53 protein-coding genes and 1 pseudogene (2 of these 54 running past the window's edge) are annotated in these 57,671 nt (G+C 36.6%); 7 read left to right on the forward strand and 47 right to left on the reverse strand.

Annotated features, from left to right (window positions below):
- Nucleotides 1-408 carry the 5' portion of a DNA topoisomerase III gene (locus M1D60_RS11770; RefSeq protein WP_456275084.1) on the reverse strand. It extends 1,770 nt beyond the left edge of the window, so only the first 408 of its 2,178 coding nucleotides appear in the window; it begins with the start codon at nt 406-408; the stop codon falls past the left edge of the window.
- 142 nt (nt 409-550) lie between these two features.
- On the opposite strand from M1D60_RS11770, the gene M1D60_RS11775 reads away from it, so the two are divergent.
- On the forward strand, nt 551-682 hold the full coding sequence (locus M1D60_RS11775) for a hypothetical protein (protein ID WP_456275085.1): 132 nt from the start codon (nt 551-553) through the stop codon (nt 680-682).
- Nucleotides 683-797: 115 nt separating this feature from the next.
- Here M1D60_RS11775 and M1D60_RS11780 read toward each other — a convergent pair whose 3' ends face one another.
- Complete coding sequence (locus M1D60_RS11780) at nt 798-3,017, reverse strand: UvrD-helicase domain-containing protein (protein ID WP_456275086.1); 2,220 nt, start codon at nt 3,015-3,017, stop codon at nt 798-800.
- A gap of 350 nt (nt 3,018-3,367) precedes the next feature.
- On the opposite strand from M1D60_RS11780, the gene M1D60_RS11785 reads away from it, so the two are divergent.
- Nucleotides 3,368-3,562, forward strand: a complete 195-nt coding sequence (locus M1D60_RS11785) for an alpha/beta-type small acid-soluble spore protein (protein WP_163180011.1) — start codon at nt 3,368-3,370, stop codon at nt 3,560-3,562.
- 269 nt (nt 3,563-3,831) lie between these two features.
- A complete protein-coding gene (locus M1D60_RS11790; protein ID WP_456275087.1) occupies nt 3,832-5,103 on the forward strand; it encodes a hemolysin family protein in 1,272 nt (423 codons plus the stop codon).
- A gap of 118 nt (nt 5,104-5,221) precedes the next feature.
- Here M1D60_RS11790 and M1D60_RS11795 read toward each other — a convergent pair whose 3' ends face one another.
- The 14 genes from M1D60_RS11795 to ilvA form a co-directional block, all read right to left on the reverse strand.
- Complete coding sequence (locus tag M1D60_RS11795) at nt 5,222-6,451, reverse strand: M20/M25/M40 family metallo-hydrolase (RefSeq protein ID WP_456275088.1); 1,230 nt, start codon at nt 6,449-6,451, stop codon at nt 5,222-5,224.
- A gap of 14 nt (nt 6,452-6,465) precedes the next feature.
- Entirely contained in the window at nt 6,466-7,251 is a 786-nt protein-coding gene (locus M1D60_RS11800; RefSeq protein ID WP_456275089.1) for an HAD family hydrolase, read from the reverse strand.
- A 77-nt stretch (nt 7,252-7,328) separates the two neighbouring features.
- Nucleotides 7,329-8,495, reverse strand: coding sequence for a phosphoglycerate dehydrogenase (locus M1D60_RS11805; RefSeq protein ID WP_456275090.1), 1,167 nt, complete (start codon nt 8,493-8,495; stop codon nt 7,329-7,331).
- Nucleotides 8,496-8,506: 11 nt separating this feature from the next.
- Nucleotides 8,507-9,589, reverse strand: coding sequence for a 3-phosphoserine/phosphohydroxythreonine transaminase (serC, locus tag M1D60_RS11810; RefSeq protein ID WP_456275091.1), 1,083 nt, complete (start codon nt 9,587-9,589; stop codon nt 8,507-8,509).
- 84 nt (nt 9,590-9,673) lie between these two features.
- Complete coding sequence (gene leuD / locus M1D60_RS11815; protein ID WP_456275092.1) at nt 9,674-10,270, reverse strand: 3-isopropylmalate dehydratase small subunit; 597 nt, start codon at nt 10,268-10,270, stop codon at nt 9,674-9,676.
- Complete coding sequence (gene leuC, locus M1D60_RS11820) at nt 10,267-11,688, reverse strand: 3-isopropylmalate dehydratase large subunit (protein WP_456275093.1); 1,422 nt, start codon at nt 11,686-11,688, stop codon at nt 10,267-10,269. Before leuC ends, leuD begins: the two co-directional genes overlap by 4 nt.
- A gap of 28 nt (nt 11,689-11,716) precedes the next feature.
- Nucleotides 11,717-12,808 carry a 3-isopropylmalate dehydrogenase gene (leuB, locus tag M1D60_RS11825; protein ID WP_456275094.1) on the reverse strand — a complete coding sequence of 364 codons (1,092 nt, stop codon included), beginning with the start codon at nt 12,806-12,808 and terminating at the stop codon, nt 11,717-11,719.
- Nucleotides 12,805-14,352 carry a 2-isopropylmalate synthase gene (locus M1D60_RS11830; protein ID WP_456275095.1) on the reverse strand — a complete coding sequence of 516 codons (1,548 nt, stop codon included), beginning with the start codon at nt 14,350-14,352 and terminating at the stop codon, nt 12,805-12,807. The genes leuB and M1D60_RS11830 overlap by 4 nt, the downstream gene beginning before the upstream one ends.
- Nucleotides 14,339-15,352, reverse strand: a complete 1,014-nt coding sequence (gene ilvC / locus M1D60_RS11835; protein ID WP_456279422.1) for a ketol-acid reductoisomerase — start codon at nt 15,350-15,352, stop codon at nt 14,339-14,341. The genes M1D60_RS11830 and ilvC overlap by 14 nt, the downstream gene beginning before the upstream one ends.
- A gap of 117 nt (nt 15,353-15,469) precedes the next feature.
- Nucleotides 15,470-15,742, reverse strand: coding sequence for an acetolactate synthase small subunit (ilvN, locus tag M1D60_RS11840; RefSeq protein ID WP_456275096.1), 273 nt, complete (start codon nt 15,740-15,742; stop codon nt 15,470-15,472).
- Entirely contained in the window at nt 15,739-17,394 is a 1,656-nt protein-coding gene (ilvB, locus tag M1D60_RS11845) for a biosynthetic-type acetolactate synthase large subunit (RefSeq protein WP_456279423.1), read from the reverse strand. The genes ilvN and ilvB overlap by 4 nt, the downstream gene beginning before the upstream one ends.
- 76 nt (nt 17,395-17,470) lie before the next feature.
- The gene (ilvD, locus tag M1D60_RS11850; protein ID WP_456275097.1) at nt 17,471-19,138 is read right to left on the reverse strand and encodes a dihydroxy-acid dehydratase; all 1,668 of its coding nucleotides are present in this window, start codon (nt 19,136-19,138) and stop codon (nt 17,471-17,473) included.
- Between the two features lie 35 nt (nt 19,139-19,173).
- Complete coding sequence (gene ilvE / locus M1D60_RS11855) at nt 19,174-20,073, reverse strand: branched-chain-amino-acid transaminase (RefSeq protein WP_456275098.1); 900 nt, start codon at nt 20,071-20,073, stop codon at nt 19,174-19,176.
- 353 nt (nt 20,074-20,426) lie between these two features.
- Nucleotides 20,427-21,686: a threonine ammonia-lyase IlvA gene (gene ilvA, locus M1D60_RS11860; RefSeq protein WP_456275099.1), complete on the reverse strand. Its 1,260-nt coding sequence runs from the start codon at nt 21,684-21,686 to the stop codon at nt 20,427-20,429.
- A gap of 336 nt (nt 21,687-22,022) precedes the next feature.
- On the opposite strand from ilvA, the gene M1D60_RS11865 reads away from it, so the two are divergent.
- Entirely contained in the window at nt 22,023-22,586 is a 564-nt protein-coding gene (locus M1D60_RS11865) for a DsbA family oxidoreductase (protein WP_456279424.1), read from the forward strand.
- A 288-nt stretch (nt 22,587-22,874) separates the two neighbouring features.
- Here the strand turns inward: M1D60_RS11865 and M1D60_RS11870 are convergent, their stop codons facing one another.
- From M1D60_RS11870 to M1D60_RS11900, 7 genes are all read right to left on the reverse strand, one after another.
- Nucleotides 22,875-23,375: a hypothetical protein gene (locus M1D60_RS11870; RefSeq protein WP_456275100.1), complete on the reverse strand. Its 501-nt coding sequence runs from the start codon at nt 23,373-23,375 to the stop codon at nt 22,875-22,877.
- A gap of 455 nt (nt 23,376-23,830) precedes the next feature.
- Nucleotides 23,831-25,063: an aminopeptidase gene (locus tag M1D60_RS11875; RefSeq protein WP_456275101.1), complete on the reverse strand. Its 1,233-nt coding sequence runs from the start codon at nt 25,061-25,063 to the stop codon at nt 23,831-23,833.
- Nucleotides 25,064-25,146: 83 nt separating this feature from the next.
- Nucleotides 25,147-25,947, reverse strand: coding sequence for a serine/threonine protein kinase (locus M1D60_RS11880; protein ID WP_456275102.1), 801 nt, complete (start codon nt 25,945-25,947; stop codon nt 25,147-25,149).
- A 1,035-nt stretch (nt 25,948-26,982) separates the two neighbouring features.
- Nucleotides 26,983-27,801, reverse strand: a complete 819-nt coding sequence (locus M1D60_RS11885; protein ID WP_456275103.1) for a gamma-glutamylcyclotransferase — start codon at nt 27,799-27,801, stop codon at nt 26,983-26,985.
- 127 nt (nt 27,802-27,928) lie between these two features.
- A complete protein-coding gene (locus M1D60_RS11890; protein WP_456279425.1) occupies nt 27,929-28,834 on the reverse strand; it encodes an AEC family transporter in 906 nt (301 codons plus the stop codon).
- Between the two features lie 192 nt (nt 28,835-29,026).
- Nucleotides 29,027-29,572 (reverse strand): hypothetical protein, encoded by a 546-nt coding sequence (locus M1D60_RS11895; protein ID WP_456275104.1) that lies wholly within the window; start codon nt 29,570-29,572, stop codon nt 29,027-29,029.
- Entirely contained in the window at nt 29,560-30,504 is a 945-nt protein-coding gene (locus tag M1D60_RS11900) for a ParA family protein (RefSeq protein WP_456275105.1), read from the reverse strand. Before M1D60_RS11900 ends, M1D60_RS11895 begins: the two co-directional genes overlap by 13 nt.
- A gap of 256 nt (nt 30,505-30,760) precedes the next feature.
- On the opposite strand from M1D60_RS11900, the gene M1D60_RS11905 reads away from it, so the two are divergent.
- The gene (locus M1D60_RS11905) at nt 30,761-31,165 is read left to right on the forward strand and encodes a (deoxy)nucleoside triphosphate pyrophosphohydrolase (RefSeq protein WP_456275106.1); all 405 of its coding nucleotides are present in this window, start codon (nt 30,761-30,763) and stop codon (nt 31,163-31,165) included.
- Between the two features lie 229 nt (nt 31,166-31,394).
- Here M1D60_RS11905 and glnA read toward each other — a convergent pair whose 3' ends face one another.
- The 14 genes and pseudogenes from glnA to M1D60_RS11975 form a co-directional block, all read right to left on the reverse strand.
- Nucleotides 31,395-32,750, reverse strand: coding sequence for a type I glutamate--ammonia ligase (glnA, locus tag M1D60_RS11910; RefSeq protein WP_456275107.1), 1,356 nt, complete (start codon nt 32,748-32,750; stop codon nt 31,395-31,397).
- A gap of 234 nt (nt 32,751-32,984) precedes the next feature.
- Nucleotides 32,985-34,274, reverse strand: a complete 1,290-nt coding sequence (locus tag M1D60_RS11915) for a L,D-transpeptidase family protein (protein WP_456275108.1) — start codon at nt 34,272-34,274, stop codon at nt 32,985-32,987.
- Between the two features lie 268 nt (nt 34,275-34,542).
- Nucleotides 34,543-34,725, reverse strand: coding sequence for a hypothetical protein (locus M1D60_RS11920; protein ID WP_456275109.1), 183 nt, complete (start codon nt 34,723-34,725; stop codon nt 34,543-34,545).
- A 58-nt stretch (nt 34,726-34,783) separates the two neighbouring features.
- Nucleotides 34,784-35,698 (reverse strand): DUF4870 domain-containing protein, encoded by a 915-nt coding sequence (locus tag M1D60_RS11925; RefSeq protein ID WP_456275110.1) that lies wholly within the window; start codon nt 35,696-35,698, stop codon nt 34,784-34,786.
- Nucleotides 35,699-35,951: 253 nt separating this feature from the next.
- Nucleotides 35,952-37,721 carry a M28 family peptidase gene (locus M1D60_RS11930; protein ID WP_456275111.1) on the reverse strand — a complete coding sequence of 590 codons (1,770 nt, stop codon included), beginning with the start codon at nt 37,719-37,721 and terminating at the stop codon, nt 35,952-35,954.
- A gap of 319 nt (nt 37,722-38,040) precedes the next feature.
- Complete coding sequence (locus M1D60_RS11935; RefSeq protein ID WP_456275112.1) at nt 38,041-39,348, reverse strand: amidohydrolase; 1,308 nt, start codon at nt 39,346-39,348, stop codon at nt 38,041-38,043.
- A 255-nt stretch (nt 39,349-39,603) separates the two neighbouring features.
- On the reverse strand, nt 39,604-40,848 hold the full coding sequence (locus tag M1D60_RS11940; protein ID WP_456275113.1) for a glutamate-5-semialdehyde dehydrogenase: 1,245 nt from the start codon (nt 40,846-40,848) through the stop codon (nt 39,604-39,606).
- Between the two features lie 16 nt (nt 40,849-40,864).
- Nucleotides 40,865-41,950 (reverse strand): glutamate 5-kinase, encoded by a 1,086-nt coding sequence (gene proB, locus M1D60_RS11945; RefSeq protein WP_456275114.1) that lies wholly within the window; start codon nt 41,948-41,950, stop codon nt 40,865-40,867.
- 322 nt (nt 41,951-42,272) lie between these two features.
- Entirely contained in the window at nt 42,273-42,836 is a 564-nt protein-coding gene (locus M1D60_RS11950) for a maltose acetyltransferase domain-containing protein (RefSeq protein ID WP_456275115.1), read from the reverse strand.
- An 82-nt stretch (nt 42,837-42,918) separates the two neighbouring features.
- Nucleotides 42,919-43,854, reverse strand: coding sequence for a phosphotransferase enzyme family protein (locus M1D60_RS11955; protein WP_456275116.1), 936 nt, complete (start codon nt 43,852-43,854; stop codon nt 42,919-42,921).
- A 36-nt stretch (nt 43,855-43,890) separates the two neighbouring features.
- Nucleotides 43,891-43,989: pseudogene (locus M1D60_RS11960) on the reverse strand (DUF523 domain-containing protein); the annotation flags it as partial.
- A gap of 196 nt (nt 43,990-44,185) precedes the next feature.
- A complete protein-coding gene (locus M1D60_RS11965) occupies nt 44,186-44,686 on the reverse strand; it encodes a hypothetical protein (RefSeq protein WP_456275117.1) in 501 nt (166 codons plus the stop codon).
- The gene (locus M1D60_RS11970) at nt 44,676-45,053 is read right to left on the reverse strand and encodes a hypothetical protein (protein ID WP_456275118.1); all 378 of its coding nucleotides are present in this window, start codon (nt 45,051-45,053) and stop codon (nt 44,676-44,678) included. Before M1D60_RS11970 ends, M1D60_RS11965 begins: the two co-directional genes overlap by 11 nt.
- A gap of 306 nt (nt 45,054-45,359) precedes the next feature.
- Nucleotides 45,360-46,361, reverse strand: a complete 1,002-nt coding sequence (locus tag M1D60_RS11975) for an LLM class flavin-dependent oxidoreductase (RefSeq protein WP_456275119.1) — start codon at nt 46,359-46,361, stop codon at nt 45,360-45,362.
- A 198-nt stretch (nt 46,362-46,559) separates the two neighbouring features.
- Here M1D60_RS11975 and M1D60_RS11980 point away from each other — a divergent pair, with 198 nt between their 5' ends.
- Nucleotides 46,560-46,706, forward strand: coding sequence for a YflJ family protein (locus tag M1D60_RS11980; protein ID WP_456275120.1), 147 nt, complete (start codon nt 46,560-46,562; stop codon nt 46,704-46,706).
- Between the two features lie 162 nt (nt 46,707-46,868).
- Here the strand turns inward: M1D60_RS11980 and M1D60_RS11985 are convergent, their stop codons facing one another.
- From M1D60_RS11985 to M1D60_RS12010, 6 genes are all read right to left on the reverse strand, one after another.
- Nucleotides 46,869-47,150 (reverse strand): DUF3784 domain-containing protein, encoded by a 282-nt coding sequence (locus M1D60_RS11985; RefSeq protein WP_456275121.1) that lies wholly within the window; start codon nt 47,148-47,150, stop codon nt 46,869-46,871.
- A gap of 128 nt (nt 47,151-47,278) precedes the next feature.
- A complete protein-coding gene (locus M1D60_RS11990; RefSeq protein WP_456275122.1) occupies nt 47,279-47,752 on the reverse strand; it encodes a hypothetical protein in 474 nt (157 codons plus the stop codon).
- Between the two features lie 190 nt (nt 47,753-47,942).
- The gene (locus tag M1D60_RS11995) at nt 47,943-48,440 is read right to left on the reverse strand and encodes a DUF1456 family protein (RefSeq protein ID WP_456275123.1); all 498 of its coding nucleotides are present in this window, start codon (nt 48,438-48,440) and stop codon (nt 47,943-47,945) included.
- Between the two features lie 112 nt (nt 48,441-48,552).
- Complete coding sequence (locus M1D60_RS12000) at nt 48,553-50,229, reverse strand: glutamine--tRNA ligase/YqeY domain fusion protein (RefSeq protein ID WP_456275124.1); 1,677 nt, start codon at nt 50,227-50,229, stop codon at nt 48,553-48,555.
- 121 nt (nt 50,230-50,350) lie between these two features.
- Nucleotides 50,351-50,617, reverse strand: coding sequence for a glutaredoxin family protein (locus tag M1D60_RS12005; protein ID WP_456275125.1), 267 nt, complete (start codon nt 50,615-50,617; stop codon nt 50,351-50,353).
- A gap of 5 nt (nt 50,618-50,622) precedes the next feature.
- Complete coding sequence (locus M1D60_RS12010) at nt 50,623-50,961, reverse strand: antibiotic biosynthesis monooxygenase family protein (protein ID WP_456275126.1); 339 nt, start codon at nt 50,959-50,961, stop codon at nt 50,623-50,625.
- Nucleotides 50,962-51,332: 371 nt separating this feature from the next.
- Here M1D60_RS12010 and M1D60_RS12015 point away from each other — a divergent pair, with 371 nt between their 5' ends.
- The gene (locus tag M1D60_RS12015) at nt 51,333-51,761 is read left to right on the forward strand and encodes a CBO0543 family protein (protein ID WP_456275127.1); all 429 of its coding nucleotides are present in this window, start codon (nt 51,333-51,335) and stop codon (nt 51,759-51,761) included.
- 136 nt (nt 51,762-51,897) lie between these two features.
- Here the strand turns inward: M1D60_RS12015 and nagZ are convergent, their stop codons facing one another.
- The 4 genes from nagZ to M1D60_RS12035 form a co-directional block, all read right to left on the reverse strand.
- Nucleotides 51,898-53,508 (reverse strand): beta-N-acetylhexosaminidase, encoded by a 1,611-nt coding sequence (gene nagZ, locus M1D60_RS12020; protein ID WP_456275128.1) that lies wholly within the window; start codon nt 53,506-53,508, stop codon nt 51,898-51,900.
- A 44-nt stretch (nt 53,509-53,552) separates the two neighbouring features.
- Nucleotides 53,553-55,037 carry a glycoside hydrolase family 32 protein gene (locus tag M1D60_RS12025; protein ID WP_456275129.1) on the reverse strand — a complete coding sequence of 495 codons (1,485 nt, stop codon included), beginning with the start codon at nt 55,035-55,037 and terminating at the stop codon, nt 53,553-53,555.
- Nucleotides 55,038-55,174: 137 nt separating this feature from the next.
- Entirely contained in the window at nt 55,175-56,767 is a 1,593-nt protein-coding gene (locus tag M1D60_RS12030; RefSeq protein ID WP_456275130.1) for a M2 family metallopeptidase, read from the reverse strand.
- Nucleotides 56,768-57,202: 435 nt separating this feature from the next.
- A protein-coding gene (locus tag M1D60_RS12035; protein ID WP_456279426.1) for a group II intron maturase-specific domain-containing protein crosses the window boundary here: on the reverse strand, nt 57,203-57,671 show its 3' portion. 35 nt of this gene lie beyond the right edge of the window; the window shows 469 of its 504 coding nt (coding positions 36-504); the start codon falls outside the window, past its right edge; its stop codon occupies nt 57,203-57,205.

Below are 57,671 nucleotides of genomic sequence, written 5' to 3' on the forward strand. Positions count from 1 at the left end.
TGTTACAGATGAAATCCAAAGACGCTTAATCGGCTTGTTGATTCTAGCCTTTTCAATAATCCATCTTGCGACTAGCTCTCCTTCGCGCCCAGCATCTGTAGCAATAATGATGTCCTTTACATCATTTCGAGCCATTTGTGATTTAACGGTTTGAAATTGTTTTCCCGTTTGTTTAATTACTGATAGTTTTAACGAAGGAGGAAGCATAGGCAGGTCTTCTATTCTCCATGTCTTGTATTTATCATCGTAGGTTTCTGGATCGGCTAGTGTCACTAAATGCCCTAGTGCCCAGGTGACTATATATTGTGAACCTTCAAAAAAACCGTTTCCCTTCTTTTGGCAGCCCAGCACTCTGGCTAAGTCTCGTCCAACTGAGGGTTTCTCTGCTAGTACTAATTGTTTACTCATAGAAGCAATCCTTTCCTATATAAACTACTATTAAGCATAGCCTTTTCAAGCTAACTGTTCAACTCATAAGAAGAAAGTAATGATTAGCCTTTATTCTGTACAAACTAAAACGAAATGAATTTTAAAAGAAAGAGGGATTACTATGGCAAAACGAGATAGTCATAAAAACCAAACAAAGAAAATGAAAAAAGCGAGCAATGCAATTAATCAAGAAAAGGATTTTGGTAACGATATCGGTGAAGCAAAGCATAATGAGCTAAGAGGCGGAAATTAATCGAGGCTTACTTGGTTTAGTTATTCAAAACTATAAAATAAAGCACCCAGAGCGTAAACTCTGAGTGCTTTTATTCTTTACAAAATCTCATTTACTCTTCTAGTAGTATGTTACCTCATAGTTCTTTTGAACCCTTTGCCATCGGAGATTTACACATTGGACACTCTTTTATCTCAACTTGTGTCTCCTCATAAGTTGTGATTTTTTGCCAAGCAATACAATTACCGCTGGAACAAATCCAGGCGAGAACGGTTTCTTTGTTTTCTGTTTTTTTTGGATCAACTTCTCTGTCTTGAAATGCTTCAAGAAAAAAACGCGAAACTTCTACCTTTTTTCCACGATAATATGCGGGTGATAAGACAATCAGCTCATCTTTTGCTCTAGTTACACCTACATATGCTAACCGTCTTTCTTCCTCTATAGCTCTTATAATTTTCAATCTTTCATTTTCTTTTTTCCCTATCTCTTCTATTCTTCCAGCTTCTAACGCTGTTGCATGTGGAAGAATACCTTCTGAGGCACCAATTAAATACACAGAACGAAATTCCAATCCTTTTGCCTTGTGAATGGTCATTAATGATACGGTTGGTTGATTGTGATAAACACCTTTTTTCATCTGTTGGTGCTGTTCGATTACTTCCAAAATAAAATGAAGGAAATCAGAAATTGTGTTAAATCGTTTTGCAGATGCTTCTAATTCATCAAGCATTTCCTTTAAGTCTTCCTTCTGAACAGTCACTTGCTGCTTACCTTCGGTTTCTAGATACTTATCATAGAAAGATTGACGTAATTTTCTAATTGCAACTACAGGCTCAAGTTCATGAAATTCTTTAAGTAGCCGTATTCGTTCCTTCACCTTTTCTATTTGAAAGCTCCTTAACCCAGGGAAAGAAACAAGATGAATTAGAGGATATTTTTTGGAACCTTGCTGCTCCTGATTCCAAATATAGTCCATTGCCTTTTCCCTTTGGATATAAAGAGTGGAAACCATTCCATCCATCGCATCAAAATTTCTTGGGTCAATGGAAAGTCTTAAATGATCAACCAAGGGCTTGATTGACCAATGGTCGTAGAAGAGCTTATCGTTCCCAGAATAGAAGATAAACGGAATCTTCTCCATCATAAGCTGCTCAAAAATAGCTCTACTATTACTGGAAGTACGGTGTAAAATGGCGAAATCATCATATGAATGACTTCCTTTTTCTACCTTTTCCTTGATATCCTCAATAATCCATTTCGCTTCATCGTCTGTTGTATTAGGCCTACTAAACTTTGGCTTGATTTGCAAAGCTTTTGTCGCCTTTAGTGTTTTAACCTTTCTATTACGATTATGCTTGATAACTTCATTCCCTAAGCCTACAATCGAATCTGTTGATCGGTAATTGATATCGAGGGTAATGGTCCTGGCCTGCGGATATACTTGGTCAAATTGCAAAATAAATTCATTACGAGCTCCGTTAAAGGAATAGATCGTTTGATCATCGTCACCAACCACAAATAGGTTTTGGTTCGTGTTCGTGATTAGTTTCATTAGCTCATATTGGATAAGGTTCGTGTCTTGAAATTCGTCTACCATTATATATTGGAATCGATCTTGTAATGCCTTTACAAGTGAGGGAGTTTCAAGCAGTAAATGATAGGCTTTAACTAAAATGTCATCAAAATCCATTTTATGGTGTCGAGATTTCCAATCCTCATATTTTACATAAAGTTCCTTGATTTCTTGTTCTTCCTCGGTTTTAGAAGGGATATTTTCTATTAAGTTCACCTTAAAAGATGAAAATTGAGCTAGAAGTGTCTCTGGCTGATAGGTATCACGCATATTGAGTTCTCTCATCATTTGTTTCAGTATCATTTGGCGATAGCGATCACTGCTCATTATTTCTTCTGAAAACCCTCTACTTCTAAGAAGTGTTAGAAAAAACGAATGAAAGGTACTAGCTTGTAAGCTACTAATGTCCGCCCGGTTTAAACCTGGTAATAAACCGATTCTCTCTTTCATTTCATCGGCTGCTTTTTTGGAAAACGTGACAAGTAATATATGTCGAGGGTGAATATGATGAACCTGAATTAAATAACCAGCACGAGAAACTAGAACAGACGTTTTCCCTGATCCTGCTCCAGCTAATGTTAACAGAGGTCCATCCTTATGCCGGACAGCATCGATTTGGGCCTTGTTTAAATAAATCCCCTTCTCCTCTAAAGCTCTATAAAAGGAAGAATCGTGATCTGTATGTAACACGATCGTTTCACTAGTGGTGGTATCTGCTAATATAGCAGTGGGTATTACTTCGTTTGACAATCCAAATGGCTGTGAAAAGTATCTTTGCTGCATTTTAACTTCACCTATTTCAATAATTATTGCTTTAAAAGTATAACAAATAATCTATCCTTTTTGATAGGGTGAATCATGGTAATTGATGACCGATTTGAATTTTCGACTATCAAATAACGATGGATCTCATTTCCCAAAGTAAACAGTACAAAAAAACACTACCGTATAATTGCAGCAAACATCAAAATTCTACAGCATTTTCAACACATCCGGTCATCTGAAGTAGATTTGGCGATAAATTCGTCTAATCCTGCGGTTTCCCAAGAAATAACTGATAATTTCCAATTAATCGGTTAAGCTAAGCAATGAACCGTCAAAACGGTTCCAAACTTCGTCGGGAGTGATGTATCATGGCAAGAAACAAACTACTGGTTCCTGGTGCAGGTAACGTTCTTGATCAAATGAAACAAGAAATAGCCAATGAGTTTGGAGTTCAACTTGGTGCTGATACGACCGCGAGAGCTAATGGTTCTGTCGGAGGCGAAATGACAAAACGCCTTGTGGCCATGGCAGAACAACACCTCAAGGACCAGCAAGGTATGTAAGTTGGTCTGCTAAAAGAGACCCCAATCAGGGTCTCTTTTATAAAATTAAATAGATTTAATGAGAGTGGATTGCATTCTGTTAACATTTATCTCCTTTTTGTTAAAGGAAAATTAGTTTGATTACATAGCTTAAACTTTACAAAACTTAAAATTCTATAGTATAAATAAAGGTATATCATTAATAAATAGGAAAAATTTCCTTCTAAAACATACTAATCTTATCACTAGATATATGTTTTGAAAATTTAAAAATAAGGTTGTGAACTTTTTTGGACGAAATACCACTGTTTTCTGTATTATTATTAATTGTTTTAATTTTTTTATCTGCGTTCTTTTCCTCTGCAGAAACCGCTTATTCCAGTGTTAACAGGATTAGATTGAAAGGTTTTGTTGAAGAGGGAAAACGAGGAAGTAAACGGGCATATTATATTACAGAAAATTTTGACAAGGCATTATCGACGATCCTAATAGGTAATAATATTGTAAATATTGCTGCTGCAAGTATCTCTGCTAAGCTTGCTACTGATTTAGTAGGTGGTAACGCAGGACTGTTTATCAGTACCTTTGTAATGACCATTCTAATACTAATATTTGGTGAGATTCTTCCAAAATCACTTGCAAAAGAACGAGCAGAATCTTATACGCTAACTATATCTGGTGTTTTATTCTTTTTGATAAAGATACTAGCACCTATAAACTTCTTCTTTATTAAATTAAAAGATTACGTTTCCAAGTTTTTTAAAAGCAATGACGATATGCCTTCTGTCACTGAAGAAGAATTAAAAGCTATGATTACTATTAGTGAAGAAGAAGGTGTGATTGACAAAGAAGAACGAGAATTAATCTATCGTTCGATGGATTTTGATGATATTCTTGCTAGAGAAATACTAGTTCCACGTACTGATATGGTTGCCATTGAGGTTAACCAGCCAATTGAGGAAATTAAACAGCTCTTTTTGGAAGAGCGTTTTTCAAGAGTTCCGGTATATGAAGAAAGTATTGATAAAATTATTGGAATTCTCTCAGATAAAGAGCTATTCGCTCATTTACTAATGTATGATAAGATTGATATTCGTGAATTATTAAGAGACCCACTCTTTGTTGTGGAGTCAATGAAGATATCATCCCTGTTGCCTAACCTCCAGAAAAGCAAGGTTCATATGGCAATCGTATTAGATGAATACGGAGGAACCTCTGGTCTACTAACCTTAGAAGATATACTTGAAGAAATAGTCGGAGAAATTTGGGATGAACAGGATGAAAAAACTAGTCTGATGACTAAGAAAAACGATTATACTTATAAGTTTGATGGTCAATATCCTTTAGAGGATTTCTCTGAGCTTTTAAATGTGACACTCCCCGAAACCACCTACCATACTTTAGGTGGATGGGTACTAGAAAGTTTTGAATCTATCCCTTCTAATGGTGATTCCTTTACTTATGAAAACTTAAAAGTGACTTTAGATGAAGTACATAACCGTAGAATAAAGAAAATAACTGTTGAAATTAATAATGACCAAAATGAAATTGAAAAATTGTAAGCCAAACTAAAAGCCCTTGTTAAAGGGCTTTTTAATTTTTAATTCTAATTATGGCTTATTTATTGTTGATGATCTATATCTAGTTTACATAACTTTATTATGTGCAACTACTTCTTACTTATAGAATAGGCTTTGTTTGATTCTCTAAGCCAACAAGTCCAAGCATTGTTAACAAAATTTGTTGAACTCCCAAATGAGCATTGGTTGGATCAAACCATTCTTCAAGAGTATGCACCCCTCCACACTCGCCTCCCCCACCTAATGTTACGGCAGGTATATTAAGACTGATTGGGACGTTTGAATCGGTACTTGTTGGACCTAATAACAAGATCTCTGCTCCGATTGCATGGGTTGAAGCTAGTGCGGCTTGAACTATAGGTGATTCTGATGATTGAGTACCAGCTGGACGATCTCCTACTAGCTCAATGTTAACTTCTATGATATCCTTGCCCCATCGATTATTTTCAGCTTGAGCTCCTTCATGGATGGCGTTTAGTATCTTTTCTTCAATTTCTAATAGTGAACTAGGTGTTGTAGAACGGATATCAATAATCATGGTTGCTTCTTGAGCAATTGTATTGACTGATGTTCCTCCTGATATCTCACCTACATTAAAGGTTGTTTTCGGGTCATTTGGAACTTGTAAGTCTGAGATCAAGGCAACTGCTCTACCTAGTGCGTGTATTGCACTTGGTGTACCAAAATCACCAAAGCTATGCCCACCAGTACCTTTAAAGGTCACCCTATAACGATGACTACCAGTTGCTAAATAAATAATTCTTGATGGTGAGCCTGGTTCAATTGAAATAAAACCGTCGATGTCATCTCGATCTTCAAACAAAGCTTTTACACCCCGTAAATCACCAAGACCTTCCTCCCCAACTGTTGCAACAAACAGTAGATCTCCAGTAGTCTCGAATTCCATTTTCTGCACGGTTTTAATCAGCGTTAACAGGGCTGCCAAACCTCTTCCATCGTCTGAGATTCCGGGAGCATAAACTCTCCCATCCTTTTTGATCGCCCTTACCTCCGTGCCTTCCGGAAAAACGGTATCTAAATGCGCTGAAACCACTAGCTTTGGTCCATCCCCTTTGCCAGGGCGAAGTCCAAGAATGTTGCCAACTCTATCTTTTTGTACATTCTGTAACCCCAATTCTATAAATCTCTTGTAGAAGAACTCTCCTCGAACATCTTCAAGAAAGGTAGGAGCAGGGATTTCTGTTAAAAGGATTTGGTCTTCTAGTGTTTGCTCTTGTTGATTTTCAATAAATTGAAGGCCTTCTTGTACTTCGTTAACATTTAGCAATAATTTATAAGTCTCTTTTATATTCTTGTCATTCAAAGTCATTCATCGTTCCTCCTCTATTTAAGCTCCTCTAATATAGGAAACAATTCGTCAAGATGAGTGATTTCAAAATCAGGAATTACTTCTTTCTTTGCTTTATTTTCACGATTAATCCAAACTGATTTAATTCCAACACGCGATGCGCCTAAAATATCTGTCATTAAATTATCTCCAACCATAAGAACATTTTCTTTATCAACCTCAAGCTTCTCTAGTGCATGGGTGAATATGGATGGGTCAGGCTTTCCTTTACCAAAGGCGCCCGAAATAATAATATGGTCAAAATAAGGGACAAGTTCAGGAGTAATACGAAGCTTCGTGTTTTGTAAATCTGGTGAACCATTCGTTAAAAGTAATAGCTTATAATTCCCCTTCAGCTGATTAAGAACATGAAACGTTTCTTCATAAACAAATGGGAGGTTTTGTCGTTCAACTGGGAACCGTTCAGCAAGTTCTGATCCAAAATCATGATCAACAATTCCAAGTTGTTTTAATCCTCTTGTCCATGCTTCTTTTCTATATGTAGGAACGATTTCCTTCATCTTACGAAACTGATCATGATCATCTAAGAAATTCCCCCATAATCCTTCAAAAGGATTGATTCCAATCATTTTTGTGAATTCGTATGTTTCGTAGGAAGCGTAAAGTTTAGTTGCTTCAGTTCGAACAGCCTCTTCTAATTGGTTTGGGTCAATTCCATATTTTCGTTTTGCAAGTTGACAAGTGGCTTTAAAAGCTTCCTTCACACTTTTATGGTCCCAAAGTAATGTATCGTCAAGATCAAAAATCACGGCGTTAATCATGTAAGATAAACACTCCTTATGTAAAATCTATTAAAAAAGGCACCACTGAACTGGTACCTTATATAAAACTAGAGAAACTATATAACACGGACATGGCGGACGCCTTCTATTTTCATTACTTTCTCAATAAGCTCATTCTTATTGTTGAAATCTTGGTCTAGGTCGATTAATGTGTAAGCCCACTGTCCTTTACTGCGGTTCATCATATCCGCAATATTAATGGAATGATTCGCTAATATGGATGTGATTTGACCTACCATATTAGGTATATTTTGGTGAACGACCGTTAATCTCTTTTTGCCTGATACAGGCATAAAGACATTAGGGAAGTTAACAGAGTTTTGAATATTACCCGTTTCTAAAAATTGCTTTAATTGAGAAGCTGCCATTACTGCACAATTTACTTCAGATTCATACGTAGATGCACCTAAATGAGGAATGGCTACTACGTTTTTCATACCAAGTAATTGATCGTTTGGAAAATCAGTGATATAGCTTCCTACGATATCTTCTTCAATCGCTTGTTTTAAGGCCGTTTCATCTACAAGTTCTCCACGGGAGAAATTTAAAATTCTCATTCCAGGCTTCATTTGTTGGAACGCTTTTGTATTTAGCATTTCCTTTGTTTGATCGGTTAACGGGACATGCATCGTTATGTAGTCACATGTTTGAAAGATTTCTTCTGGACTATGTGCACGCTGTACATCACGCGATAGCTGCCATGCAGTATTTACAGATATAAATGGATCATACGCAACAACCTCCATCCCAAGTGATGTTGCATCATTCGCTACTAAGACACCAATCGCACCAACCCCTATAACGCCTAACCTTTTCCCCTGTATTTCAGTTCCAACAAAGTCTTTTTTCCCGGATTCAACTTGTTCAGGTACTAATTCGCCTTCACCTTTTAGAGTATTAGTCCAAGCCACTGCTTTAAACAAATTACGTGAAGAAGCAATTAAGCTCATAAGAACAAGCTCCTTTACCGCATTTGCATTTGCACCCGGAGTATTAAATACAATAACTCCTCTTTCAGTTAGTTCTTCAACTGGAATATTATTAACACCAACACCAGCTCTTGCAATGGCTTTTACAGATGATGAGATATCTGTTCCATGAAGATTATAGCTCCGAAGTAAAATTGCATCAGCGGCTTCTCCTGAACCTACTTGATATGTATCCCCATTTAAAACAGCTAACCCACGTTCTGCAATAGAATTATAAACTTGAATGTTATACACTAATCTTCCCCCTAACGATTTTCCACTTCAAATTCTTTCATACAATCTATAAGCTTCTTAACTCCTTCAATTGGCATAGCATTATATATACTTGCACGCATTCCTCCTGTAGATCGATGTCCTTCAAGTGTGATCAGTCCTTTTGAAGAAGCAGTTTGTAAGAAATTTTTGTTTAATCCATCGGAAGATGTTGTAAATGGAATGTTCATTAATGATCGGCTACTTTCTTCAACACGATTTTCAAACATAGAAGATTCATCAATAAATTGATACAGTAATGAAGCTTTTTCACGATTTATTTTTTCCATTTCTTCTACTCCGCCTAAATCCCGTAACCATTCTAACACTAATTTGGTTACGTAAATAGGAAAGGTAGGTGGGGTATTATATAGAGAACCAGAAGTTGAATAAGTCTCATAGTTTAGCATAGTAGGATTATTTTTATTAAAGTGACCAAGTAAATCTTCTTTTACTATTACAACTGTTAACCCTGCTGGCCCAATGTTTTTTTGAGCACCCGCATAAATTAGTCCGAATTTTGAAACGTCATAAACCTCAGATAGAATATTCGATGACATATCAGCTACAAGCGGAACGTCACCTGTTTCAGGGATGTTTAAAAAGCGGGTACCTTCTATTGTGTTATTGGTCGTAATATGAACATAATCAGCACTTTGATCAATTGCATCTGTATCTATAATTGGTATTTCAGTATAGTTTTGTTTCTTTGAAGATGCTAAGATTGTTACTTCACCATGCTTTTGCGCTTCTTTAAATGCTTTATCTGACCAGGATCCAGTATTTACATAATAGGCACGATTCGATCGATTTAGGAGATTCATGGGAACCATCGAAAACTGTAAGGATGCTCCACCTTGAATAAAGAGGACTTTGTAATTAGAAGGTATATTCATAAGCTGTCTTAGTAATGCCTCGGCTTGAAGGATAATTTCTTCAAAATAACTAGAACGATGACTCATTTCCATCACAGACATGCCAAGGCCTTGATAGGAAAGTAGCTCCTTTTGAACCTTTTCTAAAACTGGTTTAGGTAAGACAGAAGGTCCCGCGGAAAAATTATATATTTGCCCCATACACATTCACCTTTTTCTATAAATTCAGAATAATTACTTTAAATACAAAAGAGAAGTAGGAATCCCTACCTCTCTACCTTTGAATTACTTAAAGAGCAATTCTCGTTTCTCTTCAAAAGCGGAAATTTCTTTATTGAATTTTTCAGTTAGTCCAATATCATCAAGACCCTCCAATAGCATCTTTCTTCTATATGGATCTGTGTCAAAAGAATAAACTAGATTTCCAGGAGCTGAGATCGTTTGATTTTCTAAGTCAATGGTCAAATCAAACGGTCCTTCCTTTGAAAGATTAAATAAAGTATAAATCTCTTCTTCCTTTAATACAATCGGTAGGATTCCATTTTTAAAACAATTGTTAAAAAATATGTCAGCATAGGAAGGTGCAATAACTGCACGGAATCCATAGTCCAGTAAGGCCCAAGGAGCGTGCTCTCTTGATGAACCACAGCCGAAGTTGTGGTGAGCTATCAAAATGCTAGCACCATGATAGTCTCTGCTATTCAAAATGAATTCTTCATTAGGGCTCCCATCATCCTTGAATCTCCAGTCATAGAATAAAAACTGCCCAAATCCGGTTCTTTCTATTCTTTTCAGGAACTGTTTAGGGATAATCTGATCTGTATCAACATTAGCTATTGGTAACGGTGCAACTAAGCCTGTATGTTTGATAAATGGTTTCATGAGACAACACTCCCAGATTGGACAAGTTCGTTAACGTCAATAAAATGACCAGTAACAGCAGCCGCTGCAGCCATAGCAGGACTGACGAGGTGGGTACGAGCACCTCTACCTTGTCTTCCTTCAAAATTTCGGTTAGAGGTTGATGCACAACGTTTACCAGGAGGTACTACATCAGGATTCATACTTAAACACATACTGCAGCCTGATTCTCTCCATTCAAAACCAGCTTCTACAAATATTTGATCTAACCCTTCCTCTTCTGCTTTTTGTTTCACTTGTTTTGAGCCAGGCACTACTAGAGCTGTTACTTGAGTCGAAACCTTTCTGCCTTTAACAACCTTAGCTGCTTCTCGTAAATCTTCAATTCTTGAATTCGTACAGGAACCAATAAATACATAGTCAATTTCGATGTCCTTTATATTCATTCCTGCTTCAAGCCCCATATATGTTAGTGCTTTTTGAATGGTTGTTTGTTGAACAGGATCATTAACATCAAATGGATTTGGAACAACTCCATTTACACTTACACCCATAGATGGATTTGTTCCCCAAGTCACCTGTGGTTCAAGTTCACTAATATCGAATTGTAAGACACGGTCAAAAACTGCATCGTCATCTGAATATAGGGTTTTCCAATATTGTACAGCCTTGTTAAATTCTTCACCTTTTGGTGAATATTTTTTTCCTTTTAAATAAGAGAATGTAACATCGTCTGGTTGGATTAGGCCTGCTTTAGCTCCAGCTTCTATTGACATATTACATACTGTCATACGTTCTTCCATAGACATTTCCTTTATTACTTCACCAGTATACTCAATAATATAACCCGTTCCAAAATCAACACCAAAATTAGCAATTAGACCTAGTATGATATCCTTTGATGCAATTCCTAAAGGGCGTTTACCTGTTAATTCGACCTTTAAGGTTTTTGGTTTTGCCTGCCATAAGCATTGGGTAGATAACACATGTTCAACCTCACTGGTACCTATTCCAAAAGCAAGCGCTCCAAATGCACCATGTGTCGACGTATGACTGTCACCACAAACAATCGTTTTTCCTGGTGATGTTAAACCTAGTTCAGGACCAATTACGTGAACTATTCCTTGCTCCGAGCTATGTAAATCAGCAAGAGTGATCCCGAATTCTTCACAATTTTTTTTAAGTGTATCGATTTGATTTAAGGCAATCTCATCCTTAATAAAAAATGGATTTAAAGTTGGAACATTATGGTCCATGGTAGCAAATGTAAGGTCTGGTCTACGGACTTTTCGATTAGCTAAACGAATCCCTTCAAATGCTTGAGGTGAGGTTACTTCATGGATAAGATGCAAATCAATATAGAGTAAATCAGGCTTATTTGTTTCTTCAACCACAATATGTTGGTCCCATATTTTCTCAACTAACGTTTTTGGTTTCATAAGAATCACCTACTTTTAGATAGAATGGCTAGTTTACCAATACTTTTTTAGAAGTTAATGTTACTCGAACCTTGTCACCCATTTCGCTAGTGGTCAAAAAGGCTTCTGAGGACTTCGCCAAGTCCTTTGTCCTATATCCATTTTGAAGGACTTCATCTATTGAATCCTCCACATCTTGGGCTTCTTGATGAAGACCTAATGAGTAACGCAGCATTAAGGCAACAGAGGATAGAGTTGCTAATGGATTGGCAATGTTCTTGCCAGCAATATCTGGTGCTGAGCCGTGAATCGGTTCATATAGACTAGGTCCAACTCCTAAACTTGCTGAAGGAAGTAATCCAATAGATCCAGTAATGACTGATGCTTCATCACTCAAAATGTCACCAAACATGTTTTCTGTAACAATCACATCGAATTGACCAGGATTTTTGATTAGTTGCATCGCTGCATTATCAACTAACATATGATTTAGCTCAACTTCAGGATAAATCTCTGACAAACGGTTTGCGCACTCTCTCCACACTCGACTACTTTCTAATACATTTGCTTTATCAACGGAAGTTAGTTTTTTATTTCGTTGATTTGCAAGTTCAAACGCTTCTCTTAAAATTCTTTCAATCTCTGATTCTTTGTAAACAAGAGTGTCAATGACTTCGAGACCACTTTCAGTCATTCTACGTTCCCGAGGACTTCCGAAGTAAATCCCTCCTGTTAATTCACGAACAATGACGAAATCCGCATCTTTTATGATCTCTTCCTTTAAAGGAGAAGTGTCAATTAAAGGTGAGAACACTTTTACAGGGCGGATATTCGCAAATAACTCAAGCTCCTTACGAATTTTTAGTAATCCTGCTTCTGGTCTCCGTTCTGAGGATTCATTGTCCCATTTAGGTCCACCTACAGCACCTAGTAAAACTGCGTCACTATTTTTACATAACTCAATAGTCTGATCTGGTAGCGGAGTGCCTTCTTCATCAACCGCGGAACCACCAATTTTGCCGTATTGGAACTCGAAAGAATGTCCATATTGCTCTCCAATAGTCTGGAGTAATAATACAGCCTCTTTTACGATTTCAGGACCAACTCCATCTCCTTCTAAGACCGCGATTTTAAAGTTCATAGAATCTCGACTCCTTTTGATTGGTAGCCAAACCATGTTTTAATTAAACTACGGTTAACAGCATCAAGATATGCTTTTGCTGAAGCCTCTAAAACGTCATGTTCAATCCCACGGCCACTGCTTACATATCCGTCATAATTAAGCTTTACATATACTTCAGCTAATGCATCATGCCCATTTGTGGTAGATTGGATTCGGTAGTCTACTAGTTGAGCGGGTCGATCTAATAAACGAGCAATCGTATTATAAACTGCTTCTACACTTCCAGAACCTGTTCCTGATTCTTGTTGGACGGTTCCTTCAGGAGTTTTTACTAGAATAGTAGCCGTTGGAATAAGATTAGAACCATATGAAACCTGAAGCTGCTCTAATTCATAACCCGAACCAATTCCCTTTAAACTAGAATCCATCATTAGTGCAAAGATATCATCTTCTGTTACTTCTTTTTTCTTAGCTGTTAATTCTTTAAATGCTTGGAACAACTTTTTCTCTTCTGTTTCTTCAAGGTTAATTCCTAGCTCTTTACATCTTTCCTTGAATGCATGGCTTCCTGAATGCTTCCCTAGTACCATTTTATTAGAGTTTAAACCTACCATTTCTGGTTCAATAATCTCATAAGTTAATTTATTCTTTAAAACTCCATCTTGATGAATTCCTGATTCATGGGCAAATGCATTCGCACCAACAACAGCTTTATTTTGCGGTACGACCATTCCAGTAAGCTTGCTAACTAACTGGCTTGTTCTAATTGTTTGTTTAAGGTCAATATTAGTTTGTACCTGATACGTATCTTTTCGAATATTTAAGGCGACTGCAATTTCCTCTAGTGCCGCATTCCCTGCTCGTTCACCGATTCCATTGATCGTGCCTTCTATTTGATGAACTCCACTTCTAACTGCTGCGAGGCTATTGGCAACCGCCATTCCCAAATCATCATGACAATGACAGGAAAGCTTAACACGATCAATATTAGGAACGGTTTTTAATATATAAGAAAATAACTCACTATATTCTTGTGGTGTAATGAAGCCGACTGTGTCTGGTAGGTTTATTACTTTAGCACCTGCGTCAATCACTTTTTCAATGATATGAGCTAAAAACGGCCAATCGCTTCTTGTTGCATCTTCGGCTGACCATTGTACATGTGAGAAAAACTGTGAAGCATACTGTACCGACCAAACAGCCTTTTCAATGACCTCTTGCTGAGTCATTTTTAGCTTGTATTCCATGTGGAGAGGTGAAGTAGCAATAAAAAGATGAATACCTGGGTGTGCTGCACCATTAAGTGCTTCCCAGGTAGTATCAATGTCACCCTTGTTTGCTCTTGCTAGACCAACAACCTTGCAATTTTTTATAGTTTGACCGATTTGTTGAACAGATAAAAAGTCACCTTTTGAGGAAGCAGCAAATCCTGCTTCCATCACATCAACCCCGTATCGTTCAAGCTGACGGGCGATTTCTAATTTTTCATGGGGGTGAAGATTCACCCCAGCAGACTGTTCACCATCGCGTAATGTTGTATCAAAAATATCAACTTTGCGCACTAGTTACCAATCCTTTCTTTTTTGACTGGACAAACGGCATTTTTTCTCTTAGCTCACGACCAACCACTTCGATTGGGTGTTGACTTTCTTTTCTATTAATAGCATTGAATACAGGACGATTTGCTTGGTTTTCTAGAATCCACCCCTTTGCAAATTCCCCATTTTGGATTTCAGATAGGATTTTCTTCATTTCAGCTTTAGTTGAATCATTTACTACACGTGGTCCTGCCGTGAAGTCACCCCACTGAGCTGTGTCAGATACAGAATATCTCATTCCCTCTAAACCAGACTCGTAGAATAGATCAACGATTAACTTTAATTCATGTAAACATTCAAAGTAAGCAACCTCAGGCTGATAGCCAGCTTCTGTTAATGTTTCGAATCCAGCCTTTACTAGTGCAGATACACCTCCACATAATACAGCTTGCTCTCCGAATAGATCTGTCTCTGTTTCTTCCTCAAACGTTGTTTCAATAACAGCTGCACGACCACCGCCAACACCTTTAGCGTATGCTAATGCAAGATCTTTTGCTTGACCTGATGCATCTTGATAGACAGCGAATAATGCTGGAACACCGCCACCTTCAACAAATACACGACGTACTAAATGTCCTGGGCCCTTCGGTGCAACTAAGAATACATCAACATCTGCTGGTGGTACTACCTGGTTAAAGTGAACATTGAAACCATGTGCAAATGCTAATGCTTTACCACTAGTTAAGTAAGGTTCAATTTCATTTTTAAATACCTTTGGCTGACTTTCATCAGGGAGTAAAATCATAATTACATCTGCAGCTCTTGTAGCTTCAGCTACACTTAATACTTGAAATCCATCACTTTTAGCCTTCTCGAAAGAACCACCCGGTCGTAATCCTACCACAACATCAAAGCCGTTATCTCTAAGGTTTTGTGAGTGTGCATGCCCTTGAGAACCATAACCGATTACTGCTACCTTTTTACCTTTAAGTGCCTCTAATGAAATATCTTGATCATAATACATATTTGCTGTCATTTTAGTTGTCTCCTTTTAATGAGTAATTTGATTATTCCGACTATTTTACTTTTAATTATGTATAGAATCCTGGCCAAAGCTGGTCTTTATAGCCAGGGTTCAAGACTATACATTGTTTTCAACTGGTAAATTAAGAAAACTTTGTGTAATATCAGTGATTTGAATTACATCTATTTGCTTCTCTAGCTGTCGTTTGATTTGTTCAAACTCGGTTTCTTCTTCTATATTTAGAACAACGGTGAGTAAAGAGATCTTATGGTCATCTATAGGTCCCACTGTTAAGCTTTCGATATTTAATCCTTTGCGTAAAAAGAGGTTCGTCATCCTGTTTAATACACCAAGGTTATTATTCACAATCATGGAGAGAGTTCTTTTCAAGGCTTAACACCTTCCATTTCTTGAATCCCTTTGCCTGGAGAAACCATCGGATACACATTTTCCATAGGATTTACACGACAATCAATAATTACCGCTTCATTTCTTTGTAGTGATTCCTTAAATTCTTGGACAAAGTTTTCTTCATTATCAACTAGTACACCCTTAACACCATAAGCATCTGCTAGTTTAATATAGTCTGGTTGGTTAGGGAGTAAAGATTCTGAGTATCTGCCATTATAGAATAATTCCTGCCATTGTCTAACCATTCCCATTGCTTGATTATTCACAATTACTACGATTACTGGAAGTTTGTATTGTTTTAGTAAGGCGATTTCTTGAAGCGTCATTTGGAAACCCGCATCTCCTACTAGGGCAACAACTGTTGAATCTGGCTCACCTATTTGAGCCCCGATTGCAGCCGGTAAACCAAAGCCCATCGTACCTAGTCCTCCCGAAGTAACCCAGCGATTAGGTGATGTAAATCCATAAAACTGAGCAGCCCACATTTGGTGCTGTCCAACATCGGTTGTCACAATCGCTTCACCATGTGTTAGTTGATGGACGATTTCAATAACACGCTGCGGCTTTAAATAAGATCCTTCCTCTTTATACCAAAGAGGGTAATCTTTCTTTAGTTGCTGTAAATATGAATTCCAATCAGATGATGGAGGTGCTTCTAAATCTGCTTGTAATAAAAGGGTTAAAGCTTCCTTTGCATCCCCAACCACTGGAATATGAGTATGAATATTTTTACCAATTTCAGCAGGATCGATATCAACATGAACGACTGTGGCAAATTTTGCGAAGTGATCCAAATTCCCTGTTAGTCGGTCATCAAAACGTGCACCTATGTTAATTAAAAGATCACTCTCGTATAATCCGATGTTAGCTGCATATGTCCCGTGCATACCTCCCATACCTAAGAACAGGTTGTGAGTATTCGGGAACGTACCAAGACCTAATAATGTATTAACGACAGGGATATCTATTCGTTCAGCGAACTGTAATAATTCCTCGTGTCCACCAGCAAACTGTACACCAGCACCCGCTAAAATAACAGGCTTTTTGGCGACTTTTATTGCTTCGACAACCCGGTTTATATCGTCTTGATTAGGAGTCTTTTTAAATTTATAACCCGGGATATTGAGCTCATCTTTATAATCAAACTCTCCGATGACAGCACTTATATTCTTAGGTATGTCAATGAGTACAGGGCCAGGTCTTCCAGTTGTGGCAATATGAAAGGCCTCTTTAATGATGCGCGGTAAATCCTTTATATTCAGTACCTGATAATTGTGTTTTGTGATTGGCATTGAAATTCCGAGAACTGGTGCTTCTTGAAAGGCATCAGTACCTAGTGCTGCTTCTGCAACTTGACCTGTAAACACGACAAGTGGTAATGAATCCATCATTGCATCAGCTAGACCTGTTATAATGTTTGTTGCACCAGGTCCCGATGTCGCAATAACGACACCAGGTTTTCCTGTTACTCGAGCATACCCTTCTGCAGCGTGAATCGCTCCCTGCTCATGACGGGGTAAAATATGCGGAATCCCCCCGTCATATAAAGCGTCATATATATTTAAGACCGCACCGCCTGGATAACCAAACACAACCTCCACATTCTCTTTCTTTAATGCTTCAACAATCATTCTTGATCCTGAAAGTAATTGACTTGTTTGTTTTTCCTCTACCGTTTTCACTTTATAATGCCACCTCCCTGTTTCTCTAGATTTTTAATACTCCACCAGTGCTTGCTGATGTTACTAGTTTTGCATATCGAGCTAAGTAGCCTGTTTTAACCTTTGGTTCAGGCTGAACGAAGTTTTTCTTTCTTTCTTCTAAAACTTCTTCAGCTACTTCCAAGTGAATCGTACGTTTTTCTAAGTCTATTTCGATAATGTCTCCGTTTTCTACAAAAGCAATTGGTCCACCTTCTGCAGCTTCTGGGGAGATATGACCTATTGAAATTCCTCTAGTCGCACCAGAGAAACGGCCATCTGTGATTAAAGCGACCTTAGTAGATAATCCTCTTCCTGCAATTGAAGAAGTTGGTGCTAACATTTCAGGCATTCCCGGTCCACCCTTAGGTCCTTCGTAACGAATTACCACGACATGCCCTTCTCTTACAAGGCCGCTATCAATTCCCTCTTGTGCAGCATCTTGTGATTCAAAAATGATAGCTTCTCCTTTAAATTGCTTAATTGAAGGATCGACTCCACCGACTTTAATTACCCCTCCGTTTGGTGCAATATTTCCAAATAACATTGACAAACCACCAACTGGGCTATATGGATCTTCTTTACGACGAATGACTTTATCATTTGTAATCTCTGCAGATTCGACTGTTTCTCTAATCGTACGACCAGAGATTGTTATACGATCAGGGTGGATTGCTCCTTCGATACCACATAGTTCCTTTATAATGGCACTTACTCCACCCGCTTCATGAACATCCTGCATCGAGTAGTCAGAAGCTGGACTGATTTTACTTAAATATGGAACACGTTCTGCAATTCTATTAATCTCAGCTAAGTCGTAATCAATACCTGCTTCATGAGCAATCGCTAATGTATGCAAAACTGTATTAGTCGATCCACCCATTGCCATATCTAAAGCAAAGGCATCGTCGATTGCTTCTTTTGTTATAATGTCACGAGGTTTGATATCTTTCTTAACAAGATCGATTAAATGACGAGCGGCATCTTTGATTAACTTGTGGCGCTCATTAGAAGTAGCAACAAGCGTCCCGTTACCAGGCAATGCCACACCTAACATTTCCATTAATGTGTTCATAGAATTTGCAGTGAACATCCCTGAGCAAGAACCACAGGTTGGACAGGCACTAGATTCAATTTCTAGTAATTCTTCACGACTCATTTTTCCGGATAGGAAGCTTCCAACACCTTCAAAAACAGAAACGAGAGAAAGTGGCTTTCCGTCCTTCGTTCTCCCTGCTTCCATCGGTCCACCTGATACAAACACCGCTGGAACGTTTGTTCTCGCCGCTGCCATTAGCATTCCTGGTGTGATTTTGTCACAGTTTGGAATATAAAATACTCCATCAAACCAGTGGGCATTAATCACCGTTTCAGCAGCATCGGCAATGATCTCACGACTTGGTAAAGAATATCTCATTCCAATGTGTCCCATTGCTATTCCATCATCAACACCAATTGTATTGAATTCAAATGGAATTCCTCCTGCTTCACGAATTGCATCCTTAACGACCTCAGCAAACTTATTTAGATGCATATGTCCTGGAATAATATCAATATAGGAGTTACACACTCCGATAAATGGTTTATCCATATCTTCAGGCTTAACACCTGTTGCATATAGCAGACTGCGATGAGGGGCTCTATTTACCCCTTGTTTAATCATGTTACTTCTCATTGTTTAAAACCTCTTCCTATCCTTATTGTGTAATATTACCCTGCTTGAACCTCATTCTCTGAATATATCTTTACTCCATCTTCCACTACTAATCTTCTAAATGCGTTTAATAAAGTATGAGTGTGGATTCCTGGTTTGCCATCTGCAATCGTTCTTGAATCAAGACTAACTACCGGAATTACCTCAGCTGCAGTTCCTGTTAAAAATACTTCATCAGCAACATACACATCGTATCTAGTAAATGGTTCTTCTTTCACAACATAACCTAGATCTTTAGCAAGATCGATAATCGCATTTCTAGTCACACCTTCTAAAGCACCTACATAACTTGGAGGTGTATAGAGTACTCCACGTTTGACTAGGAAGATATTTTGCCCAGATCCCTCAGCGACATAGCCTTCTGTATTTAATGTTAATGCTTCATCAGCTCCAGCATTTGTTGCTTCTACTTTAATCATTATGTTATTTAAATAGTTAAGTGATTTAACCTTAGGGCTTAAGATGTCAGGTCTATTTCTTCTTGTTGGAACGGTTACCATTGTAATTCCTTTTTCATATAGCTCTTTTGGAAATAAGGCAAGCTGCTCGGCGATTACTACTAAATTAGGTGCTTTACATTTTCTTGGATCTAACCCAAGATCTCCTGCTCCTCTTGAAAGAACTAAACGGATATACGCATCCTTAAATTCATTTTTTCTTAATGTTTCAACAACGATTTCTTCCAGTTCCTCATACGTATAAGGAACATTTAGTAAAATAGCCTTTGCAGAATCGAAAAGTCGCTCTAAATGTTCTTTCAAACGAAAAACATTACCTGAATAGACGCGAATTCCTTCGAAGACACCATCTCCATATAAAAAGCCATGATCATAAACGGACACGACTGCTTTTTCTTTTTCAACAAATTCACCATTTAAATAAATCCACTTACTCATTCAAATTACTCTCCTTTTTAATTAAAGCCGTATTGGTGAAAAATTCTTTTTTCTAAATTTTCTTCCAAATATTTTCTCTTGATTGTTAGCTATTGTAAACCCGTTTAAATAGGGCGTCAACAGTATTTTTCAGATAATTTAGACTATACTGAATAATGGAAAACGCTTACAATATTGTCCTATTAATGAAGAAAGCGTTTTCAACCTCTTCATAAACTTTTTTTTAGGTTTTTTTATGTCAGAAAACCTCACATATAAAAGAGCGTTTTCAGCCTTGGTATTACTAAGATTAGCCTAGTTTTAGCACGTAAGCCAAACAAAAAAAAGAGACAATAAAATGTCTCCTCTAAGAACTAAATCAATAGATTAAAAAGGTCTGGATCTTTATTTATTTCTATATATGTAAATCCTTTTGATTTCATATTTTCGATAAGTTTAAAATAATCCTTTTGATCTTTCACTTCAATTCCAACTAAAACAGGTCCTTTATCACGATTATTTCGTTTTGTGTATTCGAATCTTGTAATGTCATCCGTTTCACCAAGTACATCATGCATGAACTCACGTAAAGCACCAGCTCGCTGCGGGAAATTTACAATGAAGTAATGTTTGAGTCCTTCGAAAATAAGTGAGCGCTCTTTAATTTCCTGCATTCGATCCAAATCATTATTTCCCCCACTTACAATACATACGACATTCTTACCTTTTATCTCTTCTCGGTAGTCATCTAATGCGGCAATTGATAGCGCACCGGCTGGCTCAGCAATAATGGCATTCTCATTATAGAGAGATAAAATAGTCGAACAAACCTTTCCTTCTGGTACAAGCACAATATCATCTAGCAAGTCTTTAGACATTTCAAATGTAAGTGTTCCGACCTGTTTTACGGCTGCACCATCAACAAATTTATCAATATTCTCTAGCGTGACAACTGAATTATTACTAAAAGATTCCTTCATACCAGGGGCACCTTCAGGTTCAACGCCAATAAGTTTCGTATCAGGCGTAATACTTTTAATATAGGAACCGACTCCAGAGGCAAGACCCCCTCCACCGATGCTCATGAATAGATGAGAGATCGGCTCCTCCATCTCATTAAGGATTTCAACTCCAACTGTGCCTTGTCCCGTTATTGTTAAATAATCATCAAAAGGATGAATGAAGTTCATTTCATGGTTCTGACAATAAGCTTGAGCCTTTTCATACGAATCATCAAAGGTGTCACCTGTTAAAATCACCTCGGTAAATTCACCACCGAAAAATTCAACTCTTGACACCTTTTGTCTAGGTGTCGTTGAAGGCATAAAAATTTTCCCCTTAATTCCAAGAGCCTTACATGCATAAGCGACTCCCTGCGCATGGTTCCCAGCACTTGCACAGACTACACCCCGTTCACGTTCTTTTTCGGTGAGACTCTGCACTAAATAGTAAGCCCCTCTAATTTTAAAGGAACGAACAATTTGTAAATCCTCTCTTTTTAAAAAGACATTACACTCATAACGTTCCGATAAGATTTCATCCTTTTGAAAAGGAGTTTTAATCACTATATCCTTTAACACCTGGTATGCTTTTAAAATATCTTCTACTTTTACACGCTGAAGAGTATCCGGCATAATCGGTCCTCACTTTCAAACATATTGGAATTTTCTAATAATAGATTTAGAAGCTATTGTAACACATAGAAAAAAAAGGGCAATGCATGAAAACGGATACATTATAAAAAAAGAAAACTGTCATATAAAATGTTTTTTCTAATAAGTTGAGACAAACATCGGTTACTTTCAATCTTGTTGTTGGTCTCAAACAACTAATTGGACAAACTAGCGGAATAATCGTTATACTATAAAAAAAATTATGGAGGTAATCATATGTTAATTGAAATGTGGACAGACTTCTCTTGACCATTTTGCTATATTGGCAAAAAGCGTCTGGAGGACGCTATTAAAAAAATTGATCAACCGGTCGAGGTCGTCTATCGTTGCTTTGAATTAGATCCTAATGCTGAGCGGAACGTTGACTATAATATCTATGAGAAACTAGCGGAGAAATATGGTATGAGTATTGAACAGGCAAAAGCTAATACTCAACAAATGGTTGAAATGGCAAAAGCTGAGGGCTTGGATTATAAGATGGATACAATCATTTTAACAAATACCTTTGATGCCCATCGTCTCACTATGTTTGCTAAATCTAAAGGGTTAATGCATGAAATGACAAATCGTTTATTACATGCTTACTATACTGAATCTAAACACATTGGAGATCACGAGACATTAATTGAGTTGGCTGTTGAAATTGGTTTAGAGCGTGATGAGGTTGCAAGCTTGCTTGTAAGTGAGGCCATGACCGAAGAAGTTCGAACTGATGAAGAAAACGCTGGCCGATTCGGGATTAGAAGCATTCCAACCTTTATCATTAATGAAAAATATGCTTTGACTGGTGCGCAGGGAACGGATGTTTTTGTCCAAGCTTTACAGCAGGTAATTGATCAGGATGGTCCATTTAACAAATAGTTTTAGGAGCATATATTATTTAAGTAAAGTAAACACGCCATTGTGCGTGTTTTTTTCTATAGTTAAGACTTATTCTAAAACTTTTTAGCTCTCGAACTCTAAGTAAAGAAAAAGTCCCTATTTAAATCCCTATTTTTGTTCGTTTAGGTAGTTTTATTAAAAAATGCTTGTTGCAGGCAGTTTTCTTACCTGTATAAGATAATGCGTCATATTGTAGTCATCGTCATAACTTGAAAAATAGTATTTACCGCAACCCACAAAGCTTGTACCAACTCCTACTTATTATTTCTATACTAATTCTTTGGTAATCCAAACTTTAACCAGTAATCCAAGTAATAAATAAACAACAATATATTTCCAATCAATAACTAACCTATCATTCTTCTTTCTCACGATACCAAGTCCGATAATCCACCAAAAGATTGCTGATTCTGTTATTCTTTTTTTTGTTTTGTTACCTACTATTATTCCGCTTTCTTTCTTTCTGTTTTCATGACGTGCCCATAGGATTACGATGACGATGTCAGCAATGGCTCCAAGGGATACAGCAGTAAGTACAAATGAAGAAGATGGCTTCCACTTGTTTGGATCCTCGTTTTTCTTTTTTTCTTCTATTTTTTCTTGGTGTTCTTTCAATGCTTCATCAAAGCTCTGATTCAGTTTAGTTTGTGTAGCTTCATTGGCAGGGGATTGTTTAGGTATATCTAGGGTTGAATAAAAGATACCAATTGAAATGATAGCTATAATAAATAAGAAATAACCAAGTCCGAAAATAAGTCCTTTTTTCATATTCATCACCCATTTTCTGTTTAATCATCAATGCTAGTATGTGTTTATCATAATAAAAGGCTATCTATTGGTATTGAAAAAATAAATAGAAAGTATTCATCCACCTACTAATTTAAACCTAAACTTAATGGAATTATATGTAAAGTACTCTTGTTATAATGTCATGAATTGTTAACAATTCGATCCTGCGTACGTATCTTAAAACGTAAAAAAGTGCATGGAAGGAATCCATACACTTTTTTGAAATTGTTTTAGATTACTTTAAATTAAGGCTCTGTTAAAGTACAATGTTGATTTTTTTGCACAGTTGATTGAAGTGGAAGGACGCGAGACTCCTGTGGGAGTAGCGTGACAGGTGAGACCCCACAGGCGCAGCCGAGGAGGCTCACCGCACGCCCCACGGAAAGCGAGTGTCCTGTAACGAAAATCAACAACGAGGTTTAACACAGCCTAAATTAAAATGCCCAGCTACCATTTCTAAATACGGCAACTTTTTGCCCATCTTTTGTAATACCATCAATGTTCATTTCGGCTGAACCGACCATAAAGTCTACGTGAGATAAACTATCATTTAATCCATGTGCGACAACTTCTTCTTCACTCATGTTTTTGCCTCCTTCTACGCAGAACGGATACGCTTTTCCGATAGCAAAATGATTCGATGCATTTTCATCAAATAGAGTGTTGAAGAAAATTAAATCAGTATTAGAAATCGGTGAGTTATGTGGAACAAGTGCCACCTCTCCCAGGTATGCAGAACCTTCATCTGTTTCAAGAAGCTTCTTTAATGCTTCATACCCCTTTTCAGCGGTAAAATCAACAATCTTGCCATTTTCGAAGGTTAACGTGGATTTTTCAATTAAATTACCTGCATAGCTTAACGGCTTCGTGCTTGAAACAACACCATTAACACCTGTCTTAGCATTAGCGGTAAAGACTTCTTCCGTTGGCATATTTGCTATAAACTCGTTGCCGTTCTCGTTAATGCTACCCGCACTAACCCAAATATGATCCTTTGCAAGTTCAACCGTCAAATCTGTTCCGGGTGCTGTATAATGAAGAGCATGAAATTTCTTTTCATTTAAGAAGTCTGCTTTAGAATCTAGTATATTAGTATGGTTTTTCCATTCTTCAACAGGGTTCTCTTTGTCAACTCTAGTAGCTTGGAAGATGGCATCCCAAAGAGCATCCATACGCTTACCTTCTTCAAGATCAGGAAATACTTTATCGGCCCAAGCTTGAGTTGGAATGGCCACTATTGACCAGCTGTTTTTATCACTCATCATTCTGTTACGATAAGGCTTTAATACATTAGAAGCAGCTTTTGTAGAATTTTGAATACGCTCCTGAGAAATTCCTTTTAAAAGATCTGGATTTTTTGAATCAATATGTAAAAATGCTGCGCCTTCTTCAGCTAGTTCATTCTTTCCTTTTGACATCCAATAAGGATATTCTGTAAAGGCTTCGTCTGGTGCTAACTCAAATTTCATTCGTGTAAGCTCATCGTCTTGCCAATCAATGACCACATGTTTTGCGCCTTTTTCATATGCTTTTTTAGAAATGTTACGAACAAATTCAGCTGCTGAAATGGGGGCCGTAATGACAAGAGTCTGACCTTTTTGAACATTTACACCGATTTCAACCGCAAGTGCTGCATATTTTTCTAATTTCTCTTGAAATGTTGTCATATAATCTCTCCTATCTACTCTACTCTCTTCCTTATATTATCAATATTTCGGCAACTTGGGAAGCAAAGTGAAAGGCCTGCATATTACACGCAAGCCTTTAGTAACGAGGTAATAAAATTTACCTCTTTTATTATTTCATTGATGTCTTGAAAGGGGTTATCTAACTTTAATAATTTTCGTACAAGCATTTTTGTTCGGGGGTGTATAGAAAGTTCCTCTTCCCAGCTGAGTTCCTTCCTTGATGAAGGCTTATATGTTGAATACAGTAAAAAAAGCAGGAAATGGCCAAGTGCATAAAAGTCACTTGTAACAGAAATCTCTCGGTACAATTGTTTTTCTAACGGCATTGACGGTAGTATTTCTAAGTCATTTACGTGATCTAGTCTAGTGGCAAGTCCTAAGTCGATAATGGAAACGTCTTCTTTGTCAATTAGAATATTAGGAATACGAAGGTCACGGTGGATCACTTCATGCTCATGTAAATAATGGACAATCTTTAGAACTTTAACTAGTAGCTGAAGACTATCTTCTTCGTTAAATTGTTGACCATCTTGAAAAATAAGATCCTCAATATTCTTTCCTGGTTTCCATTCCATGACTAGAAAGGCCCGGTCCCGTTCTTCAAAGAAATCAAGGCAGGTCGGAATTCTTGAATGGCTCAATGCAGCAAGCATTTCTGCCTCACGCTGTAAATAGCCCTCCCTTTCTTTTTTCTTGCGGTTCCGGGCTTGTTTAATCACCACTATATTCCCTGTTAATGGGTCTGTTGCACGATAAACCATACCGTAGCTGCCTTTCCCAATAAAGTGAAGTATTTTATATCTCTTGTTTAGAGTGGTCCCTGCCTTATACGGTCTCTCCAACCAATCATTAAGATTGAACATCCTTAGCTACTGCTATAGGACTTACCAAAAAATCCGGTTGGCTTATGCTTCTTTTTATAATAACCATGGCCATATTTTGAAGGATGGTGTCCGTATGGTTTCTTTTTAAAATCACTGCTTGAATAATGTTTATAATACGATTTACTTTTGCTTTTTAGAAAATACTTAAAGAGTTTATCTAGCATAAAGATCACCTTTTTCTTTTGATTTTTATACAAAAAACACTCTACGCAAATGGTAAAGTGTTTTGCTAATACAAAGGGGCTTTACCATTAGGCAAAGGTCTCGCTAACAGCCGAAGCTGCCAATTAAAGCCGAGGAAGAATCCCTGTAATGACGACTTTATTGTGAAAGCTACTCCCCTTTGGAGTATTTATTTGTAAGTATTTTAATTATATCAAGGTTTTTATATTTACTCAAATAAAAAGTTGATGTGAGTTTAATAAAGGCTCTTTTCTAACACTTTGTTGCTTTTGTGACATTTATTTTGGCTGTACAACCGGTATTATAAATAAAATGAGTAGAGATTAGAAAGTAGCGACCTTCTTTATGTATAGCAAGATCTTAATACTAAGGTAAAAATCCGGCTTTTGGGATTTTTTCGCAAAGCAACAATCTATACAAACAGCCTTAATAAAAGACTATTTATTGAAAAACAGAACATACTTATTTATAATGAACATATAGTAATAAATGATCAGGTGGTGCGAACACCTGATCGTTAACTACAGCCGCAAAATAAGTGGCTAACCCAAGATAAAGATAAATAAAAAGAAGTAACTGTCTTCGGCCTGGGGAGGTGAGACGGTTACTTCTTTTTGTTTGAAACAAAAAGCATGATCGTGATAGACAAGATGCCGAGTATGACTAAATTCGATTGAAGGGCAATTGTCAACGCCTCATATGCTGTCATTAAACCACCTCCCAACCTTAGGGAAGTAGTTAACCGCTCACCTGCTTATGTAGTTACCTTCTATTATATCATAAATAGAACACTTGTTCCTATCTTAATTTATGTATAGATGCTTTAAGTTTTTATACATATTCTTCACTTAACAACCCATTTGCTCCACGAATAATTTCTTTTTCGTAATGCAGAGGCGGGGCTAGTTCTGCCTTTTTTTGAACCACAACAAAGGTAAGCACATTCTGTAAGATGTTTCCATCTGTCTCTATCGTAACAAATGTCGGACGATAGGTTTGAAAATTAACCCCTTCTCGGTCAAATAGATAATTAAATATTGCTTCAATGGGAATCTCATATACTTTACCTTCTACGACTCCCCCCTCTTCAACAAGATCAGCACGACCTCCATCATTCGAATGCTTTGTAAACCTGAGTGAATAACCGGCTAAAACCCCTCTTCCTTTTACCTTTTTAAAATAATGTTCCACTCCATGTTCAATAAATCGCTGATCATCCATACAGCTTCCATAAGCAAAGTACAATATGCTTTCTTCATGGTTTAGTAATCGATATCGCTTCCAGTCTCCATGTGTAATCGGTTCTTGAAGTAGTCTTATATCATTTGCCACATAAATGAAAGCCTGTATGGTTTTTGTGTCAGTATGGATCGTTTGAGAAATGCGGTTATATAAGTTATCAGTACCTCCTTCTATATAATCCTCTAGCTCATCTAATTGCTTAAGTTCTTCATCGTTTACCGAGTAAAGCTCACCATATATCAAACTAGTAGTCGATTTTCTTATAGCAGGGTACCCAAAACCACTATCAAACATTTCTCCAAACGTCCAGCATTGCTCGGCTACAAGACTTGACCTTTCAAGTAAGTAATGGTTTGTCTCTCCTATCCTTAGCGTTCCATAGACAAATACAAAATGGGATTGTGTCATACCGGTACACTTCCTTTCTACTATATAAGTTCGTTTAATTGGAAGGAATTCCTGTGTAAAATATTTTGATAGTGTATAAGTTATTGAGTATTAAAAAAACCCAGTCCTTTAGCTACTGGGGTAAGGTCTATGAAATTAACGCAAGTATAATAGGTAAGGTAATGACGCTTGCTAATGTACTAACCAGGGTAACTGAAGAAACAAATTCAGGCTTCGTATTAAATTCTAGCGACATCATCGTTGTATTGGCTGCTGATGGCATAGCAGCCATGAGGATCATAATATCACCCACTAAATCTGATACCGGGAGAACAAGCGCAAAAAGAAAGGCAATTAAAGGTGAAACAACTAATTTTAATCCAAGCGAATACGACATTTTTTCTATCTCTAGATTTTTAATCCGAATGGTGGCTAGTTGCATACCAAGGATAATCATAACTGTTGGAATAGCAGCATCCGCAACTAGTGTGACACTTCTATGAATCATCTCAGGTAAGTCAAAAGGAGCTAACTGAAAGAGTATTCCGGCTAAAGCTGCATAAACCGTCGGCATTTTAACAACTGCTAACAAAGCTCCTAGAATACCAGTTTGCTTCTCATCACTTCCCTTTGCTGCATAATAGATCCCTACTGTTGTCATAATTAAAGATTGGATAACCATCAAAATAATCGCAATATCAAAACCTGCAGCTCCAAATGCAAAAAGTGCCACCGGCGTACCGTAGTTACCGTTATTCATAAAAGCTGAAGATAACACTAGTGAGCTAGCTTCATTTCTTGTATACTTCTTAAAATATGAGATGGCATAGACGAGGGTAATCAGTCCAAAGCACACACCTAAAGCAAAAATGGTCAAATGAAGATAAGTGGCGTTTAGCTCATTCTCATAAAATGTTTTAAACACCAAAAATGGCATTAGTAAATATAAAGCCATTTTTGAAATACTCTTCGGATTGATGTTTAACGTTCTCTGTCCTATAAACCCAACCGCAAAGACAATAAAAACGGGTATTAATACCAAAACAAATTCCATCATTACACCTTCTAACTAAAAGTAACTATTATTTTACTAAGATATTATTATTCTACCTTAAAAATTACGATTGTCGAAGTATTATAAACAATAAATTTATTAGAATGTAAATTAGTTTACATAATAAAATTATTGTCACTTATACACATTAAAGCAGTGGGGGACAGGCCCCCACTGCTTTAATGTATTAAATTATTTCGTTTTTGTAAATGCAGCTCCACGTCTTGCTGCGTGAATATTTAACTTTATTGTTTGGAGCAACGCTTTTTTATTTTTCCCTTTAATCTCAACCGTTTCTCCAGTTAAGATACAATATAGTAGTTTTAAGTCTATAGCTGTAGCATGATTTAATACTTGTGAATCGGTAGTTTCTTCAAGAAATTGGACAACATCTTCTTCTTTTGTTATTTCTTCGTAATTTAATTTTGTTCCCTTGAGTTCGTTATATTTTCCTTGGGATAATAATTTTAACCCCTGATCAAATTTATTTAACTTAATATTCGATTTCTCTTTTGTGTTTTCTCTCGGTTTTCCTGCCAGTTTTGGTTTCTGTTGATGGTCTTGTTCTTTTACTAAGTCTGTCGGGAGCAATGAACCTTTTTGAATGCTGTTTAATAGTTCAATGGTTTTATTCAACTCTATAATTTCATTTTTGAATAAACCTTCATCAATTGATTGATAAATACTTCTCAACTTTTCTATATAACTTGAAATATGTCCAAAAGTTATTTTAGCCATCGTTTTCCACCTGAAAATATGAGAGTTTTGATCGGCTTTTGTTCAATGCAGGTGATAATTTCGTTTGTTAGCTCCTTGTATTCAGCTGCTTTTTCTCCATTAGCCGTTGCTCTAGCAATATGTTCATAATTATGAATGACTGTATCAAATACATACTTCTCCACACCAATGTTTGACAACAGTGTTTCAACCTTCGCTTTCGTTAAATCTTTCTTTAAATCATTCATAACCGTGTCATAATTAGCTGTGCCTTTTTTCATTGTTTCAAAGATTCCTAAAAGTTCAGGTTTATCTCCGAATAATTCTAAAGCTAGACTAGCATTCTTAGCTTCCTTACATGTTTTTTGAAAAATTTTATCTACTGTTTTTATATAATGAACGATGCCTCGTACACTCATTGTTTGGATGATCGAGGGGATAATATAAAAATCTGACAACAAAAATGCCCCTTGTGTAATAATATTGTTACTCGGTGGGCAATCAAACAATATATAATCAAAGTCATCTTCCACATGACTAGACTGGAAAAACTGCTGAAGAGTCAATAAATCGTAGAAATCATCCTGTAGTCGTTGAGCAAAATCATCTAAACCGCCATTTCTATAAAAAATATTAGAAGGAATAAAGTGTACACCTTCATCCGTTTCTTTAATTAAGTTCTTCTTTTCTAACGTTACGTTAAGATGTGGGTATTCCTCTTTTTGGAACCATATATCATATACGTAATTTAAGCATTCGTTATTCTTTAATCTTTCAAGGTCCATCCCGGTACGGGTTAAGCATATTTCACTAAGTGAGCATTGTGGATCTAAGTCAATTAGCAACACTTTTTTTCCGGAATCCACCATATGTAATGCGATTTGATAAATACTAGTTGTCTTCCCAACCCCACCCTTGTAATTTCCAACAAAAAGCTTCTTAGCTTTAGGCACAGCTGTCCCCCCTAAGATATTAATTCCATTTATTGTATTAAGGGAAACCAAATTTATGCAATGAAATTCAAATGTTCTTTGGGGGTCCGGTCTGCAAATTGTGTGAATCATGGTCCTGTTTATTAAAATTTCGATTATCATTTAAACCACTACTGCATCTGTGATTAAAATGATTGTAAATTAGAAAGATAGGGATTTGAAAATTTTGGAACGTTGAAACATAATATAGGAAACATTTAATAGGAGAAGATTTAAAATGAATGAAATTAAAGTTGTCGCGGCAATTATTGAGAATGACCAAAAAGAAATCCTATGTGCACTCAGATCTAAAGAAATGTCTCAGCCTGATTATTGGGAATTTCCAGGTGGAAAGGTTGAGGAAAACGAGGATATATATTCTGCACTTGAAAGAGAAATTTTAGAGGAATTACAATGTAATATAAAAGCAAATGAACTATTTCACGAGAATATCCATGAATATGACAGCTTTATTATTAATTTGATTACTATAAAATGTATGATTGTAAAGGGAGCTCCCTTTCCAACTGAACACGCATCCCTCCAATGGGTAAAACGAGAAAATTTATCATCATTAAAATGGGCCCCGGCAGATCTTCCTGCTGTTGAGTTATTAGTGAGTGAGTTACACGGAAAAAGTTAATTATAAATTAAGGCTGTTTGTATAGATTGTTGCTTTGCGTAAAAATCCCAAAAGCCGGATTTTCAGCTTAGTATTAAGATCTTACTATACATAAAGACAGTCGCTCTTTTCCAATCTCTACTCAATTTACTTATCATACTGGTTGCACAGCCAAACTTAATGTCACAAAAGCAACAAAGCTTTAAAAAAGAGCCTAAATTAAAAAAGCGGGAGCATTCCCGCTTTTTGATTAAAACTTAGTATGATAGTTTTCAAGTTCCCATGAATGTACGGCAGTACGGTAGTCATCCCATTCAGCCTTTTTAAGAGCTACATATTCCCCATACACATGCTCTCCTAAAGTTTTAAGACCAATTTCACCAGCTTGTAATTCTGCTAAGGCAGCTTCTAAGCTACCAGGTAGGTTTTCAATTCCAAGGTCAGCACGAACATCTTCTGACATATGGAAGATATCAGCGTCGATTGAATCACGAACTTCGAGTCCTCTTTCAATTCCATCTAACCCAGCAGATGCTATTAAAGCGAAAGTTAGGTATGGGTTTGAAGATGGATCTGGACAACGTAATTCTACGCGAGTTGCTAAACCTTTCTTAGCTGGGATACGAATTAATGCAGAACGGTTAGAAGGTGACCATGCAATATAGCAAGGTGCTTCATAACCAGGAACTAAACGCTTATAAGAGTTTACTAGAGGGTTGGTTACCGCTACAAAGCTCTTTACGTTATCTAAAATTCCTGCAATAAATTGGTAAGCTTTTTCAGATAATTGGTTCTTATCAGCTGCATCGTAGAAAGAGTTCTCGCTTCCTTCAAATAATGACATATTTACGTGCATTCCTGAACCGTTAATCCCGTAAACTGGCTTTGGCATAAAAGTAGCATGTAAACCATATTGACGTGCTACTGTTTTAACAACCCACTTATAAGTAGTTGCATTGTCAGCTGCACTTAAAACATCTGCGTATTTGAAGTTGATTTCATGCTGCCCTTCAGCCACTTCATGGTGAGAAGCTTCAATAGTAAAGCCCATTGCTTTTAATGCACGATAGATTTCTAAACGAACGCGCTCACCGATATCCTTAGGTGATGGTTCAAAATAACCACCAACATCACTTAATTCAAGAGTAGGAGTACCGTACTCATCTGTTTTAAATAAGAAGAACTCTAGCTCTGGACCTACAGAGATTGAGTAGCCTTGATCAGCTGCGCGTTCTACTGTCTTTTTTAAAACGTTTCTTGTGTCTCCTTCAAATAAACTACCATCAGGGTTTGTTACAGAGCAAAGGAAACGAGCTTCCGAATAGCTATCTTCCACAGTCCATGGTAATACGGCAAAAGTATTTAAATCTGGAAGTAGATAAAGGTCTGATTTGTTTATTGGAGAAAATCCTTTAATAGAAGATCCGTCAAACATCATCTTTCCTTCTACTACATCATCAAATTGATCTGCAGTTACTGTTACATGTTTTAAAATTCCTTCGATATCAATGAATTGTAGGTGAAGTAGTTCTACACTCTTTTGTTTAATTGTCTCTTTAATCTGCTCAAGTGTTCCCGTGCTATCTTTTGTAATTACATCTGCCATGTCACATTACCTCACATTTTTATGTTATTTTTCCTTACATTGATTATATTGAGATTTATTGATTTTGACAACAGTTTTTAAATAAAAAATTTCAGAAATTTTCTGAAAGCGTTTACTCTAATAAAGTTATCTAATGTAACATAATTTAGTTATAATTTTGTTTATAAAAGGAAAAAACCTGAGGAATTACACCTCAGGTTTTTTAGTATTTGGACTTGTATTATCTATCATTAACTACTCTATTATTACCTTTGTTTCCAACGGGAGTATTTCAAACAGTTCTTCTATAACGCTATTTTCCAGACGAATACAGCCATTCGTTACATATTTACCTATTGATGTTGGATCACTAGTTCCATGAATTCCATAAGTTCGTCCGCTAGTACCGTTTACATCTAGGCCAAGCCATCTAGTCCCTAATGGATTTCTAGGATCTCCACCAGGAATGCCCTTAGGAGTATAACCGGGGTTGCTAATTTTGGTTATAATTCGGTACGTTCCTTTTGGTGTTAATGATTCTTTTCCTGTTGCGACAGTGACTGTTTTATAAATTTCACTATCTTTATATATGGTTAATTGATTGTTTTTCAAGGAAATTCTTATCATCCAATCAGGGATTACATCGTCTATAATGGTTTGTGCTTTACTTCGGTAAGGGTTTACGATTTTTATTGTTTGTCCGATTGTTATATTCTCAGATATCTGATTTACTTCCTTGGTCATTGATAAAAAAGTTGAAAATTTATAGTATGAACTCATGATTCCAAACAATGTTTCAGTTGGTCTAATTGTATGGGAAATCAATTGATGATCATGAAAAACAGTGATTCTTTTATCCGCCTGAATATCCAATGAGGGATCTTCAATATTATTATACTCACTCAAATAGTTTACTAACTTTGATTTACTGTAAAAAGTCCTAATAATCTGATACAAGGTTTCACCTTTTTGTACCTTATGTTGGGTCAAGTATGTTGGGTTAGGAATCAGGATTTTCATCCCTTCTTTAATCTCCAGTTCTGGATGCTGAATGTTATTAAAGAGAAGAAGTTGCTCAACATGATCCTTTTCATAATATAATTTAGAAATACTATACAATGTTTCTTTACTTTGGACGGTATGTTCAATAATTAACATTCCGGAGTTACGAGAAAAAGAATTTTTTATAGTTTTTTGAGGTTTAGGAGCTAGTTCTTTCTGATCCGAGGAGTTAGGTAATACTTTATTTACTGATTCTTCAGCAACCAATTCCTCACTTATTACATCCTTTGTTTCCTCTTCTGATGGTGTTGTAGATAAATTTTGTATAACCTCCTGATTAGAAGAAACACGATCTTTAGCACTTACCTCAATCTCTTTAAAAGTCAATTTTGTTGCCAACATTTTGTCGTTCGTGGGTTCCTCTTTATAGTAAAAGATTGCTACAGTAAAAATGAGGATCATTAAAGAAAGAAAGACATACATTCTCTTTCTCCTTTTGTTTAGTGTTGCAGTTTCTTTCCTTGATTGTGCTGGTAGTTCCATAAGTTCACCTTATTCCCTTTTTTCCAATAACTGTCGAAATAACCCGAATCTTACTCAGTTTACAGGAATCGGTAAGATGAGGATATAGGATAGTGAACTTATTTTAATGACCTAATAAACTAGTCCTTTTGTGGCTTTTTTCTAAATCTCATCCTACATTTGTCCTATTTGTTAGGTTTGATATATATAATTTAATTATTTCAACCAGCATCAATAAGCGCTAATCGTTATGATTAACGCTTATTTAAACAAATAGGCTATTAATTTTCTACCAAGGTCCGATATTGTTAATATTAGATGGGTTTTGTTTTTGTGTTTCGTCTTTAACTTCTTCGATTGATTCTTTTACTTTTTGATCGTGAAGTGATTTATAACGATTTGTCCTGTTATCTATTAAAAAACCAAATATCAAGAATGAAATGACAATGAGAGAAACAATTCCCCAAAACATAAAACACCCCCTCCCACTCAAGTATATTCACATAAAGAGAAGAGATTAACTTAAATACTTATCTCAATATTCTTATCGTCAGTGGGTATTTAAATTCTTTCCCCAATAATGAACCAATCAGCGCAATTATAATGGTCACTACATAAAACAAGCCACCAGCAATTAAACAAGCAATGGCGAGAATCGTGACTAAAACACTGCCAGGACCCGAATCTCTTAAAAGAAAATTAACCGTATAAAATACAGTAATCGATGTTAAAGAATAAATGGTTAAGCTTAACTGGAAATTGATAGACTGCTTTCCGTGGAAATCTATGAATTTAGATTGATATCTAAGAAAATACCAATAAACAAACGTTATAGTAAAGTTTAATCCAGGAATAGGGATAATGGCTATAACGTGGGGAATTGCCGCAAGTATCTTTTCTGTTAGGTTTTTATTAATTTTTTCATTTCGCATCAGAGTCTTATGGTCGTTCAATTCAATTTTTATAAATGATCTGAATGTATCTATATCACTTTCAGTAAAAAAGTATGTTTTTGGAATTACCATTGCTTTTGCTTTTGAAACGTAAAGAAGAAACATTTCTTCAAGCTCGTAACTCTTAGTTACATCAGACCATCTGTAGTAAGTTTTACTTCTCTCCGTTTCAAGAATCATTCCTTCTTTATTTACTGTGTAAACTTGTTGTAATTTCAAGAACGACTCGCTGTAGAATAGTTTCCTGGTTTGAAAATGATTTAAACTAAATAAAAATAGTAGTCCAAATACCCCTATAATAAAGGAATTAATTAAAACAGTTAGAGTAATGTCTTCGTAAATAAAAGCAGACAACAATAAGAAGGACAAAAGAAAACTAAGGATAAACATAGATAGCATCGCTTTTCTAACATGAAACATATTATATTTCTTAAAATCTTTAAATGTCAGTGTTCCTTTAAACGTTATATTTTCATCAGTTGACCGATTCAATTTTTCTCCTCCCGGTTTTGATAAGTCGTCAGATACATAAGATCTTCAGTAATATCGTAGCATAGCTAGGTAGCAAATTCAGGGGATAAAACTCTGGTCAAAGTGAAAAAGCAAGATTAAAATTGGTGTGATTTTAATCCTGCTTTGTAGTCTGATTCATTTTCTGGTGTTGGTGAGTAGTAGTTCCTAACCACAAAGACATGACATGGACACTCGATGCCATACTATTAATACATTTTGTTTACTTCTTTTATTATACGTTCCCTAGTAATTCTCTAGCTTGTTGAAGTGACCACACTACCCGGTTTTGGCCTCGAGTTAAATGTGTCTTTAACACTTTATATTCATGCGATCCCTCAGTAACCTTTGAAAAATTTGTAGCTGGTGCAATATCTGGAAGAGGGGGAACATTTAAAGCGGAATCATGACGGAACTTTCCTTTCCTTGTGAAATTAATCGTAACAAGGATTCGGGCTAATTTTTCAATGGTTGAATTCACCTTTTTAACCTTTGTGTCACTTATTTCAAGACCTTTCAATTCTTGCATTCTTTTATAAAAAACAACTAAGTCCTCTCTTAAGCTAGCAACTTCATGAAGCGCAGGAGTAAAATCAAAGTGATTACCGGCTTTTTCTTGGTATGTTTTAATAGTTGCCTCAAATTCATCTGCGGTGTGGACGAAATTAAACGGATGGATTGTTGAATTAACAGCACGAAGAATAGCTGTAAGATAAATCTTCATGTCTTTTTCTAAGATAGACAGGTCTGCTACATGCATCAAGTCTTCCTCTGTATGCCACTCAATATTCGCACCACATCCCCCGACTGGATAATAGCCTTTTTCTTTTAGTAGCTCTTCAGGCATGCTCGATGAAAGCATGAAAAACGAAGTGATTCCAATATTATTAAATGAATAGTCACCTGCACGTAGTGGCCTTGTACCCTTTGCTGGCTGGCTTACTACATCATTGATGACATCTTTACAAAATTCATCAGCTTCACTCATCCACATCATATATTCATAGGATGTTGCGTCCACGCACCCCGGAGAATCACAGTTTACCTGAGCGATACAATTTCTTTCTAAGTCTAACCCGAATTGGTCAACAAACCATGTCGAACCACCGTATCGTCCTGTAGAATGTCCGGTCCAAACAGCAATCCGAACACTCCGCTTTAACTTGTCACGGTGTTTATGAAAAATTCTTGCCAGTTCAAGCAGCGTAGCATCTCCAGTTGCATTATCACCTATTCCTTCATGCCAGGAATCTAGATGTCCATGAAGAAGAATATATTTCTCAGGCTCATCTGTTCCTTCTATGAAAATATCAATAACTGGACATTCCATCCAATCCTTTTCTAAAAATGTATTACATTCAATCTCAACTTTTCCATTTTGAGATAGGATTTTCAATTCTTCCCCGTCAGGTTTATTAATGGCCAATACAGGGATTTTAGGCTCATCATTCATGTTATCAAGATCTGGCGCACCCCAAATGGTCGTACAAATACCTTCATGAATATTTTTACCCGGACTAATGAACATCATGGCTGTAACACCCAAATCGGTAAATTCCTGTACTTTTCCTGGCATTGGGAAACCCTCTGTTAAGACTATTTTCCCTGTTAAATCACCAATATTGTTTTCCACTTTTGTTCCAAAGATATCATTAATTCCTTTGGCGTAGCCTGTATTAACATATACAAGTTCACCACTTATTGCTTGGTCCCCTGTCGCAATGGAGAATGATGGAGTCTTAACTCGAAACTCCTTTTCTATTGGACTAGTAAGCTTCATAGTAGCTTTCTTTGGGACACTTAAATATAACTCTGGTGTATGTACCTTAAAAGGCACGCCCCATTTCTCGAGGTGGCTTGTAAGAAAATAAGAAGCAATCCTTTCATCCTCACTTCCTGACTCACGTATTAATGTACTAAACCTTTCTAACACAGCCTTAGGGACATCTAAACTAATTTCACCTAGCAATAATTTTTCAATTTCATTATTCATTAAACTTGGCATATTCAAGAACCCCTCTCTATCATGTAATACTTATTCTTTTCAATGAATGAATCCTGTGGTGAGGCGGTTATTTAAGTAGATACAACTTAAATGCTAAATATTTTAAATATACAGAAAATTAAATTTGTAAAAAAACCAAAGGGTTTAATTTCCTTTGGGATTGTTTCTAAAAGTGAATATAACCTTTATTCTATCATCAAACTGTAGAGGTTGGCATCCAATCATATGACTAATTGTGACAAATCACATTCCAAAAAAGTCTTATCTTCCATGATCACAACCTGCTCTTTATCGACCCTGACAACGTTTAAATCAGCACCTATAAATTTGATACTTCTATTATGATTCTAGCCATAGTCTCTATCGCTACAGGAATGACGGATTCATCAAAATCAAAGCTTGGATGGTGATGCCCCGCTGGAAGAGGTGAAGCAAATACTAAGTAAGTAGCAAGCCCACCTTGTTTTTGTACATGGTTAATCATAAAGGTAACATCCTCTGAAGCACCAAGTGGTAAAACTGGAATAACACCCTTAATGCGATCACTATTAGTGCAAGCCTTTTCTATCAAACTAACCCATTCCTGATTGCACTCTGCACTTGGAGCAAATCCAACTATATCAATATTTTCTTTGACATCGTAAAGGGATGATGTTGCCTTAATGATACGCAGAGCTTCTTCTCTCATATAGTCACTTAGAGCTGTTGTTTCACCACGTGTTTCAATTTCCATCTTCGCGGAATCCGCAACTATATTTCGACCGGTTCCAGCTTCTAGTTTTCCGACATTAACTCTTGTAGCGCCATCAGAATGACGGGTGATGCCGTTTAAATGAAGGCTTGCTGCTGCGGCTGCTAACAAAGCATTTCTGCCTTCGTTTGGCTCTAATCCAGCATGTGCTGATTTCCCGCGATACGAGACATTATATTTCGTACTTGCTAGAAACTTTGTGGTTGTCGCGGCGATTTGACCTACAGGTAAGGAATGAATTCCAATATGGCCACTAATAAAAAAATCAGCGTTATCTAGCCAGCCCTTATCAACCATGGGTTTTGCTCCTCTTCCTCCCTCTTCAGCAGGCTGAAAAAGTAGGGTGAAACGTCCTGTTAAGTCTTCCTTAAAGTGTTGTAAAAAACGAGCTATCCCCAAACCAATGACAGTGTGTCCATCATGACCGCAGGAATGCATGACACCGTCACGCTTTGAATGAAACCCTTCTTTGAAAGGAAGATGCTGTTCTTCTTTAGCTTCAAAAATAGGTAACGCATCAATATCAAACCGCATCGCTAAATGCTTTCCAACGCGACCTGTATCAAGTTCAGCAACTAGTCCAGTGTGACCACCGATCATTTTCTCCATCCAGTCATCAGGAACCCCCATCTCACGTGCTCTTTGTTCATTTTCCTCTAGTAACTCCTTTATGGGCATACCAAGTCGAGAATCCCCAACCATCGATTCTTTTCCAATGGCAAGCTTAAATCCTAATGATTCTAGTTCCCTTCCAATCTTGTATGTTGTTACATACTCAGTGAAGCCCACTTCTGGATATTGATGAAATTCTCTTCTTCGTAAAATAAGCTCGTCTTGTATGGATTCAATAAAAGTGTTCAAGGTAGTATTATTCATATGTTGCCTCCTATTTGCGTACATACTTTGTAATACAAAAGCATGGTTTTGAAGCTAATTTATACGCTATTATTTCTATAAAATATAGTTTCACTTTTTCACCATCATTTCCCGTAGGCTAAAGATAAACTTTAGTTTTAGCTTTACGTTTAATTACTTCTCCATATTTGTGAATATACCTTTATTTTACCGAGTTTTCTCATCGGAAACTAAACAAGTCAAGGAGGTTCTTTGTTAAAGAAAAATGTATTCATTTTACCGTACCTGTCCATCTCCATAAATAAAATATTTACTTGAAGTTAACGCCTTTAGCCCCATTGGTCCTCTTGCATGAAGCTTTTGAGTACTGATTCCGATTTCAGCCCCATACCCGAATTCAAATCCATCTGTAAAACGAGTTGATGCATTGTGATATACTGCGGCAGCATCCACATTCGTTTGAAAGAGAGTTGCTTGAATTGGTTCACTCGTAATAATAGCCTCTGAATGTCTGGTCCCATAGCGATTAATATGATCAATGGCCTCCATTAGATTTCCGACAACCTTTGCGCTTATCGATAGCCCTAAGTATTCGGTGTACCAGTCATCTTCAGTTGCCTGTTTGGCGTGATCAAAACTATCACAAACCCATTCATCTCCATATATTTCAACGCTATGGTCATGAAGCGTGTTCAATAAATGCTTTCCATACTCCTTAAACCATCCTTCATGAATAAGTACAGTTTCAAGGGAGTTACAAACAGAAGGCCGTTGAGTTTTTCCATTTAAGAGAATTCTCACCGCCATTTGAAAATCAGCAGTTTCATCAATATAAAGATGACAATTCCCTGCCCCAGTTTCAATAACGGGTACCTTTGCTTCTCTGACAACAGTTTCAATCAGCTGCTTTCCACCTCTTGGAATGAGTACATCTAAGTATTCGTTTAAGTGAAAAAGTTCTTTAGCAGTTTCTCTAGATGTATCCTCTATTAGTTGAACAGCATCAACCGGAAGACTACCTTCTCGTAATCCTCGATGAATGGATTGAACGATTGCTATGTTTGAATGTTTAGCAGAAGAACTTCCCCTTAATATAACAGCATTCCCTGTTTTAAGTGCTAAAGTTGCTGCATCAACTGTTACATTAGGTCTTGCTTCATAGATGATCCCAACAACTCCGAGTGGAACACGCTTATTCAAAATGATTAATCCATTTTCTTTCTTAATCGTCTCAATGGTTTCTCCGATAGGGTCCTTTAAATCAATTAAAAGGTGAATAGCATCAACCATATCCTGTATTCTTTTTTCATTTAAAAGAATACGGTCAAGCATGGCTTCTGATAAACCATTATTAGTCCCTACTTGTAAATCTATACGATTTGCCTGAATAATCGCGTCTTTGTCATTGAGCAATTGTATCGCTATCCTTCTTAAGGCAGCGTTCTTTTCTGTAGTTGTTACACCCACCAAACTAAAACTTGCTTTTTTAGCTAAATGTCCCTTTTTTTGAACCTCACTCACCGGCATAACCTCCAATCTAAATTTTCACCCATTTATCTCGATGAATAATTTCTGCTGATTTCTCTCTCTTTTTATTTTGACAAGCTATCGTAAACTTTAAATCTTCTGATGAACAAGAAACTTCACCCTTGCCTAATAACCCACCTTCACCCAAAACTTCTACAACATCCCCTATTTTAAAGTTTCCTTCTACGCCATAGACGCCAGCGGGTAATAGACTTTTGCCATTGAACAGCAATGCAGACTCTGCTCCTGGATCAACATAAATTCTTCCTGCTACCTCTGAATGAAAGGCAATCCATTGGCGCTTTGTATTTATAGAGACAAGTTCTTGACCTCCGATGTACGTCCCATCTCCCTTACCTGCTAGAATGTTAGTTAATTTGTTAGAACCTTTTCCTTGCCCTATAAACACCGGAACACCTAGTTTTAAGGAAGTACTGGCTGCTAATAACTTCGATTTCATTCCACCGGTACCTAATTTGGAGTCTGACCCTTCAACCGCCATTAAAAGGTCCTTATTAATTTCAACTAGATAATCGATTCGTTTTGCAGTAGGGTTATGTCTTGGATTTTCTTCATAAATTCCATTAATGTCTGTCAAGATAATCAAAGTGTTTGCATGAACAAGTCCACTTACAAGGGCTGAAAGCATATCGTTATCTCCAAATGTCAGCTCTTCAACAGAAACAGTGTCATTCTCATTTATGATCGGTAACATTCCTCTTTCTAAAAGCTCATGTAATGTCGAATAGGCGTTTTTATACCGATTACGATTGGAAAAATCCGAACGTGTTAACAGTATTTGTGCCGGATGAATGCCATAAGTACAAAGCTGTTCATAATAAGTACGCATTAACAGGCCTTGACCAACAGATGCTGCTGCTTGTTTCCCCTTAAGAGTTTTCGGTCTTGTTGGATACCCTAAATTTTTAAATCCAGCCGCAACAGCGCCGGAAGATACCAATATTACTTCATGGCCTTCTTTTCTTAGTGTTGCAATTGCTGCGACATGGTCAGCTAGCTTTAGTAAATCAATTTCTCCTCCTTCGTTTGTTAATGAACTACTCCCAATCTTCACGACAATACGCTTTTTCCCCATTCTATAACCCTCCTTTTTTATAATAAGAAAAAAGCCCAGTCATCCTATTAATAAGGACGAAAGGGCTTAGCTTCCGTGGTACCACCAAATTTGGATGTGTGTTGACATCCCACTCTACCTGTAACGTCAGGTTAGACGCCTATGTTTTCATAGGACTCAAAAGGTAGGTTTTGCGATTTGTTTGTGGCGAAATCTTCCAGCTAATAAACTTCGCTCTCTGTCACAACAAGGTCCGCATACTGATCCTTTATCAACGTTCTTTTGTTGGATTTTTCAAAATTTTATGACATAACTGGGTGATAGTCAAGATATTTTAATGCGATTATTTTATTTGGATCTGCTTGATCACTTTTGCTGGATTCCCTCCAACCACGACGTTATCAGGAATATCCTTGGTGACAATTGAACCTGAAGCAATGACAGAATTGTCACCGATTTTAATTCCTGGATTTATAACAGCACGACCGCCAATCCATACATTGTCCCCGATTGTAACAGGCTTTCCAAATTCCTTACCGGCATTTCGCTCTACTGCGTCCACAGGATGTGTTGCAGTGTATATATGTACGCCCGGACCTAGCATACAATTGTCACCAATTCTGACTTCACAAACGTCTAGGATTAAACAGTCAAAATTTGCGTAAAAATCCTTTCCTACATATGTATTGTAGCCATAATCAAACCGGATTGTAGGTTCTATGTACACGTTCTCTCCAGCTGAACCTAATATCTCTTTTAATAGTTCTGTCCTTTTTTCACTTTCTATTTCTAACGTTTGATTAAACTGTCTAAGCAACCCTCTTGTATGTTCGCGTTCCTTCATTAACTGAGGATCAGCAGAATTATACATCTCTCCTGCTATCATTTTCTCTTTTTCTGTCTTCATATATTTTGTACTCCTTATCCTAGTTACGCTGGTTTATTGTAGTCTTACTCATCGTTACTAGCTAATATAATTGATTACACTATTATACAAGTGTTTCTCCTGACAATTCTTCCTCAATTAATTGTAAATATCTATCCACAAATCGGCTTGGGTTTTTCCCAATATGTTCGATATCTAACCGATTCGGAATCTTTCCTGTCATATAAAAGATTCTCATGGCTGTTCCTGTACGAATAGCGGTTTCTGAAGGAGTGTGGTTGTAGCCATTTTTAAAAGAGTTCCAATTGTTATGAAGCTGATTGCTTGCCAGTAGAAACATTCGTGGAACAGCAAGGTCAAAGGATTGGTAGCCAAATCCACATTCATCAAAATCTAATATATGCCATTCCGTATGACTTTGTAGTATATTCCCAAAATGTAAGTCACTATGAATAAATTGCAATTCACCAAGTCCGGGTAAAAGTTTCTGGATTTTTTCTGCAATTTTTATCGATAAATCCTTTTGTGTTGTAGTTAGGAATGAGGCATTACAAAGGTTTTCTAAGGAATCATGAATCACTAATTTCTCATCAAATATTGGTCTTTGAAATCCAACCCAAGTCTTTGGAGTCTCTTTAATGATTTGATTAGATTTTTGATGAAGTTGATACATGATTCCCCCTAGCTTTTCATAGTCTGATTGACCAGGGTCTGTAATTTCTTCTCCGGTAATAAACTGAAAGGCAGTAAAGTGAAGTTCCTTGTTCTCACTAATGATAGATGTAACTTCCTCATTATCACTATTGAGAATAATGTTTGGGACTAAGAAATCCCCACCCAGTACTTTTAACCATGCTATTTCGGCTTGAATCTGCTGTTTCGAAAATCGATTGGTCCGGTATTTTCTAATCACTATCTCATTTAATTCTGTTATAAAAGTTTGATTTTCTCCATCGTTTAAAAGATTTATAACCACGGATGGTGGAAGACCATAGCTTTGACAAAGTTTTGTTTGAATAGCATTGTTAATAATGATCACCTATTTCTATATATTTTAGGTTATGCTAATGCCAATTCTATCTTCTTCTATTAATTTACTAATCTTATGATCTAAACAATGGGAACCATTATACCTAACCTTCATGCCGGCTAAACAGGAACTTACTAAAATCATAATCATTCTCCTATTGTTTTTAATATGATTTTAACATAAATATCCAGTATTTCTTTTTCAAATAAAATTTTTAAGCGAAAGTTTCTCACTTTGGTCTAATGAAATAAATAAAAGACATCCACTTAGGGATGCCTTACATTTATTTAAGGTTGTTTTCGTATAGACTGTTGCTTTGTTAAAATCCAAAAAAAGAACCTTATTTAAAAACCAAAGCGATTACATCATCGACTGTCATATTACTATTAATTTCATACGTACCTGGGCGAAGATCATTGGCTAACCCTCTTTTCTCTACTTCTTGTACGAATGACATAGCGCTGTCCGTGATATTAGTCTCTACAAGTACTCGACCTACATCAATACTTGTCATTCCTGAAGCTATATTAAGAATTGTTCGATAGACAACCTGTTCTTGTTCTTCTTCCGATTCAATTGTCTCAGTGGTCTCTTCTGTTTCACTAGTTGTTTCATTCTCAACTACTACTTCTTCTAAAGCAGCAAGCTGTTTATTCCACTCTTCTTTTGTGTGTATTATATATCCGGCTGAAGTTAAGCTTTCCTTCATCTCGGCTTCAGTAAGCTCTTGAACTTCAGAAATAGTAGCTGCTTGGCTTGGCTCGATAAAATAAGCGATTCCACATACAATCGTTGCGACTAAAAGACCAGCTGCAAAACTATTCTTTTGATTAGTGCTCATTGACTACTGATCCCCTTTCATGCACAGGGCTTATGTAAGGAGCGAGTAACTGTTGCACATCCTTTTCGTCTACCTGCTTTTCAGAAGCAATGCTTTCTATTGAGTATCCACGTTTATATAAATCTAGTAATTCACGGATTAATTGACGTTCCTTAGAGCTAATCCCGACTTCTTGTCCAGTAATCTCTACATCAAGTTCAATCCTCTTAATCTGTGACTGGAGCTTATTGATTTCCTCCATCATTGTTAAGTACATCGTATCTAATTTCTGCTGCTCGGTTTTCGCTAGCTGTCTGTTTTGAAAAAAAGAAAAAATGAGCAACAGTGCTGCTGATCCTACTAAAAAACCTAACGCCCATCCCATCATAAACAAATCCTCCTAAACTATCATTGTTCAAGCTTTCATTATACAAACAAAATAATGAAATTTGGGTGAAAATAAAGAAAACCATTCAATAGTCAGGTGTATTGGGAATATTTAGCGGAAGTAAGAAAACAAAAATGGGAGGTTTGGACCTTTTTAAATTATGATTCTGCTAAATTGTCTCCTGATTATTAACGTACTAAATAGATGAACGCAGAATTCTATAATTGCTTTCGCCTTCACTAACTCAAGTTCTATTTTTCTTCAAAAAGCGCAGTACTAAGTTTAGCACTGCGCCTTTATTACATCCTATTTTCCATCCACTACTTGTTTAAAGATCTCATAGGATCGTTTTTGTTTTTCTTCATCGAATATATATGAAACAGCCATTATTTCATCAACATTGTATAGTTCTTGAAAACGTGTAAACTGTTTTCTTACCGTATCCTTACTTCCCATTAGTGTAACACTTGTCATTTTAGATGACATTTCTTTTTCAGCAGGGCTCCAAATATTGTCCATGTTATCTACTGGTGGCTGTAGTGGATTTTGTGTCCCACGTACTATGTTAAGAAAGAATTGTTTCATCGACGTGGATAATACCTCTGCCTCGTCATCAGTATCCGCCGCAATCACATTTAAACAAACCATCATATATGGCTTTTCTAGATATTGTGAAGGCTTAAAACGGCGGCGATAAATCTGGATTGCTTCTTCCATATGAGCTGGCGCAAAATGAGAGGCAAATGCGTATGGAAGTCCTAAACTTGCTGCTAAATAAGCAGAATCAGTTGAAGATCCGAGAATATAAATCGGTACATTGGTTCCCACACCTGGATGCGCCTTCACATACGCTTGGTTTTCTTCAGGACCAAAGTAGGTCAATAGTGACTGTACATCATCAGGAAAGGTATAAACAGAATCCTTCTGTGAACGTCTTAGAGCACTTGCTGTCATCATGTCTGTCCCAGGAGCACGGCCCAGTCCAAGGTCTACTCGATTAGGATAAATGGTAGCCATTGTACCAAACTGTTCAGCTACTACTAGTGGAGAATGGTTCGGAAGCATAACTCCTCCTGAACCTACACGAATACTGTTTGTATGTTCTAATGTATGTTTAATTAAAAGGGCTGTAGCAGAACTAACAAGTGTTGGAGTATTGTGATGCTCTGCAATCCAATATCGTTCATAGTCCATTTTTTCAAGTGCTTGAGCCAAATCAATCATTGATTCAATTGCTTGTGAAGGGGTTTGCCCTTGACGAATTGGCGCTAGGTTTAGTGCAGATATAGGTATTTGAATGTTTGCCATAATGATCTTGTCCTTTCACAAAAAGATATACTCCTATAGTATCAGTAGATGTGAAAGAAACAAAATGACTTGCTCGGTAGTCATATATCCACTTTTCACTAGAATTTTTAGTATTTCTTGATATCTCTTTACCTCTCATTCATATCTCATGATTCTCATACATAAGGATATAATTCAACAAAAAAAGAAAGGGGAATTATGATGCCATATACTGGTTCAAAGGGATGGTTTGTTCAACAATTAAAGGCTGCAGGGATTAATCGACATCCAGTGGGGTTAAAAAAATTAGAGGTATATGATACGTCAACCCTAAGGAGACTTTACTTTAACTCACAAAACAAGTAATTAGCCAATGCATAAACAGAAGTAACTCTCTTGGACCCTGAAATAACTATGTAGAGTTACTTCTGTTTATTTCAATCAATTTATCATCATAGTCCTTGTTTTACAGATGATTCGGATTATTTTATTAGGAGAATAACTCTCATCAGATTCTCTCACGTTTGTCTACTCAACCATTTTTGTATTTACATAGCCTATAAGGATGACATATCCTATGACCAATATTGGAAATAACACTTGTCTATCCGGATGATCAATAAAAATACCTATAAACATGGCAATCCCCATTATTAGATTGTAAGTACCAACTATTTTTGAAAGTTTTTCTTGTTCTCTTACACGCTTTTGATTAAAGCCCGATAATAACCATGTTTGTTTTTTTACACCCACAAAGTAAGCTAAAGTCAATAAGATTAGGGTAGTAGCAATAAATGCTTGATCCATCATTAACCTCCCTGCTTTTATAATATGTACCTAGGCTGTAAATAAATTTTTTTATGTTATAGGCTATTCGAGCTGTGCCTTTAATATAGCAAAAAAAACACGTCCCTTTTAGAGAGACATGTTTTTCACGATTATGTAAGCTTGTCAATTATGGTCTTGATTTCTTGTGTTTGCTGATCTTTTAAATTGCACAAGTGTTCATTGTACTGATTTTCTATCTTAACTAGTCTCTGTTTAACATTAGATATATCGTTTTTTCTGATAAAGTAATCACTAAAAACGTATAAAAACAATAGACTCGGGAGTACTGGGTTAAAATACAAATTATTCTTATATTCTAAACTTAAATAGATTGCAATCAGCATAAAAGTTACATTTATGGGCTTTAAAAAAGTATTAGCTTGAAGCCTATTTAATCTATTATTTAATTCTTTTTGATTCAGATTAAGCGTCTGCTCTAGAAGTTCCTTTTTTTCTTCATATTTCTTCTTAATAAGGTCTATTTCGTTATATTTTTTTTCTACATCAATTCTCTCAATTTGTTGATTCTTATTTGAGAAATCATATATTTCTTCAAGGTCAAAAATAATTTTATTTGATTCCATTGAGGCCCTCCTATCTCTAACCTATTCCTTCTCATTAATCCCCAAGATGAGAAGAATCTATTCCAGTTAAAGACTATAAATGGTGAGATAAAGGAGTTTGATGGAAAACAATATTAAAAAGCTTTATAGTGTAGATTTGAGGTAAAAGTTGGCTGATCCCAAGTAGTTAGTATTCACTTAAAAGGTGGTTTTACGATCGATACTTAATTGCCAGTCCCTTTAAGAAATTCCTCGCGAAGTTATCTCCGCATTCTTTATAATTTTTATGTCCCTCTCTCCTAAGTAACGCCCCAAGCTCTCCTTTTGTAACTAGAATTCCAGCTTTTAAAAAGATGTCTAACATATCCTCAGTTGTTAACGATAAAGCAATTTTTACTTTTTTTAACAAAGTATTATTCATTGATTCATTGGTCAACTCGGGCATGTCTGGTTGTCCTGGTTTTGGATCTTGTTTCCCTCTTTTATAGATAATAAATCCGTTTAGAAAGGACTCTAACATCTGGTTCGTACATCCTTCATTTTGCTCAAGATCACCTTCAAAATCTTCACTTTCCTTCTGCTTAGTTAGTAGCTTGAGGACTTCTTCTTTTGTAATGGCAATACCACCTAGTTTAAATATTTCAACCATCTCTGTATTTCTTAAATCTAATGCATAACGTAATCTAATCAAGCGATCGTTATTATTCAATTTATTACCTCCAAATACTTATTTAGTGTTTTCTGAATAGTAAAGGGACAGTTCTCCACTCAAAAACCGAGTGAGAACCGTCCCGATGTTACGTAGTGTTAGATGCTCAAAACTAGAGCTTAAACGAACTCTTTAAAGATACGATTAAATTAAACACAATTTGCTCTTTCGTTGTATGCTTTGTATCCACATTAAAGTAGCCGTGTCTAAAGAATTGTAGCTTTGTTTCCGTTTCGACATCTTTTAGGTTTGGTTCTACAAAGCCATTTAAAATTTCTAGTGAGTTCGGATTGACTTGGTCTAAGAATGATTTTTCAACCTCTATATCTTTTACCACTTCGTCGACTTCCTCTGTTTGCTCGCTTACGAGTAATGGCTCATATAAACGGAACTCAGCAGGTACAGCTTGTGTAGCCTCTACCCAATGAATCGTTCCTTTTACCTTACGACCTGTAAAACCTGTTCCACTCTTCGTTTCAGGATCATACGTACAATGGATTTCTACTACATTACCATTTTCATCTTTTATGAAATCCTCACACTTAATGAAATAGGCATGCTTTAATCGAACTTCATTACCAGGGAAAAGACGGAAGTATTTCTTTGGAGGATCCTCCATAAAATCGTCCTGTTCAATGTAAATCTCCCTTGAGAATGGGATTTGTCTTGTCCCCATTTCCGGATTTTCAGGATTGATTTCAGCATCAAGCATTTCAACTTGTCCTTCTGGGTAATTGGTAATAACCACTTTTATCGGCCGAACAACCCCCATTGTTCTCGGTGCTTTTAGTTTTAAATCCTCACGAACATAATGGTCTAGCATTTGAGAGTCAACTACACCAGATCCTTTGGATACACCTGTTTCTCTTACGAATGTACGAATTGCTTCTGGAGTATAACCTCTTCTTCTTAAGCCAGAGATTGTAGGCATACGAGGATCATCCCATCCATCAACAAAACCTTCATCCACAAGTTGCTTTAGCTTACGCTTACTCATTACAGCGTTCGTTATATTTAAACGGCCAAATTCGATTTGCTGTGGCTTACTTACCATTTCACACTCTTCTACTATCCAGTTGTATAATGGACGTTGATCTTCAAACTCAGTTGTACAAAGGGAATGCGTTACATCCTCTATTGCGTCCTCTAGCGGATGAGCAAAAGCATACATAGGATATATACACCATTCGTCCCCTGTATTATGATGAGTTGCATGAGAAATACGGTAAATAACAGGATCACGTAAATTAATATTTGGAGAACCCATATCAATTTTGGCTCTTAACACCTTTTCTCCATTTTTAAACTCACCCTTACGCATCCGATCAAATAAGTCTAGATTTTCTTCAATTGAACGATTACGATATGGACTATCTTTTCCCGGCTCCTTTAATGTTCCGCGGTATTCACGGATTTCATCAGGTGAAAGGTCATCAACATATGCTTTACCTTTGTTGATTAAAAGGACAGCCTTTTCATACATTTCTTGAAAATAGTTAGAAGCATAAAAGAGCCCATCCCATTCATAACCAAGCCATTTTACATCTTCTTTAATCGCATTTACAAATTCTACGTCTTCCTTTAAAGGGTTCGTATCATCAAAACGCAGATTAGTTTTTCCGTTAAATTCATCCGCTAAGTCAAAGTTAATGACAATTGATTTCGCATGACCTATATGTAAGTATCCATTTGGTTCTGGTGGAAACCGAGTAATGACATGGTTTCGTTTACCTGTCTCTAAATCGTTTATAATAATATTTCTGATAAAATTGGAAGAATTATTTTCCACTCTTTCTCAACCTTTCTTGATCTTATATGTATTCTAATTTGGTACTTATGCAATAGTCATTAGTCTACCATAAATATATGTATGATATATAGATATCTTAGGAAAAGTAGAACATTTTATGCTATTCTGTACCATTACTAATGTTATTGATTAATTCAACGAGTTCAAGAGTAAATCCTTTTATAGCAGTGTCACCAACAACTGTTACCGGTACACCCAAAAAACCAAACTTCTCGACTTCTTGTTTATATTGCTCCTGCTCAGTAATATTTCTTACTTGAAAAGGTACACCTACTTCTTCAAGCATTTTCTTTACATATGTACACTCCACACAATCGTTACTTGTATAGACAATCACGATATGAGATATATGAATTTTTGTTTCCAAAGACATTAATCTCCTTTAAAAAAACCTTCTAGTTGAAATGCTTCTTTTACCTGATAATGAGTTGCATGTGTGTCGACTCTTGAAAGCAGTTCTCTAGCTTCTGGCTCTATAACTGCGATTGTAAAATCTTCTTGACTAGCGAAGTCTAAGATTGAATCCAAAGAAGCGAAATAATTTGTGATGATGAACTCTACTTCATCTTGGTTCTGAATGGCTCTTAAAATAGTACCACCAAGATAACCGTCGATTTTGCTAAAGCTAGGAAGAATAGTTGTCCTCAACAGATTTTCGTAAGCATCAGCATTTCCCTCACTTGTCCATCCTCTCCAAACACGAGCAATCATAGTAACCCTCCCTAAATTTCTTTACATTTATTTTAACAAAACATCAATATCGTGACCACATAGTTAGGATAAAGGGATCATTGTGTAATAAAAAATTTTAGTTAAATGAAGGAGAAGTAATATCAGGAAAGTAACTTGTACCCAAGAAGAAAAGATGGCAATTTATCTATTTCACCTTCTTTGAACATTTGTTTGTTGTACCAATAAGGCGCTTTTGCCTTAGGTTCTATCTTTTTGCCAAAAAAAAGTAAGATTTAACATAGAAACAATAGAAATAAGACAAAATACAGTTGGAGGTGGTAAAAATAAAATCAAACAAGAATATTTCATACAATTTTTTAATATGGACTACCATTATAGGATTAGTCCTATTGCCCTTCGCAATAATTAAACGTCCTTTTAAAGATTGGATTATTGTATACCTAGTATCTTGTATTGGAAATTATGGTGCTGATAAATATTTAGTTTCTAAAGGATATTTAAAATATAAAATAAAACCTTTTAATAAGTTCAAAATCCATCTCCCATTTGACTATATACACTATCCTTTAATGTTACTTTATTATAATCAATGGACACTAAACAGCTCGCCTATTGGTGTATTCTTAAAAGTATTTCCAATTGTAGTACCTCAAGTAATAATAGAAACGATTGCAGCAAAAAGAACAAAACTGATTACTTGGAGAAAAGGGTGGTCTTGGTATCACTCACTAATCAGCTTGGTTTTAAAACTTTGGCTTTGTAGATTGATTATTGGTGTTATTAGAATAATTAACAAAGGAAAGATTTCTCTAAACTAACATCAGAAAAGTATTCAATTTTCCTAGTCTAATTATTCACATCACTTATCGTTAAATAAAATACTATCACCTGCTATCTTAATGGTAGCAGGTGATAGTAAAATTAATACCTTGTTACTCTAAACAAGTCATTCTATTAAAAAGGTAGTGAAATTGGAAGTTTTCCTGTTACTTCTTCCTCTCCAAATATCGCCTTCACAGCCATCCTTAATGCATTCGAAGTAAACTCATAGGTTGTAACAAAAGCAGGTGCATTTGGTACAATCGCTAAATCGTAAGGATTTCTCATCGCCAGTACAATCACTGATTTTCCCGTATCCAATAACAAACGTAAGAGTTCTTTTTGTCCTGATGATTTTTGAGCAGACAATGTTCCAATTATAATCGTATCAAAGGAATGAACAATCTTTAGTATTTCGTTTATTTCTTCCCCGCTCGGCTCAGTCGAAACCGGAAATACTTTTGCAGAAGGATGGTAATCCTGAATAATCATACCTAATTCATTACGAGAATAACCCTGCTCTTCTACTAATGTTAAGTAGGATGCTGAAGGATAAACGACCATAATTTTATGGGATTCATCAGTTTTGAGCGGAAGAACTTTGTCTTCATTTTTAACAATTGTTATCCCTTTTCTAAACGCTTTTTCTGCTAATTCATGGTGTTTCTCACACCCTACGATTTCTGGTACTGCCAATCCATCCATACTAACTGAGTAATCGGACCATGAAAGATATTTTTCTTTAAGCTTTTGTACTCTGAGATATGATTCATTTATTCTACTTTCAGAAATTTCCCCGGATTCAACTGCGGAAACAACCCTTTCAATTGTCTCTACCTGTAGCGATGGCAAATGAGAAATCATGATAAGATCGACACCTGCTTTAATGGCTTCCACTGCCCCTTTTGCTGTTCCAACTGTATCTGCGATAGCCTTCATCTCCATACAATCAGTTGTCACAACGCCGTCAAAACCAAGCTTTTCACGAAGTAAACCAGTGATGACTTTATGTGACATTGTTGCGGGTCGATTACTCTCAGCTTCAAGCCCAGGAAAATAAACATGAGCCGTCATAATAGTATCGGCACCATCAGCGATACATTCTTTAAAAGGAACTAACTCTAGTTTATCTAGTGTACCCAAAGGATGTGTTATGACAGGTAGTGCTAGATGTGAATCCACATGGGTATCACCATGACCAGGGAAATGCTTTAAAGTGGTTATTACTCCTTCTGCTTGCATTCCCTTCATCGAGGCTTTAGCAAATCTACTAACACTTTTAGCTGTTTCACCAAATGACCGTACCCCTATCACTGGATTTTCAGGATTATTATTAATATCAACAACTGGTGCAAAGTTCCAATTAATACCGAGAGCCCTAAGTTCTCTAGCCGTAGCTTTTCCTATCTCATATGTAAGCTTGTCGTCATCAGTTGCAGCTAGTAGCATCGCACCAGGAAACGGAGTAGTTCCTTCTCCAAGTCTTCTCACCATTCCATTTTCCTGATCAATACTTATAAGAAGAGGTTGATCATGACCATTTGTTTTCGCATGCTTTTGTAGGGAGGTTGTTACTTCTAATACCTGTTGAGGCGTCCCTATATTTCTTCCGAATAAAATGAGTCCTCCAATATGGTAGGTTTCAATAAGATTTTTAATGTCAGATATGGAATCAATTTGATCACCTTGAAAACCACAGACCATTAACTGACCAATTTTTTGACGGATTGATAAAGTGGCCATCATTCTAACACTCCCTTCATTTATTCGGAGAATATGTTGTTTCATTATTAATAGTTAAACGCACTTCCTAATTTCCATTTTTCTAGTTCAACAATATGACTTTCTCCATCACTAAAGAATTGAATATTACTCGACTGTTGATTAGGGTAAATTCTTCCTGTCATTACTTTCTCACCGTTATTAATAAAAACTTCTACCGAAGACTGATCAAGAAAAATCTGAAGATGAAGCTTATTGTTTTGTAGTTTTACTGGTGCATTCCGAATTCCTTTAGGTCCAGCTCCCGAATTCTCACGATCAAAAGAAAATAGCCCGTTGGATTTATCGAATGTAAGGACTGTTTCCTCACCAAGCTTTTTATTTACTCTAAGCTTGATTCCAAAACGAGATGCTTCACTTGCATCAATCGTAGCCAATATTTCGATACTATTACCATTTATCCCCTCTAATTCAATGCTCCCGTTAACTTTAATATTTTGGTAAGCAACCTTCTCTTTTCGTAGTGACTGTAATTCAGGGACTGGTCGAAACCGAATGTTATCATCCTCTATTGTCATGACTCGAGGAATAGTTAGAGCACCTGCCCATTCATCTTTTTGTTCAGGCATATCACTTTCCCACATATTCATCCATGAAATGATCACTCTTCTTCCTTGATCATCTATGGTGGACTGAGGTGCATATACATCAAAACCGTAATCTAAAAGCTCAAACGGACCATGTTGTAATTTACCTTTTTCATAATCAAGTGTTCCCATTACATACCCAGATTGGTGGAGATTATGGTACTTATAATCGTCTGGCTTCATTCCTTGAGGTGACATTAGAAGAATATCATGACCCTCTAGTTGAAAGATATCAGGGCATTCCCACATAAAACCGAAATTACCTTTTCCAGTTGCTGCAACATTGATAAACTCCCATGTATGTAGATCTTTTGATTGATAGAGTAAAATTTGTCCGATGTTTTCTTCTGTTTTTGATCCCAGTACCATGTAATAGATATCATCTTTTTTCCATACCTTTGGGTCTCTAAAGTGAAACGGATGTATGTCACCAGCTGGTGCTTCGGTAATAATAGGATTTTGTTCATCCTTTTTAAAATGAATACCATCCTCACTTATTGCCATACATTGGACCTGCTTTAAGTCATGGTCACGGTCCTCTCCTGTCCATACATTTCCCGTATAGAATAAATACATCTTCTCATCTATTTCAATAGCACTCCCTGAAAAACACCCATCCTTGTCATACTCCTCGCTTGGTGCTAAGGCAATCGGCATATGCTCCCATGTTGATAAATCCTTACTCTTTGCATGCCCCCAATACATAGGACCCCAATTAGGCGAAAATGGATGATGCTGATAAAACACATGGTATTCTCCCTTATAATAACTAAATCCATTCGGATCGTTCATCCAACCTACTTGTGGTGCCATATGGTAGGTCGGATACCACTGTGACCTTCTGACACTCTCTTTTTTTGTACCAATCGTTTTCTGTGCTTCATTTAGTACTTCTTGATGTTTCATCTGAACTATCCTTTCTATAAACAGTTGGTTATAGTTTACAACAAACCTTGATTTTGATGTGTTAAAAACTAGCAGTCTTGAAAAAAAGCGATCCATTGACTCGGATCGCTTCTCTTAAATTGTTGGCAGCCTTTAAATTAAACCTCTTGATTCACATTCACAAACTGTTCAACAAAATGTCTCGGATTTAGTTTCTCCCCGGTTGCTTTTTCGATCTTTGTATTCCAATGATTGCGTGCACCTGGTACGAAGAATTGATTAATCAGGAATTCACCAACACTCTTTGAAAAGAAATCTTCTGATACATTTTTCTCGATATATCTCTGTAGTTGTGAAGTTGTTAGCTCGCCTAATAAATAGTTTTGATAGTAAACTGGGACAAGAGTGAAATGGATTTTAGCTGCCCAGTGTGGGTAGTCTTGATCTTCTGGAGGATTCACAAACTGTACCTCGTTTACAATCTTCCACCATAGTGCATTTAAATCTTGATTTGGATTTTTGTAAAGCTCACGTTCAAAAAATGCAAATGTCATAATCCAGCGAGCAGAAATCAGCATTTGTCTACGAAGAGACAACTCTATTTGTGGTTTTAACTTTTCTATATCGTTTTGATCTAAACCTAAGAACTGCTTCATCCAAACAGGATCTTTAGCCATACGACCATATAGCATAGCAATCGCCTCTGTAGTTAAGGTATGTGCTGGTCTTCTTAAGCTAAATGGTAGGCTTTTATCTATATATTTAAAATATACCGCATGTCCATATTCGTGGAGCATGGTAGCTGACCAGTAATCTGATTCAGTGTTGTTACATAACACACGAACGTCGCCTTCACGATCAATATCTGTACAAAAGGCATGTTGATTTTTCTTAGCTCGTGGATACAAATCACTCTTTGAGAGCATGTCTGTAATATCCATCCCCATACTCATAAAAGTTGCACTAGTTAGTTCTTCTAAATTTTTCCCTTGATAATAAGGATCTAAGTCCAACTCCTTAGAAGGTGGAGCTTCTTGAAAAAATGGATCGGCATAATGCCATGGACGTAATTCTTCAACAGAGACTTGAAAGCGCTCTGCTAATTCTGCATCCATTTCTCCCTTTAGTTGACGAAAAGGTTCATTAGAAAGCTCTACCAATTCATTAAATGTATTAAAAACATAGTCACGGTCCAATTCTTGTAGCTCAAAACTCATTTGATGGTAGTCTTCAAAACCTAATTGACGAGCTGTTTCATTACGCTTTCGAACAAGTGTTAATAGCTTCTCTTCAACTTCTTGTCCAATTTGCTTACTAGCATGCCAAGCTCTTTCTCTTAGCTCTAAATCATTACTCTTGATTAGAATATCACGAACATCATTTTCAGAGACTTCTTTCCCATCAAGAGTTGCACGGAACGTATTAAATACACTAACCAGCTCAGTGGATAGTTGTACCATCTCTTTTAAATCCTCTTCTGGTAACTGGTTTCTGACCATACTTGAATAAAGAGTTTCCAACTCACGTTGATCGAGAGGATTCAGGTTTTCTTGGTTCAAATAATCGTTAACTTGTTCAAAAAGTTCTTTATTGGAAAAATAGATGTTCATTTCTGTTTGTGCTTCTGCCGTTTTTTTATTCCATTCCTCTTCCCCAGTTGTAGATGACATCCAAGAGGACTGCGCTCTGTTAGTATGTAGTTCTTTCATTATTTCATTTTGCTGTTTTAGAAATTGTTCTAAACTCATCATCTTGCCCCCGTCTTGATTTATAGAACTCATTAAATACTGAAAATTAGTAGAATTCTCTATTATTCTATCAGATTTATTTCGGTTATCAAAGTAATTGTTTTTTTAAAATGAGGCTGAGACAATACAAAATACCCCAGTCTCAAAGACGAATAATCTTAAAATTTGTCTACCTATCAAATATAAAAACTGTTTACGGTTTTTTTCGTACTTATTAACTAGTTAAGCTGGAAAAACAGGGTTGTTCCATTGCGCTGCAGCCGCTCGCTTTCCGCGGGGAGGAATCTGAGCCTCCTCGGCTACGCCTGCGGGGTCTCAGCCTTTCCTCTATCTCCCGGTCGAGTAAGCGGGCTTTTGTTCTCTAATTTAGAACTCTAGCCTCACTCCTCACAGAACCGTGCTTGCGCTACTAACGCACACGGCTCTTCCCATCATCATTCACAGAATATAATTAATGTCTTTTCTCAATTTATAAATGCTCACTTTAACCTTCGGTTCAGGTAGAGGAAACTTTGTTAGAAATAAGTTGAACTTTTCCCAGCTAAACGATTTCCTTTGACCTCTTCTGTTCATCCACTTAAATAACAGACGTTTTACACTTTCTAGAAACCCACTTACTGTTTTAGTGTTGTCTGTAATGCAGTAATAGGTGTAGTATCCCGCTAGAGACCTACTCAATCTAGACATGATGTCTTTTATGTCGGTTGTACGATGAGATTTTAACCAAGCCTTGTGATTCTTTAATTTGGCTCTGACCTTCTTTTGACTACTTTTACGTTTGACTCTGAATTGTCCACTCCTACTTTTACTACAGTAGTGAGTAAAACCTAGAAAGTCGAATGTAGGTGGTTTGCCTTGACCATTCCTTCTAAACTCACTTTCGGCAAATCTACCGAAGGTAATGATT

This window comes from Bacillus sp. AK128, from assembly GCF_053903075.1.

Excerpts from the sequence above, each read along its gene's own strand:
- ilvD (WP_456275097.1), bottom strand. The coding sequence starts at position 19,138 with ATGAGAAGTAACATGATTAAACAAGGGGTAAATAGAGCCCCTCATCGC.
- M1D60_RS11975 (WP_456275119.1), bottom strand. The coding sequence starts at position 46,361 with ATGGCAAACATTCAAATACCTATATCTGCACTAAACCTAGCGCCAATT.
- M1D60_RS11795 (WP_456275088.1), bottom strand. The coding sequence starts at position 6,451 with ATGACTTTGAATGACAAGAATATAAAAGAGACTTATAAATTATTGCTA.
- M1D60_RS11785 (WP_163180011.1), top strand. The coding sequence starts at position 3,368 with ATGGCAAGAAACAAACTACTGGTTCCTGGTGCAGGTAACGTTCTTGAT.
- M1D60_RS11970 (WP_456275118.1), bottom strand. The coding sequence starts at position 45,053 with ATGATGGGATGGGCGTTAGGTTTTTTAGTAGGATCAGCAGCACTGTTG.
- proB (WP_456275114.1), bottom strand. The coding sequence starts at position 41,950 with ATGGGGAAAAAGCGTATTGTCGTGAAGATTGGGAGTAGTTCATTAACA.
- serC (WP_456275091.1), bottom strand. The coding sequence starts at position 9,589 with ATGGGGCAAATATATAATTTTTCCGCGGGACCTTCTGTCTTACCTAAA.
- M1D60_RS12030 (WP_456275130.1), bottom strand. The coding sequence starts at position 56,767 with ATGATGAGTTTAGAACAATTTCTAAAACAGCAAAATGAAATAATGAAA.
- M1D60_RS11930 (WP_456275111.1), bottom strand. The coding sequence starts at position 37,721 with ATGCCAAGTTTAATGAATAATGAAATTGAAAAATTATTGCTAGGTGAA.
- M1D60_RS11965 (WP_456275117.1), bottom strand. The coding sequence starts at position 44,686 with ATGAGCACTAATCAAAAGAATAGTTTTGCAGCTGGTCTTTTAGTCGCA.
- leuB (WP_456275094.1), bottom strand. The coding sequence starts at position 12,808 with ATGAACTTTAAAATCGCGGTCTTAGAAGGAGATGGAGTTGGTCCTGAA.
- ilvB (WP_456279423.1), bottom strand. The coding sequence starts at position 17,394 with ATGATTGTTGAAGCATTAAAGAAAGAGAATGTGGAGGTTGTGTTTGGT.
- M1D60_RS11800 (WP_456275089.1), bottom strand. The coding sequence starts at position 7,251 with ATGATTAACGCCGTGATTTTTGATCTTGACGATACATTACTTTGGGAC.
- M1D60_RS11775 (WP_456275085.1), top strand. The coding sequence starts at position 551 with ATGGCAAAACGAGATAGTCATAAAAACCAAACAAAGAAAATGAAAAAA.
- M1D60_RS11980 (WP_456275120.1), top strand. The coding sequence starts at position 46,560 with ATGATGCCATATACTGGTTCAAAGGGATGGTTTGTTCAACAATTAAAG.
- M1D60_RS11875 (WP_456275101.1), bottom strand. The coding sequence starts at position 25,063 with ATGACAACATTTCAAGAGAAATTAGAAAAATATGCAGCACTTGCGGTT.
- M1D60_RS11885 (WP_456275103.1), bottom strand. The coding sequence starts at position 27,801 with ATGACACAATCCCATTTTGTATTTGTCTATGGAACGCTAAGGATAGGA.
- ilvC (WP_456279422.1), bottom strand. The coding sequence starts at position 15,352 with ATGTATTATGATCAAGATATTTCATTAGAGGCACTTAAAGGTAAAAAG.
- M1D60_RS11880 (WP_456275102.1), bottom strand. The coding sequence starts at position 25,947 with ATGTTCAATCTTAATGATTGGTTGGAGAGACCGTATAAGGCAGGGACC.
- M1D60_RS11985 (WP_456275121.1), bottom strand. The coding sequence starts at position 47,150 with ATGATGGATCAAGCATTTATTGCTACTACCCTAATCTTATTGACTTTA.
- M1D60_RS11950 (WP_456275115.1), bottom strand. The coding sequence starts at position 42,836 with ATGAAGACAGAAAAAGAGAAAATGATAGCAGGAGAGATGTATAATTCT.
- M1D60_RS11870 (WP_456275100.1), bottom strand. The coding sequence starts at position 23,375 with ATGAAAAAAGGACTTATTTTCGGACTTGGTTATTTCTTATTTATTATA.
- glnA (WP_456275107.1), bottom strand. The coding sequence starts at position 32,750 with ATGGCAGATGTAATTACAAAAGATAGCACGGGAACACTTGAGCAGATT.
- leuD (WP_456275092.1), bottom strand. The coding sequence starts at position 10,270 with ATGAAACCATTTATCAAACATACAGGCTTAGTTGCACCGTTACCAATA.
- M1D60_RS11920 (WP_456275109.1), bottom strand. The coding sequence starts at position 34,725 with ATGTTTTGGGGAATTGTTTCTCTCATTGTCATTTCATTCTTGATATTT.
- leuC (WP_456275093.1), bottom strand. The coding sequence starts at position 11,688 with ATGAAACCAAAAACGTTAGTTGAGAAAATATGGGACCAACATATTGTG.
- M1D60_RS11890 (WP_456279425.1), bottom strand. The coding sequence starts at position 28,834 with ATGGAATTTGTTTTGGTATTAATACCCGTTTTTATTGTCTTTGCGGTT.
- ilvA (WP_456275099.1), bottom strand. The coding sequence starts at position 21,686 with ATGCCGGATACTCTTCAGCGTGTAAAAGTAGAAGATATTTTAAAAGCA.
- M1D60_RS11895 (WP_456275104.1), bottom strand. The coding sequence starts at position 29,572 with ATGGCTAAAATAACTTTTGGACATATTTCAAGTTATATAGAAAAGTTG.
- M1D60_RS11905 (WP_456275106.1), top strand. The coding sequence starts at position 30,761 with ATGAATGAAATTAAAGTTGTCGCGGCAATTATTGAGAATGACCAAAAA.
- nagZ (WP_456275128.1), bottom strand. The coding sequence starts at position 53,508 with ATGATGGCCACTTTATCAATCCGTCAAAAAATTGGTCAGTTAATGGTC.
- M1D60_RS12010 (WP_456275126.1), bottom strand. The coding sequence starts at position 50,961 with ATGATTGCTCGTGTTTGGAGAGGATGGACAAGTGAGGGAAATGCTGAT.
- ilvE (WP_456275098.1), bottom strand. The coding sequence starts at position 20,073 with ATGAGTAAGTGGATTTATTTAAATGGTGAATTTGTTGAAAAAGAAAAA.
- M1D60_RS11990 (WP_456275122.1), bottom strand. The coding sequence starts at position 47,752 with ATGGAATCAAATAAAATTATTTTTGACCTTGAAGAAATATATGATTTC.
- M1D60_RS12025 (WP_456275129.1), bottom strand. The coding sequence starts at position 55,037 with ATGAAACATCAAGAAGTACTAAATGAAGCACAGAAAACGATTGGTACA.
- M1D60_RS11780 (WP_456275086.1), bottom strand. The coding sequence starts at position 3,017 with ATGCAGCAAAGATACTTTTCACAGCCATTTGGATTGTCAAACGAAGTA.
- M1D60_RS11915 (WP_456275108.1), bottom strand. The coding sequence starts at position 34,274 with ATGGAACTACCAGCACAATCAAGGAAAGAAACTGCAACACTAAACAAA.
- M1D60_RS11935 (WP_456275112.1), bottom strand. The coding sequence starts at position 39,348 with ATGAATAATACTACCTTGAACACTTTTATTGAATCCATACAAGACGAG.